General features: G+C 63.2%; 47 protein-coding genes and 2 tRNA genes (1 of these 49 only partly in view). 12 read left to right on the forward strand and 37 right to left on the reverse strand.

Going from position 1 to position 57,671, the window contains the following annotated elements; all coding sequences use genetic code 11:
* The 11 genes from AC07VI_RS13845 to xsc (AC07VI_RS13895) all read right to left on the reverse strand — a co-directional run.
* Positions 1 to 4,836: beta strand repeat-containing protein (locus AC07VI_RS13845; RefSeq protein ID WP_494808802.1), on the reverse strand; the 4,836-nt coding region annotated here is incomplete at its 3' end.
* Between the two features lie 32 nt (positions 4,837 to 4,868).
* Positions 4,869 to 6,527 (reverse strand): ShlB/FhaC/HecB family hemolysin secretion/activation protein, encoded by a 1,659-nt coding sequence (locus tag AC07VI_RS13850; protein ID WP_492993303.1) that lies wholly within the window; start codon positions 6,525 to 6,527, stop codon positions 4,869 to 4,871.
* Positions 6,528 to 7,195: 668 nt separating this feature from the next.
* The gene (gene sorB, locus AC07VI_RS13855) at positions 7,196 to 7,813 is read right to left on the reverse strand and encodes a SorB family sulfite dehydrogenase c-type cytochrome subunit (RefSeq protein WP_086148332.1); all 618 of its coding nucleotides are present in this window, start codon (positions 7,811 to 7,813) and stop codon (positions 7,196 to 7,198) included.
* Between the two features lie 10 nt (positions 7,814 to 7,823).
* Positions 7,824 to 9,050, reverse strand: coding sequence for a SorA family sulfite dehydrogenase catalytic subunit (gene sorA, locus AC07VI_RS13860; protein WP_099376166.1), 1,227 nt, complete (start codon positions 9,048 to 9,050; stop codon positions 7,824 to 7,826).
* The gene (locus AC07VI_RS13865; RefSeq protein ID WP_086148334.1) at positions 9,043 to 10,476 is read right to left on the reverse strand and encodes an amino acid permease; all 1,434 of its coding nucleotides are present in this window, start codon (positions 10,474 to 10,476) and stop codon (positions 9,043 to 9,045) included. The genes sorA and AC07VI_RS13865 overlap by 8 nt, the downstream gene beginning before the upstream one ends.
* Before the next feature lie 325 nt (positions 10,477 to 10,801).
* Positions 10,802 to 11,596, reverse strand: coding sequence for an ABC transporter permease subunit (locus tag AC07VI_RS13870; RefSeq protein WP_226936506.1), 795 nt, complete (start codon positions 11,594 to 11,596; stop codon positions 10,802 to 10,804).
* Positions 11,597 to 11,675: 79 nt separating this feature from the next.
* A complete protein-coding gene (locus tag AC07VI_RS13875) occupies positions 11,676 to 12,491 on the reverse strand; it encodes a taurine ABC transporter ATP-binding protein (RefSeq protein ID WP_070219220.1) in 816 nt (271 codons plus the stop codon).
* An 84-nt stretch (positions 12,492 to 12,575) separates the two neighbouring features.
* A complete protein-coding gene (gene tauA, locus AC07VI_RS13880; protein ID WP_099376167.1) occupies positions 12,576 to 13,637 on the reverse strand; it encodes a taurine ABC transporter substrate-binding protein in 1,062 nt (353 codons plus the stop codon).
* Positions 13,638 to 13,750: 113 nt separating this feature from the next.
* On the reverse strand, positions 13,751 to 15,190 hold the full coding sequence (locus AC07VI_RS13885; protein WP_086148337.1) for an NAD(P)/FAD-dependent oxidoreductase: 1,440 nt from the start codon (positions 15,188 to 15,190) through the stop codon (positions 13,751 to 13,753).
* 25 nt (positions 15,191 to 15,215) lie between these two features.
* Positions 15,216 to 15,623, reverse strand: coding sequence for a nuclear transport factor 2 family protein (locus AC07VI_RS13890; RefSeq protein WP_070290384.1), 408 nt, complete (start codon positions 15,621 to 15,623; stop codon positions 15,216 to 15,218).
* A 196-nt stretch (positions 15,624 to 15,819) separates the two neighbouring features.
* The gene (xsc, locus tag AC07VI_RS13895) at positions 15,820 to 17,628 is read right to left on the reverse strand and encodes a sulfoacetaldehyde acetyltransferase (protein ID WP_492996285.1); all 1,809 of its coding nucleotides are present in this window, start codon (positions 17,626 to 17,628) and stop codon (positions 15,820 to 15,822) included.
* Between the two features lie 219 nt (positions 17,629 to 17,847).
* On the opposite strand from xsc (AC07VI_RS13895), the gene AC07VI_RS13900 reads away from it, so the two are divergent.
* The 3 genes from AC07VI_RS13900 to AC07VI_RS13910 are packed head-to-tail and all read left to right on the forward strand — an operon-like array spanning position 17,848 to position 21,453.
* Positions 17,848 to 18,702: an IclR family transcriptional regulator gene (locus AC07VI_RS13900; RefSeq protein WP_086147585.1), complete on the forward strand. Its 855-nt coding sequence runs from the start codon at positions 17,848 to 17,850 to the stop codon at positions 18,700 to 18,702.
* A gap of 40 nt (positions 18,703 to 18,742) precedes the next feature.
* The gene (locus AC07VI_RS13905; protein ID WP_253251974.1) at positions 18,743 to 19,717 is read left to right on the forward strand and encodes an AAA family ATPase; all 975 of its coding nucleotides are present in this window, start codon (positions 18,743 to 18,745) and stop codon (positions 19,715 to 19,717) included.
* Positions 19,714 to 21,453, forward strand: coding sequence for a cobaltochelatase CobT-related protein (locus AC07VI_RS13910; RefSeq protein WP_086147583.1), 1,740 nt, complete (start codon positions 19,714 to 19,716; stop codon positions 21,451 to 21,453). The genes AC07VI_RS13905 and AC07VI_RS13910 overlap by 4 nt, the downstream gene beginning before the upstream one ends.
* On the opposite strand, the gene AC07VI_RS13915 is transcribed toward AC07VI_RS13910, so the two are convergent.
* The 3 genes from AC07VI_RS13915 to AC07VI_RS13925 all read right to left on the reverse strand — a co-directional run bounded on the left by AC07VI_RS13915 (position 21,454) and on the right by AC07VI_RS13925 (position 24,433).
* The gene (locus AC07VI_RS13915) at positions 21,454 to 22,146 is read right to left on the reverse strand and encodes a choice-of-anchor E domain-containing protein (RefSeq protein WP_086147582.1); all 693 of its coding nucleotides are present in this window, start codon (positions 22,144 to 22,146) and stop codon (positions 21,454 to 21,456) included.
* A gap of 260 nt (positions 22,147 to 22,406) precedes the next feature.
* Positions 22,407 to 23,549 carry an AAA family ATPase gene (locus AC07VI_RS13920; protein WP_492993297.1) on the reverse strand — a complete coding sequence of 381 codons (1,143 nt, stop codon included), beginning with the start codon at positions 23,547 to 23,549 and terminating at the stop codon, positions 22,407 to 22,409.
* Entirely contained in the window at positions 23,546 to 24,433 is an 888-nt protein-coding gene (locus tag AC07VI_RS13925; protein ID WP_086147581.1) for an RNA ligase family protein, read from the reverse strand. Before AC07VI_RS13925 ends, AC07VI_RS13920 begins: the two co-directional genes overlap by 4 nt.
* Before the next feature lie 437 nt (positions 24,434 to 24,870).
* Between AC07VI_RS13925 and AC07VI_RS13930 the strand changes: the two genes are divergently transcribed.
* Positions 24,871 to 26,268, forward strand: a complete 1,398-nt coding sequence (locus AC07VI_RS13930) for an RtcB family protein (protein ID WP_172404857.1) — start codon at positions 24,871 to 24,873, stop codon at positions 26,266 to 26,268.
* Here AC07VI_RS13930 and AC07VI_RS13935 read toward each other — a convergent pair.
* The 8 genes from AC07VI_RS13935 to AC07VI_RS13970 form a co-directional block, all read right to left on the reverse strand.
* The gene (locus AC07VI_RS13935) at positions 26,265 to 27,026 is read right to left on the reverse strand and encodes a sulfite exporter TauE/SafE family protein (RefSeq protein ID WP_226936518.1); all 762 of its coding nucleotides are present in this window, start codon (positions 27,024 to 27,026) and stop codon (positions 26,265 to 26,267) included. The two genes, AC07VI_RS13930 and AC07VI_RS13935, sit on opposite strands and share 4 nt — an antisense overlap.
* A gap of 1 nt (position 27,027) precedes the next feature.
* Positions 27,028 to 28,029 (reverse strand): phosphate acetyltransferase, encoded by a 1,002-nt coding sequence (gene pta / locus AC07VI_RS13940; RefSeq protein WP_086147578.1) that lies wholly within the window; start codon positions 28,027 to 28,029, stop codon positions 27,028 to 27,030.
* A 107-nt stretch (positions 28,030 to 28,136) separates the two neighbouring features.
* Positions 28,137 to 29,951: a sulfoacetaldehyde acetyltransferase gene (gene xsc / locus AC07VI_RS13945; protein WP_492993294.1), complete on the reverse strand. Its 1,815-nt coding sequence runs from the start codon at positions 29,949 to 29,951 to the stop codon at positions 28,137 to 28,139.
* Positions 29,952 to 30,176: 225 nt separating this feature from the next.
* Positions 30,177 to 31,187 carry a porin gene (locus tag AC07VI_RS13950; RefSeq protein WP_086147577.1) on the reverse strand — a complete coding sequence of 337 codons (1,011 nt, stop codon included), beginning with the start codon at positions 31,185 to 31,187 and terminating at the stop codon, positions 30,177 to 30,179.
* 82 nt (positions 31,188 to 31,269) lie between these two features.
* Entirely contained in the window at positions 31,270 to 32,085 is an 816-nt protein-coding gene (locus AC07VI_RS13955) for a thiazole synthase (RefSeq protein ID WP_086147576.1), read from the reverse strand.
* The gene (locus AC07VI_RS13960; RefSeq protein WP_492993291.1) at positions 32,082 to 33,386 is read right to left on the reverse strand and encodes a D-amino acid dehydrogenase; all 1,305 of its coding nucleotides are present in this window, start codon (positions 33,384 to 33,386) and stop codon (positions 32,082 to 32,084) included. Before AC07VI_RS13960 ends, AC07VI_RS13955 begins: the two co-directional genes overlap by 4 nt.
* 16 nt (positions 33,387 to 33,402) lie before the next feature.
* Complete coding sequence (locus tag AC07VI_RS13965; RefSeq protein ID WP_086147574.1) at positions 33,403 to 34,467, reverse strand: YeiH family protein; 1,065 nt, start codon at positions 34,465 to 34,467, stop codon at positions 33,403 to 33,405.
* Between the two features lie 206 nt (positions 34,468 to 34,673).
* Positions 34,674 to 35,543, reverse strand: a complete 870-nt coding sequence (locus tag AC07VI_RS13970; RefSeq protein WP_492993289.1) for an NAD(P)-dependent oxidoreductase — start codon at positions 35,541 to 35,543, stop codon at positions 34,674 to 34,676.
* Positions 35,544 to 35,800: 257 nt separating this feature from the next.
* On the opposite strand from AC07VI_RS13970, the gene AC07VI_RS13975 reads away from it, so the two are divergent.
* Positions 35,801 to 36,454, forward strand: coding sequence for an FxDxF family PEP-CTERM protein (locus AC07VI_RS13975; protein WP_226936213.1), 654 nt, complete (start codon positions 35,801 to 35,803; stop codon positions 36,452 to 36,454).
* Between the two features lie 48 nt (positions 36,455 to 36,502).
* Here the strand turns inward: AC07VI_RS13975 and hisC are convergent, their stop codons facing one another.
* Positions 36,503 to 37,561, reverse strand: coding sequence for a histidinol-phosphate transaminase (hisC, locus tag AC07VI_RS13980; RefSeq protein WP_086147571.1), 1,059 nt, complete (start codon positions 37,559 to 37,561; stop codon positions 36,503 to 36,505).
* A gap of 123 nt (positions 37,562 to 37,684) precedes the next feature.
* Here hisC and AC07VI_RS13985 point away from each other — a divergent pair, with 123 nt between their 5' ends.
* Positions 37,685 to 37,861: a hypothetical protein gene (locus AC07VI_RS13985; protein WP_494808803.1), complete on the forward strand. Its 177-nt coding sequence runs from the start codon at positions 37,685 to 37,687 to the stop codon at positions 37,859 to 37,861.
* Positions 37,862 to 38,023: 162 nt separating this feature from the next.
* Here the strand turns inward: AC07VI_RS13985 and AC07VI_RS13990 are convergent.
* The 5 genes from AC07VI_RS13990 to AC07VI_RS14010 form a co-directional block, all read right to left on the reverse strand.
* A tRNA-Ser gene (locus AC07VI_RS13990) sits at positions 38,024 to 38,113 on the reverse strand.
* Positions 38,114 to 38,550: 437 nt separating this feature from the next.
* A tRNA-Ser gene (locus tag AC07VI_RS13995) sits at positions 38,551 to 38,640 on the reverse strand.
* Between the two features lie 112 nt (positions 38,641 to 38,752).
* The gene (serS, locus tag AC07VI_RS14000; protein WP_492993286.1) at positions 38,753 to 40,042 is read right to left on the reverse strand and encodes a serine--tRNA ligase; all 1,290 of its coding nucleotides are present in this window, start codon (positions 40,040 to 40,042) and stop codon (positions 38,753 to 38,755) included.
* Positions 40,043 to 40,176: 134 nt separating this feature from the next.
* On the reverse strand, positions 40,177 to 40,380 hold the full coding sequence (locus AC07VI_RS14005) for a hypothetical protein (RefSeq protein WP_099375127.1): 204 nt from the start codon (positions 40,378 to 40,380) through the stop codon (positions 40,177 to 40,179).
* A gap of 149 nt (positions 40,381 to 40,529) precedes the next feature.
* Positions 40,530 to 41,951 (reverse strand): aminotransferase-like domain-containing protein, encoded by a 1,422-nt coding sequence (locus tag AC07VI_RS14010; protein WP_086147591.1) that lies wholly within the window; start codon positions 41,949 to 41,951, stop codon positions 40,530 to 40,532.
* A gap of 180 nt (positions 41,952 to 42,131) precedes the next feature.
* Between AC07VI_RS14010 and AC07VI_RS14015 the strand changes: the two genes are divergently transcribed.
* Both AC07VI_RS14015 and AC07VI_RS14020 read left to right on the forward strand, forming a co-directional pair.
* On the forward strand, positions 42,132 to 42,422 hold the full coding sequence (locus tag AC07VI_RS14015) for a DUF2917 domain-containing protein (protein ID WP_157792498.1): 291 nt from the start codon (positions 42,132 to 42,134) through the stop codon (positions 42,420 to 42,422).
* Entirely contained in the window at positions 42,419 to 43,156 is a 738-nt protein-coding gene (locus tag AC07VI_RS14020; RefSeq protein ID WP_086147567.1) for an NAD-dependent epimerase/dehydratase family protein, read from the forward strand. The genes AC07VI_RS14015 and AC07VI_RS14020 overlap by 4 nt, the downstream gene beginning before the upstream one ends.
* Positions 43,157 to 43,158: 2 nt before the next feature.
* Here AC07VI_RS14020 and AC07VI_RS14025 read toward each other — a convergent pair whose 3' ends face one another.
* From AC07VI_RS14025 to AC07VI_RS14035, 3 genes are all read right to left on the reverse strand, one after another.
* Positions 43,159 to 44,478 (reverse strand): replication-associated recombination protein A, encoded by a 1,320-nt coding sequence (locus AC07VI_RS14025; RefSeq protein ID WP_086147566.1) that lies wholly within the window; start codon positions 44,476 to 44,478, stop codon positions 43,159 to 43,161.
* Positions 44,479 to 44,551: 73 nt separating this feature from the next.
* Positions 44,552 to 45,220: an outer membrane lipoprotein chaperone LolA gene (lolA, locus tag AC07VI_RS14030; RefSeq protein ID WP_492993282.1), complete on the reverse strand. Its 669-nt coding sequence runs from the start codon at positions 45,218 to 45,220 to the stop codon at positions 44,552 to 44,554.
* Between the two features lie 6 nt (positions 45,221 to 45,226).
* Positions 45,227 to 47,587: a DNA translocase FtsK gene (locus tag AC07VI_RS14035; RefSeq protein ID WP_099375128.1), complete on the reverse strand. Its 2,361-nt coding sequence runs from the start codon at positions 47,585 to 47,587 to the stop codon at positions 45,227 to 45,229.
* Between the two features lie 216 nt (positions 47,588 to 47,803).
* Between AC07VI_RS14035 and trxB the strand changes: the two genes are divergently transcribed.
* From trxB to AC07VI_RS14050, 3 genes are all read left to right on the forward strand, one after another.
* Complete coding sequence (gene trxB / locus AC07VI_RS14040) at positions 47,804 to 48,757, forward strand: thioredoxin-disulfide reductase (RefSeq protein WP_086147563.1); 954 nt, start codon at positions 47,804 to 47,806, stop codon at positions 48,755 to 48,757.
* Positions 48,758 to 48,764: 7 nt separating this feature from the next.
* Positions 48,765 to 49,439: a Smr/MutS family protein gene (locus AC07VI_RS14045; protein ID WP_099375129.1), complete on the forward strand. Its 675-nt coding sequence runs from the start codon at positions 48,765 to 48,767 to the stop codon at positions 49,437 to 49,439.
* 123 nt (positions 49,440 to 49,562) lie between these two features.
* Positions 49,563 to 50,192: a trimeric intracellular cation channel family protein gene (locus tag AC07VI_RS14050; RefSeq protein ID WP_076572532.1), complete on the forward strand. Its 630-nt coding sequence runs from the start codon at positions 49,563 to 49,565 to the stop codon at positions 50,190 to 50,192.
* 148 nt (positions 50,193 to 50,340) lie between these two features.
* Here the strand turns inward: AC07VI_RS14050 and AC07VI_RS14055 are convergent, their stop codons facing one another.
* Positions 50,341 to 50,679, reverse strand: a complete 339-nt coding sequence (locus tag AC07VI_RS14055; RefSeq protein WP_034758685.1) for a P-II family nitrogen regulator — start codon at positions 50,677 to 50,679, stop codon at positions 50,341 to 50,343.
* A 41-nt stretch (positions 50,680 to 50,720) separates the two neighbouring features.
* Positions 50,721 to 52,337 (reverse strand): NAD+ synthase, encoded by a 1,617-nt coding sequence (locus AC07VI_RS14060; RefSeq protein WP_086147590.1) that lies wholly within the window; start codon positions 52,335 to 52,337, stop codon positions 50,721 to 50,723.
* Positions 52,338 to 52,436: 99 nt separating this feature from the next.
* Here AC07VI_RS14060 and AC07VI_RS14065 point away from each other — a divergent pair, with 99 nt between their 5' ends.
* Positions 52,437 to 53,582, forward strand: coding sequence for a GNAT family N-acetyltransferase (locus tag AC07VI_RS14065; protein ID WP_492996283.1), 1,146 nt, complete (start codon positions 52,437 to 52,439; stop codon positions 53,580 to 53,582).
* A 350-nt stretch (positions 53,583 to 53,932) separates the two neighbouring features.
* Here the strand turns inward: AC07VI_RS14065 and ppa are convergent, their stop codons facing one another.
* From ppa to AC07VI_RS14085, 4 genes are all read right to left on the reverse strand, one after another.
* Positions 53,933 to 54,481 carry an inorganic diphosphatase gene (ppa, locus tag AC07VI_RS14070; RefSeq protein ID WP_086147560.1) on the reverse strand — a complete coding sequence of 183 codons (549 nt, stop codon included), beginning with the start codon at positions 54,479 to 54,481 and terminating at the stop codon, positions 53,933 to 53,935.
* Between the two features lie 125 nt (positions 54,482 to 54,606).
* Entirely contained in the window at positions 54,607 to 55,803 is a 1,197-nt protein-coding gene (locus AC07VI_RS14075) for a heme biosynthesis protein HemY (protein ID WP_086147559.1), read from the reverse strand.
* A gap of 4 nt (positions 55,804 to 55,807) precedes the next feature.
* Positions 55,808 to 56,956 (reverse strand): uroporphyrinogen-III C-methyltransferase, encoded by a 1,149-nt coding sequence (locus AC07VI_RS14080; protein WP_086147558.1) that lies wholly within the window; start codon positions 56,954 to 56,956, stop codon positions 55,808 to 55,810.
* Positions 56,953 to 57,671, reverse strand: partial view of a uroporphyrinogen-III synthase gene (locus tag AC07VI_RS14085; RefSeq protein WP_086147589.1) — the 3' portion only. Its footprint extends 64 nt past the window's final position; the window shows 719 of its 783 coding nt (coding positions 65-783); its start codon lies off the right edge, out of view; its stop codon occupies positions 56,953 to 56,955. The genes AC07VI_RS14080 and AC07VI_RS14085 overlap by 4 nt, the downstream gene beginning before the upstream one ends.

Below are 57,671 nucleotides of genomic sequence, written 5' to 3' on the forward strand. Positions count from 1 at the left end.
GCTGATGGTGGCCTTGCTGATGTCGGCGCTGCTGCTGGCCGTGGTGCCGGTCAAATTGTAGTTGCCGGCATCCGTGCCCCCCAGCGCGATGCTGCTGATGCTGACCGTCTTGCCTGTGCCCGCGTTCTTGTCGGCAAAGCTGCCGCTGGCGCCCGAGACCGTCAGGCTGTCGCCACCGATCATGCCCGCAAACGTGGCGCCCGCCGCATCCAGGCTGGCGGCCGTGCTGCCGTCATACACTTTGTTTCCAGCAACAATGCCGCTCACGCCGCTGATGGTGGCCTTGCTGATATTGGCCGTGCTGCTGGCCGTGGCATTGGTAAAATCATAATTCCCAGCGTCCGTGCCGCCCAGGACCATGCCGCTGATATTGACCGTCTTGCCATTGCCCGCGTTTTTGTCGGCAAAGCTGCCGCTGGCGCCCGAGACCGTCAGGTTGTCGCCGCCCACCATGCCCGTGAACGACGCCCCAGCCATGTTCAGGCTGGCGGCCGTGCCGCCGTCGTACACTTTATTTCCGGCAACGATACCGGTCACGCCGCTGATGGTGGCCTTGCTGATGTCGGCGCTGCTGCTGGCCGTGGTGCCGGTCAAATTGTAGTTGCCGGCATCCGTGCCGCCCAGCGCGATGCCGCTGATGCTGACCGTCTTGCCTGTGCCCGCGTTCTTGTCGGCAAAACTGCCGCTGGCGCCCGACACGCTCAGGCTGTCGCCACCGATCATGCCCGCAAACGTGGCGCCTGCCGTGTTCAGGCTGGCCGTGGCAGTGCCGTCATACACTTTGTTTCCAGCAACAATGCCGCTCACGCCGCTGATGGTGGCCTTGCTGATATTGCCCGTCAAGCCGTTCACCGGCACCAGCGCATAGTTGCCCCCGGCGCTGCCGCCCAGGGCCGCGTTGACCGTCACGGCGATGCCGTTGCCGGCATTCTTGCTGGCAAACGTGCCATTCACGGTCGAACTGACATTGGCCAGGTCGCCCGCCAGCACGCCGTTCAGCGTGCCGCTGATGGCGGCCACGGTGGTGCCGTCGTACACTTTGTCCCCTACCGCCGCGCCGCTCAGGGTGACGGACTTGGGCGTGATCACCAGGCCGCCATCGATATAGCTGATGGCGTAGCCGGACTGGCCGCCCGAAGCGTACAGGCCGCTGGCCGACACGCCATAGGTGCCCGCATTGACGGCGCCGGCGGCATTGCCCGCATACACGGGCGTGCCCAGCAGACTGGCGCCTGCCACCGTGTTCGAATACGTGACGCTATTGCTGCCGCCTGCGTAGGCCACGCCGTCATACACCTTGCTGTCGTAGGAAACGCGCACGGCGATCTGCTTCATGAACGAGCGCAGGAAAGGCGCGCTCTGGCCGTCGTAGACCACCCACATCTGCGCCAGTTCCCAGCCGGCGCCCGTGTAATTCGACAGGTTTTTCAGCTGCGCCGTCGTCATGGCCGTACCGCCCATACTATTCGCCTGGCCGCTGGCCGTCGTGTCCCAATAGCTGCCCGTGGCGCTGCCCGTACTGGCCCCCACCAGGCCGCCCACGCTGCCGGAACCGCTTACGCCGCCATTCGCATAGCTGTTGGCGATGCTGCCGCCATTGCTGCCGACGAGGCCGCCGACGATGCTGGTGCCGCTCACGGTCCCGCTGGCATAGCTGTCCACCACCGTGCCCGTATTGCTGCCCACCAGGCCGCCTCCGGTGGACGTGCTCGTCACGCCGCTGGTGGCAAAGCTGCCGCTGATCGTGCCGGCATTGCTGCCGGCCAGGGCGCCCACATTCGTCCCTCCGGTCACGCTGCCGCCGGACAAGCCCACATTCGCCACCACGCCCCCGCTGCCGATGGCGCCGAACAGGCCCACGTTGTTCACGCCCGCCTTGGCAATGGTCAGGCTGGAAATGATATGGCCGGTGCCGTCGAGGCTGCCCGTGAAGGCCGAACCTGCCGTGCCGACGGGGATGAAGCCCGTGGTTCCCCATATATCCTGGCCATTGGCCGCCGTCGTGGCGGCGCTGAAGCTGCTGCCCAGGGTGTAGCTGGCAGTCTTGTTCATCGCCATCAATTGCAGCTGGTGCGCGGAATTGATGGTATTTGACCACTCCGACGCCAGCATGGGGCGCGTGCCGGCAGCGCCATTGAGCGTGCCGTCGGCGCTGACCGCCACCCAATTATTGCCGGTGGCGCCGCCCGTGGTCGTGAAATTGAACCCCACATAGTTGCTCGATACCAGCATCTGCGCCGTGCTCAGCCCTTGCGCATTCGAGGTGGCGCCATTGAAGCTCTGGCCGATGCCATTGAGGCCGGAATTGATCGTGCTGTCAAAATAGGCGCGGTTGACGGAGCCCGAATTGTGCTCGCCGACAATGGCGCCCACGCTGGCGCCGCCGCCCGTCACCTTACCGGTGGTATAGACATTCGTGATGGTGCCGCCCACGTTGTAGCCGACCACGCCGCCGGCCAGCCCGGTGGTCTGCACGTCGCCCGTCGCATAGCTGTTGCTCAAGGTTCCGCGCAACAGGCCCACCAGGCCGCCGACATAGCCGCCGGTGGAGGTGACCTTGCCCGTCGCGTAGCTATTGCTGATGGTCGCGCTGCCGCTGTTATTGGTCCCCACCAGGCCGCCGGCACTGCCCGAGGCGTTCATCGCGCCGGTCGCGTAACTATTGCTGATACTGCCATTGTTAAAGCTGACCAGGCCGCCGCCATAATTGGCTCCTGCGTTCACGGTGCCCGTCGCATAGCTATCGTTGATCGCACCGGAGTTGGTGACCACCAGCCCGGCCGCCACGTAGCGCGTGGAGCTGGTGGTGGCGGAGCTGGAACTGTTCTTGATCAAGCCGCCTACGGCATTGAGGCCCACAAAGCCGCCTGCCGCGCCGTAGCCGCCCGGCCCGGGATCGCCCGCGGAGACGACCGTGCCGGAGACGCGGCTATTGCTGATCGTGCCTGCATTGATGCCCACCAGTCCGCCCAGATTAACATAGCCGGAGCCGCTCACGGCACCACTGCTATACACGTTATCGATCTTGCCATTATTGGCGGCAGCCAGCGCGCCTATGCCCGCGTAGCTGGCGCCATAGGTCGCTGCCGACCCCGCAACGTTGACATTGCTCAAACCCAGATTGCGCACGGCACCAGCGGCACCGATACTGCCGAACATGCCGACGGGCACGTCAGGGCGGCTGATCGTCAACCCCACGATTTCATGGCCCAGGCCGTCGAGCGTGCCCGTGAAAGGCGCCGCATCGCTGCCGATGGGCGCAAATCCCCTGCCGCCATCCCAGCCGGAGGTGCCGCGCGCATCGATGTTGCTGCCCAGCACGTACTTGCCGGACAAATTGCCTTGCATGCCCTGCACGTCGCTGCCGCTGGTGCTGTTGAAGGCGCCCAGGCTGTTGATCACCTGATACACGGTCACGCCGCCATTGCTGCCCAGCTTGGTGCTGAAGTTATTGCCTGATGGCAAATCCACCTCGGCCTTGACGTTGTACGTCGACAGGTTGCCGGCGGCGACCCCGCTCTGGCCGTATTCGAGCGCCAGGCTGGCCGTGCCCGCGCCGCGCATGGCCTTGTTGATGTTGATATTGTTCTGCGCCGTCAGGGTCAGCTTGTTGGCGGTCCAGTTGACGTTGTCGTTGACGTTGATGTTGCCCTGCGTGCCGCTGCCGCCCGACACGCTCTGGATCTGCACATTGCCCGATTTCAAGGAGTTGCTCAGGAAAGCGCCCGTCATGTCGCCGCCGGAAACGGCGATATTGAAGTCGCTCGGGTCGATCAGCCAGGTGCCGGCCAGGCCCTTGCTCGATGCCGTCGTCACCTTCAGCGCATCGCCGATCTTGACGTGCGCGGCCGAAGTATCGATGAAGCCGCCATTGCCGCCGTCGGGCGCGCCGGCGTCCAGCGTGCCGGCCGCGTGCACCGTGCCGCTTTGCATGTCACCGAGCAATTTGATCGTGCCGCCGCGCGTGGCTATCGTGTGCGCCTCGATCACGCCCGTGTTGTTGACGGCGGTTTTCAGCAAGTCGCCCGCCGCCTGGGCCGTGAGCACCACGCTGCCGCCGTCGGCCTGGATCAGGCCGCCATTGCTGACCAAAGCGCCCACGGCGCCTGTGTTGACGGCCACATTGAGCAAGCCGTCGCCGGCCACGTCCAGCGTGATCGCCTTGCCGGCCGCCAGGGCTACCGAGCCCAGGCGCGCCGTGATCGTGCCCTCGTTCGTGACGTGCGCGCCCAGCAGGGCCACGTAGCCGCCCGGCGCGCTGATGCTGCCCTGGTTCAGGACTTTCCCCGTGCCATTGCCGGAAAACTGGTACTTGCCCGCCATGAAGTCGGCGTTGCTGACGTCCAGGGTGGACGCCACCAGGCCGGCCGTGTTTACGGACGCGCCCTGGCCGAACAGGATGCCGTTCGGATTGACGATGAACACCTTGCCGTTGGCCGACAAGTTGCCCAGGATGGTAGTGCCGTCGCCGCCCAGCACGCGGTTCAGGGCCACCGCATTGCTGTTGGGCTGCTGGAACTGCACCGACTCGCCCTTGCCGATATTGAAACTGGCCCAGTTGATCACGGCGTTCTGGCTGCCCTGCCTGATCACCGTGGCGCCCGGCGCGCCGTTGATCGTCGCCTGGCCCGCCACCAGCGTGCCGCCCGCCGGCCCCGCCAGGGCCAGCGAGCCATAGCCGAGCATCAGGGCCGCCGCCATGCCGGTCAAGGCAAAATGCGCCCCGCCACCGCTGCCGCCGGGCAGCGAGCGCTTGCCGGCGGATTTGACGTTTTCGGAAACGGCGGCGTAGGCGCCGGTAGCCTGGTTCCAGATGGAGCGGTAGATGCGGTTCATGGCAGTGTCCTGATTGTATTAACGTGTCTTAATTAGAAGTATTTAATGGCTTGCAGCCAGAAACGGCCTGCCGCATCGGGTGCCGAGGTCGCCTTGGCGCTGCCCAGCTTGTGCGCGTAATACGCCTTCAGGACAAGCGCATTGGCGCCCGCCCACGTCACGCCCACGCCGGCGCCGCTCAGGGTGCGGCGGTTCTCGCCGGCGCTCCAGGCGTCGCGGTTCAGCCTGACGGTACCCGTGTCGGCAAAGGCCAGCACCTGCAGCTGGCCCGGGAAGGCCGCGAACGCCGTCACGTTGCGGCGCAGCTCCAGGTTCAGCACATAGCCCTGGTCGCCATACGCCTCGCCGCCCGGATAGGCGCGCACGCCGCCTACGCCGCCCAGGCCCATCTTTTCGGAGACATCGAGGTTTTTCGACGCTGCCTGGCCGCTGAGCACGCCGAACAAGCTCGTCTCGTCGCCCAGGCTTTGCACGCGGGCCGCATTGAAGCTGAGTTTATGGAAGTGGCCATTGCTGTTCACCGTCAGCTGGTCGATCAGCAGCGCCAGCGGCGTCCCGATGCCGATCTTGCCCGTGGTAAAAGTGATGGAATAGGTGCTCGCGCCGCCGCCGCCCCAGCCATCGCGGCTGTCGCCATTCAGGTTCAGCATCCACACCCTGGCCGTCTTGTCGTTGACGCTGCCCGTCGATTCCGTGCGGTCCTGGAATTTCTTGTCGTCGTAGCTCACTTGCGCATACAGGTTATTGCTGCGCGAGCGGATCAGCGGATAACTGCCGTAGGCGCTGGCGATCTTCGCCGTGCCCTTGGCGTCAAGCACGGCAAATTCCTTGCCCAGTTTGTAATCCATATACGTGTAGGCGCCGCCCAGGCGCAGCAGACCCGCCTGCCCCTGGTAGGCCAGGCGGGCATAGTTCAGGCCGTCGGCCGAGGTAAACGCGCGCACGGTGGCCACGTCGCCGAGGCCGGCCAGTTCATTGATGTTCAGGGTGGCGCCGATGCGGTTGCGGCCCGTGTAGCGATTGCCCTGGTTATCGAGGTCGATGCTGCCGTTGAAACGCGAACCGGGCTGCACGTCGACGATCAGGTCGGACGCGCCCAAGGACGCCCCCGGCGCCAGGGTCGAGCTCACCTGCACGCCCGGCAAATCCGACAACAGCAGCAAGCGCCGTTCCAGCGGCGGCGTGGCGATCACCTGCCCGTCGAGACCGGCCAATATGGTGCCGGCCAGGCCGTCGGACAGCTTGCTCTGGTTGCGCAGCTGCACCTGGCCATATTGCCCCGGCAGCACGTCGATGGCGACGACGCCATCCTCGATATCCTGCGCCGGCAGATAGGCCTGCGCAAGGAAGTAGCCGCGGTTCTGGTAATAGCTGGCAATTTTTGACGCCATGGCGCGCAATTCGCCCAGGGTCAGCTCGCTGCCGGGGACAAAACCCGTGGCGGCGACCAGCTCGCTTTCGGCAAACACGGGCGGCGCCGTGATGCGCAGGCGCTGCACGGTGATGCGCGTGGCGTCGCCCACCGTGGCGGCCGGCACGTTGCCCTGCTGCACGCGGATGGCCGGCGGCGTTTTCGGCAACTGGGGCGCGGCGGGAATCTGCTGCAGCTGGCTGCCGGCGCCGGGGGGATCGACGGCCCAGGCGGTCTGGATCAGAAGCAGCAGGGTCAGGGGAAGTAATTTGGTGTTCAAGGTCATCCTTTCTGGCAGCGCGCCCGCGCCCATGCTCGCCGCCAGCGGCTGCAATGACGGGGGAATACAAGAGCTGAAAAGCAGTATTTTTTGATATCATTGTTAAATACGATGACAATCGAAAAATTAAATTCCCTTCAGCAACATTGATCCATTTTAGCCCTTCATCGGACGAGAAAATACCTGCCTGATGGCCTCGCTCACCACATTGGTGCAGCCTCGACTGCAATCACGGCAAAACCCGTAAAATGCCGACAAAATGCGCCTTCCCACGAAAAACATCGTTGCTCAATAACAACAACGTTAATATATAAACACTATCAACATGGTATTCCCGGCACGCCACCCGCCGGCAAAACAGACAAGATATTGGCATTAGCACAATACAAAACAATGTTATTTTTTACATACGCAGATCCGCCTCGCGTGACACACTTTTTTATTGCTCATTGGCACGTCACATTCTTGCAAAAACGAATTATCAATAGATAAATAATATTATTGAAAACTCATTCCGGCGACGCCACGCGGGGGAGGGGCAGCCTGTATGGATCGCAGTGAGGAAAACCGGCGAGGCGGGCGTCCGCCACGTCGGACCCGGGGGCTGACGTGGCGGACGCTGGCGGAAAGGAAGAGAAGATCAGCGATGCGGCCGGGCTGGCCGGGCGTTACCTGGACAGCACATATTTGGCCAGCGTGGCCGCGTCGGCTACGCTGAGCTGGCTGAACGGCGGCATGGGCACGGGTCCCCATTTGCCGGCGCCGCCGCTGCGGATATTCGCCGCCACGGCGGCGGCGCCGTCCTGGCCCTTGTAGCGGGCGGCCACCTCGGCAAAGCCGGGGCCGACCACCTTCTGCTCGATGGCATGGCAAGCCATGCAGCCATTGGCTGCCAGCAAGGTTTTCGCATCCTTGCCGCTGGCGGCCACGACAGCGGCCGCGGCGGGCTTCACTAAAGCGGCAGGCGCTGCGGCGCCCCGCTCCGCGCCATAGGTTTTCACCAGGTAGTCGACCATGGCCGGCATGTCCGCGTCGTCAAACTGCGCGCCGAACGGCTTTTTCATCTTCTTGACGGTCGCTTCCCAGTAGGCGCGCGGCGAGGCGGGCGGCTGGCTCGACGCATACTGGGCCGCGTGACAGGTCATGCAGTTACGCTGCACCAGCTGGTAGCCGGGCAAATCGCTGGGTTTATACGTGGCCGTTTCCGGTGGCAAATGGATTTCCAGCGCGCCGGCGCTGCCGGCAAGCATCAGGGTCACGGCGGCGGCGAGTGTTCTTGTCAGCATGGCATTCTCCTCACACTGCGTCGATGCGCGTGGTTTCCACCACGTTGCGCATATAACCCATGGGATTCCACAGGGCTTTCATGGGCTGGCTCTGGCCGATGCGGTTGACGGCGCGCACCATCAGCACGTGCCTGCCCTTGCGCGGCGCCTTCATGAGCATGGTCCACTCGCGGAACGAGAAGCGCCCCAGGTCCTTGCCCAGCTTCGCTTCCTGCCACGTCTGGCCGCCGTCCACCGACACGGTCACCTCGCTGATGCCCTGCCCGCCATCGAAGGCGATGCCGCGCAGCGCCAGGTCGCGCCCCGCCTTCACTTGCGCGCCATCTTGCACGCTGGTAATGAAGGAGCGCACGTTCAGGCGGCTGATCGGCGTCGTCTTGCCCACGGGCGTGCCCGGCTCGATGAAGCCGGACCCGTTGTCGGGGATGCGGTAGCCCGTGCTCATCCAGAAGCCGTCGAAGGGCTTGTCGAGCACCGTGATGTCGCTCAGGTGCTTGACCCAGTAAGTGCCGTAGTAGCCCGGCACGATCAGGCGCAGCGGATAGCCGTTGAGGAAAGGAATGTCCTCGCCATTCATGGCCCAGGCCAGCAGCACGTCGCCGGCCATGATGTGCTCGACGGACAAGGCTTTCTGGAAGTCGGGACCGTCGCCCACGGGCGGCGTTTCCAGGCCGTTGAAGGCCACTTGCACGGCACTGGCCGCGATGCCGGCCTTTTCCAGCACGGTTTTCAGGGGGATGCCCGTCCAGCGGGCATTGCCCATGGCGCCATTGCCCAGCTGCCCGCCGTTGGCGCGCGGGCTAAAGAAGCCGCGGCTGTTGCCCGAACATTGCGTCACGGCCACCACATCCACGGGATCGGCCAGCTGTTTCAGCTGCGCCAGCGACAATTCCAGCGGCGTTTTCACGAGGCCGGCGATGCGCAAGCGATAGCTGCCGCCATCTATGCTGGTCGGCAAGCCGCTCCAGTGGTAGCGCACGAAAAACGCGTCGTTGGGGGTAATCGCGCCTTCATTGAAGACGCTGAACGGCGTTTCCAGCTGGGGCGGGCGGCTGGTCAGCAGGATCAGCGGGCGCTTTTGCGGGAAAGCCACCAGTTCGCGCTCGCCATTTTCAAACGGCAAGGTAACGGAAGCGGAGGCGGCAAGCGCCGGTCCCGCCACGGCGGCGGCGCCCAGGGCGGCCGTCTGACGCAGGAAGCGGCGCCGTCCTGCAGGCAACAAGGTCGTGTCAGACATGTTTGAGCTCCACTTTGGTGTCGGCGGAGGCACCGCCGTTGCGGTCGTCATTGACCAGTTTCTTGATGTAGTACATGACGCTCATGATGACCACGCTCAACAAGCCGAACCAGAACGACACGCGCTGCTCCGTATCGGACGACACGCTCATGGCGCCCAGGATCACCAGCATGGCGAAGATGGTGAAATACGTCAGGTAAGGGAACAGCCACATGCGCACCTTGATGCGTTCCGGGCATTCGCGTTCCAGGCGGCGGCGCAGGCGCAATTGAGATATCGCAATGAGCAGGTAGACGAACAGGATCAGAATGCCGTAGGAATTGACGATGAAGGGGAAAACCAGGTCGGCCGACACATACGAAACGGCAATGGCGAAGTAGGCGAACAGGGTGCTGAACAAAATGGCGCGAACGGGCACGCCATTCTTGCTCAGCTTGACCAGGCCCGTGGGCGCGTCGCCGCGGCGCGTCAGCGCGAAGATCATGCGCGACGAGGCATACAGGCTGGAATTCAGGGCCGACAGCACGGCCGTCAAAATGATGGCGTTCATGATGTGGGCCGCGTACGGAATGTTCATGACCGTCAGGGCGCTGACGAAAGGCGTGGCGATGGCCGGCGTATCCCAGGGCACGATGCAGACGACGACGAACATCGAGCCCACATAAAACATCAGCACGCGCATGACGACGGAATTGGTGGCGCGGGCGATGGCCTTGGCCGGGTCCGACGTTTCGGCGGCGGCGATGGTGACGATTTCGGCGCCCGAATAAAAGGCCGTGGCGGCGACGGCGCCGCTCAATACAGGCCCCCAGCCGTGCGGCATGAAGCCGCCATGGCTGGTCAGGAAGCCCAGGGTCGGGATGCTGTTAGGCAAGCTGCCCGTGATGAACAGGGCGCCGACGAACAGGAAGACGACGATGGCGACCACCTTGATCGAGGCGAACCAGAACTCGAATTCGCCGAAGGCTTTTACCGAGAACAGGTTGAGCACCGTCATCGAGACGAGCAAGACCAGGCTGATGGCCCACGAGGGCACGTCGGGCAGCCAGAAATTGACCAGCTTGGCGCCGGCGATAGCTTCCAGGGCCACGACGACGACCCAGAAATACCAGTACATCCAGCCGCTCATGAAGCCGAGGAATTTTGACACTTTCGGCTTGTCGTCGAAGGCCAGGCGCGCATATTCGTAAAAGGAGCCGACCACGGGCAGGGACGAGGCCAACTCGCCCAGCATGCGCATGATCAGGACGACCAGGCCGCCCGTGAGCAGGAAGGAAAGGATGGCGGCCGGGCCGGCGGCCTTGGCGATGACGCCGCTGCCGACGAAGAGGCCGGCGCCGATCACGCCGCCGATGGCGATCATGCTCATGTGGCGTTGCTTCAGCGAGTGCTGCAAGCCGGTACTGTTATGCGATTCGCTAATCATGTTTTGTCTCCTGAAAATCTCTGAAGCCCGGTGCGCCCTCGCCTGCTGCGGCTGGTTCCTGCCGCGCGGCTTTGTTTTATATAGGCAACACCGTCAAGCAGCATCGATACATCATCAAATCAGTCTGGTTGGCTGCATGCCATAAGTCAATCTGGAAATGCAGCGGCCCGGCGCGGTTGCCTGAGGGCAAAACACGCTGGGAGAAAAGTAAGGGGCGTTGCCGGGCGTTACGTTGAGCCGGCCTCGACATCGGCACGGCAATGGTTAAAAAAAAGGGAAGCGGCGCGCAACACTTGTGGCGTGCGCGCCACTCCCCGGGAACGTCTTACACCTTGCCCTTCCATGGCACGAGGGTACGTTCGAGGTAGCGCATCATCAAATCAAACAGGAAAGCGAAGAAGCCGATCACGATGATGCCCATGATCACCACGTCGCTGGCGAGGAACTCGGAAGCGCTCAGGACCATGTAGCCAAGGCCGCGCGTGGCCGCCACCATCTCGCCGGCCACCAGGGTGGTCCAGCCCACGCCGATGCCGATGCGCATGCCGGTGAGGATCTCCGGTATCGCGGCGCGCAGGATCACGTGCACGATGACCTGGAAACGCGTGGCGCCCATCGAGTAGGCCGCATGGATTTGCTCCAGCGACACGGAGCTGACGCCGGCGCGGGCCGCGATCGCCATCGGCGCAAAGATGGCCAGGAAGATCAGGTAGACCTTCGAAAACTCGCCGATGCCGAACCAGATGATAACCAGTGGCAAGTAAGCGAGGGGCGGCAGCGGACGGTAGAACTCGATCAAGGGATCGAAGATGCCGCGCGCCACGCGGTTGACGCCCATCATCACGCCGACGGGGATGGCGAACAGGCAAGCCAGGCCGAAGGCGCCGAACACGCGCACCAGGCTGGCCACCGTGTGTTCCCACAGGGTGGCGCCGCCAAAGCCCGTGGTGGCCGCCATGATGAATTTTTCATAGACGGCTTGCGGCGACGGCAGGAACAGCGGTTTCACGAGGCCGCTGGCCGTCACGGCTAACCACAGCAAGAGCACGGCGATGACGGTGACGGTGGCGATGCGGCTGGAATTGCCCTGCCCCGGCGCGCCGAACGCTTCGCCGGGCATGGCGCAGCGGGGGGCGAACAGGCGGCCAAAAAAGCCGGCGCGCTTGGCTGTGGTGGGAGGAAATCCCACGGCGGATGGGCTATGCATGGGACACCTCCAGCTCTTTGTTGACGGCGCGTTCGTCGCCATAAATGATGTTGAGCACCGTTTCGCGCATCTTGATGAAGTCCGGGCTCGATTTCACGGCGCGCGCATCGCGGCATTCGAGGAAGCGCTTGTTGAAATCGAGTTCATACGTGTGCGTGATGCGGCCCGGACGGGGCGACATGACGATCAGCCGGTTCGCCAGGAACAGCGCCTCGTCGACGCTGTGGGTAATGAAGAAGAACATGGTGCTGGACTTGGCCCAGATATCGAGCAGCAACTCCTGGATGGTTTCGCGGGTCAGCGCGTCGAGCGCCGCCATCGGTTCATCCATCAGCAGCATGGCGGGATTGCTGGTCAGGGCGCGGGCGATGCCGACCCTTTGCTGCATGCCGCCTGACAACTGATAAATCATATTGTCGTGAAAGTCCTTCAAGCCGACAAGCGCCAGGTTCTTGGCCGCCTGTTCGCGCCGCACGGCTTTCGGCACGCCTTGCAGCTTGAGGCCGAATTCCACGTTTTCCATGACGTTCAGCCACGGCAGCAAGGCGTGCTTCTGGAACACCACGCCGCGGTCGGCGCCCGGCCCTTCCACCTTGTTGTCTCCAAGCATGATTTCCCCCTTGGACGGGGCGATAAAGCCCGCCATCAGGCTCAGCAAGGTTGTCTTGCCACAGCCCGAGGCGCCCAGCGCGACGACGAAGTCGCCGCTGTTGATAGTCAGATTGATATTATTTAAGGCATGTACGCGTTCACCGGCCGTCTTGCCCGGATAAATCACGCTGACATCCTTGACGTAGAGATTTTCCATCATGTGCCCCGCATAGGTGTAGTCACTTCAGTTCAACGCATTCTGTTCAGTCAGCGCGCCCGCGGGCGCGCCATCGCACCACGTTTACTTCAGCAGGCCGGCGGCCTGGGCATACCTGGGTGTCACATATTTGGCGTAATCGGGAGCCAGGCTGTCGATCTTGCCTTCAGCTTTCAAAAACTGCGCCGTGGCCAGCAAGGCTTGCGCCACGCCGCCTTTCGCGCCGCCACCGAGCCAGGCCGGCGAAGCCTGTTCCTGCAGCGATGGATAGGCGTACAGGGCCACAGAAGCGGCCACGTCCTTGGCGGCCGCGCCCGAATGCTTGACGTTGGCTTTCACTTGCGGGGAATCAATGGTCCACGCCTTCGGATTGGCGCGGTAGTCGGCGTCGGCGGCGGCCATCACCTTGACGAACTTGGCCATGAAGTCGGCGTTCGCCTCGCCCCAGGCGCGCTCGACGGCCATGCCGTCAAACGTGGCCTTGCCCTTCTTGCTCAGTTCGCCGGAGGTCACCAGCACCTTGCCGTTTTGCTTGAGTTTGCTCAAGGCCGGGTCCCACACGAAGGCGGCATCGATGTCGCCCCGCTCCCAGGCGGCGGCGATCTGGTTCGGCTGCATATTGAGCAGCTTCACTTCCGTGGGCTTGATGCCCCACGTTTCCAGCGCGAACATGGTGTGGAAGTGTGTGGTGGAAACGAATGGCACGGCGATCTTCTTGCCGCGCAAGTCGGTCGGCTTGCTGATGCCGGCGCCGTTGCGGGCCACCATCGCTTCGGCTTCGTTGATGTCGTCGATGATCCAGAACAGCTGCAGGTCGACGCCGCGGCTGACGGCCGCCGTCAATGGGCTCGAACCGATGACGCCGATCTGCACGTCGCCGGACGCCATGCCGGTGGCTACCTTGGCGCCCGAGTCGAACTTGCGCCAGTTGATTTTATAGCCGGTGGTCTTTTCCACTTCGCCGCTGGCGATGGCCACCAGGAACGGGCCGTTGATTTCCTGGTAGGCAATCGTCACTTCCTTGCCTTGCGCGAAGGCCGTGCCGCTCGATGCGACCGCCACGCCCAGCACCAGGGTGCCGAGGACGGCGCGGCGCAGCGTTGAAAAAACCGTTTTGCTCGGGGTTTTGCTCGTGTAGGTGTTCATGTCTCACTCCAAGTTATTGTTATGTGTGAACGTTCGGGCAATCTCATCCTTGCGGATGGCGCCGCTGGTTGCTCTTTGTCAACCATACGGCGGCTTAGTACGGCTACAGCTATTTAAAACACTTCATCCTTCAAGTGATACCAGCGGTACAGGAAGCGCTGGCCCAGGCGGCGGAACGGGGCGAACGCTTGCGACTCGACCAGTTCCATCATGTTGGGATACGGCAATTTCGAATTAAAGATCGGCAAGCCCGTGTCGCTGGCCTTGCCCGCGATGCGCTCGGCCATGCGCCGGCCCGCCTGCGCCGAATACATGACGCCGTTGCCGCCGTAGCCGAGCGAATAGAAGATCGATTGCTTCGGGTCCGGCTGCACGATGCGCGGCATCATGTCGTGGCTGACGTCGACCCAGCCCCACCACGAGTAATCGATGGGAATACCGGTCAGCGCGGGGAACTTGCGGTGCAGGTCGTTGATCAAAAACTGTTTGTATCTGTCGTCCGGCGCGTCGGCGCCCGTGATGGCGCTGCGGCTGCCGATCTGCACGCGGTTGTCCGGCATCAAGCGGTAGTAGTGGCGCAGGATGCGCGTATCCGTGATCACCTGGTGGGTGCGGAAGTTGCACGCCTCGATTTCCGCCGCGGTCAAGGGACGGGTGACGATGGAATTGGACAGGATAGGCAGCAAACGGTTCTTCACTTGCGCATGCAGGTGGGGCGAGGTGTAGCCGCCCGTGGCCACGGCCACGGCGCGGGCGCGCACCACGCCGCCCGGCGTTTGCAGGTAATGCACGCCGTTGCGCGTTTCCCAGCCCATCACGGGGCTCGATGGATGCACTTTGGCGCCCAGCGCGCGCGCCTTGCGCAGGTAGCCGAAGGCCAGCTTGCCCGCGTGGATGCCGATGCCTTCCGGCTCGTGCAGGGCGCCGGCCGCTTCCTTGTCGTCGACGAATTCACGCTTGACGGTGTCGGCGTCGAGGATGCGCGCGTCGTACTTGAAGATCTCGCGCATGACCTTGGCTTCTTTTTCCAGCGCGGGCATGGCTTTCGCCTTGTGGGCGATGTACAGGTGGCCGCCCGGCTGCGGGTCGCAATCGATGTCGGCCGTGATCTTCTTGAAGGTCTGCATTGCGTCGCACACTTCCGTGTGCAGTTTCAGGGCCGTGTCCATGCCGTAACGGGCGATCCACTGCGAGCGCTTCAGGCGGCCCGTCGTGCACTGGGCCTGGCCGCCGTTGCGCGTGCTGCAGCCCCAGCTGACCCGGTTCGCTTCCAGCACGGTGGCCTTGATGCCGTGTTCCTGGGCCAGGAAGATGGCGCAGGACAGGCCCGTGAAGCCGGAACCGATGATGGCTACGTCGACGTCGATGTCATGCGTGATGGGGCCGTCGTCGGCGGGCGGCTCGCCGGCCGTGCCTATCCAGTAGGTGGGCGCGTAGGCATTGCCGTGGCCGGGGCGCTGGGCCACCAGCGGATCGTAGGCGGGATCGTAGGCCGTGCGGGCGGCCGTGCTGCTGCCCAGTACGTCAGATGGGGTGTCGACAGGTTTGTTCATGATCATTCCTGGTGAACGTGCTGGCTTAAGCTTTGACGACGGGTGGGCGATCCTTGCGGAAGGCGTTCTTCACGGCAATCTTGCCGTCGCGGAAGGTGAAGATATCGACCATGCGCGCTTCGATGCGCGTGCCGTCCGCCTTGGTGCCGGCAAAGGTCGACTCCGTCACGCCGCGCTGGCCGCTGACGAAGTGTTCCGGGTTGAGCCAGGCGGCATCGGGAAAGGTTTGCCAGGCCAGCTCGAAACCGGCGCGCACGGCGTCGCGGCCGACAAAACTCTTGCCCAGCAAGTCAGGGCCGGCGACGGCGTGGAATTCGCAGTCGTCGGCCATGGCGGCCATCAGGGCCTCGATATCGTGGCGGTTCCAGGCGTCGCCGAACGCTTGCAGGAAGTCGATGGTGACGGCGTCGGTGTGCGGTACAGGGTGGTTCATGGTGGTCTCCGTAAATCGTTTTTGATACGCTACGTTCCGTTTTTTGTCTTTTATTGAATTTAAGCCTTAAGCATGGCCTTGTCAAATCAAATAATCCAAAAAACGGGACGCCTTGTATTCTTTAATGAAATTATGATGTTTCCGTGACAATTTGTGAGAATTTGGTCACAAGCCAGATCCTCACAGGCCGGCTTACTTAGACGTAATCTTTGTACTTGTCCAGGTGACGGATAGGCTTGCTCAGCGCATCGCGGCGGAACGGGTCGCCCAGCTCGCGCGTGCACATGATTTCGATGATGGTCGTCTTGCCTTCATTCATCTGCATGGCGATCGCCTTCTTCAGCGCCGGTCCCACGTCTTCCAGCTTGTCGACCGTGATGCCTTCGGCGCCCATGGCCCGCGCAATTTCCGCGAAGCTCTGGTTGTCGAGCTCACCGGCAACGAAGCGGCGGTTGTAGAAATCCACCTGGTTTTTCTTTTCCGCGCCCCACTGGCGGTTGTGGAACACCACGGCCGTCACGGGAATGTTGTGGCGCACGCAGGTCATCGTTTCCATCAGGCTCATGCCCCAGGCGCCGTCGCCCGCATACGACACGGCCGGACGGTGCGGCGCCGCCACTTTCGCGCCGATAATCGTCGGGAACGCGTAGCCGCAGTTGCCAAAGCTCATCGCCGCAAAGAAGCTGCGCGGCTTTTCAAAGCGCAGGTAACTGTTGGCCACCGAGTTGATGTTGCCGATGTCGGTCGACACCATCACGTCTTCCGGCATGGCTTTTTCCAGCTCGCGCAAGACCTGGCGCGGGTGCAGGTAGTTGCCCGGCTCCTTCTTCTGCTCTTCGATCATGTCCAGGCTGTACGCATCTTTCTCGTGCGTCCAGTTGTCCAGTTCGTCTTCCCACGCGGCTTTTTCCGCCTCGATGGTGGCCTTGCGCGCGCCGCGCGTGGCGTCGCAATCGAGCGTCTTGCCGTCCAGGCGGGCCAGAATCGCTTTCGCCGCCGCCTTGGCGTCGCCGCAGATGCCCACCGAAATCTTTTTCACCAGGCCCAGCATCTTGTTGTCGGCGTCGATCTGGATGATCTTGGCATTCTTCGGCCAGTAATCCATGCCGTGCTGCGGCAGGGTGCCGAACGGTCCCAGGCGCGAACCGAGGGCGACGACGACGTCGGCCTGGGCGATCAGTTTCATGGCCGCCTTCGAGCCTTGATAGCCGAGCGGACCGCACCACAGCGGATGGCTGGCGGGAAACGAGTCGTTGTGCAGATAGCTGTTCACCACCGGCGCGCCGAGGCGCTCGGCCAGGGCCTTGCATTCCTCGATCGCTTCGCCCATGACGACGCCGCCGCCCGAGATAATCACGGGGAACTTGGCCTTCGCCAGCAGTTCGGCCGCATCGTCGAGGCTTTGCTCGCCGCCGGCGCCGCGGTCCAGGCGGCTCGGTTTCGGAATCTCGGCCTTGATTTCGCCATAGAAATAATCGCGCGGGATGTTCAGTTGCGTCGGTCCCATTTCCGACATGGCGCGGTCGAAGCAGCGGCCCGTGAATTCCGCCATGCGGGCCGGATTGGTGACGTGGCCTTGATATTTCGTAAATTCCTCGAACATCGGCAATTGATTGGCTTCCTGGAAGCCGCCCAGGCCCATGCTCATGGTGCCCGTTTCCGGCGTGATGATGACGACCGGGGTGTGCGCCCAGTAGGCGGCGGCAATGGCCGTGACGCAATTGCTGATGCCGGGGCCGTTCTGGCCGATGACGACGCCATGGCGGCCCGAGACGCGGGCATAACCGTCGGCCATGTGGCCGGCGCCCTGCTCGTGCACGACGGGAATCAAGCGGATGCCGGCCGGCGCGAAAATGTCCATCGGGTCCATGAAGGCCGAGCCCATGATGCCGAACATGTCGGTCACGCCATTGGCGGCCAGGGTTTCCACGAACGCTTCGGACGGCGTCATCTTTTGCGGGCCGGTGGGGGTGGCCGCTGCGGCGGCGGCTTTTTGCTCGGTCATGTCATTCATGGGTGTCTCCTGGTCTGTGGTAACTGTGGCTGTTGAATTCATCAACTAATTTATCAAAAAACGGTATATTTTGTTCCGAAATTTGATATACAATTCAATTTAAGCGCTAGGCAATCAAAAGTCAAACAGAATTTCAAGGAAACGGTACAATTTGAGTTCGAAAATGAAATAAGCTGAAGTAACACTCAGAGCTACCCAACCGAGGCCACCATGGACATGATTTCATCCCCAAAATTTGAGCCGGAAAAACTGGAAGGCGACACGCCCACGATGCGTTTGTTTGCCTTGCTGGAAGTGATTGCCGAGAAAGACCAGCTGCTGTCGCTGCAGGCGCTGGTGGAGGAGACAGGATTACCGAAACCCACCCTGCACCGCATGCTGCAACAGCTGGAAAGCGTGGGCGTGCTGCAGCGCGAAAGCGATGGCCGACACTACAGCACGGGCGTGCGCCTGCGCCGCCTCGCGTCGAACTTACTGATTAACAACACTTTCCATGGCGCCCGCCGCATGGTCTTGCGCCAGCTGGTCGAGGAAGTGGGCGAAAGCTGCAACCTGACGGCCTTCAGCGGCAGCGAAGTGGTGTACCTGGACCGCGTGGAAACGGCGGCGCCGCTGCGCTTCTACCTGCATCCCGGTTCCCGGGTACCGGCCCACTGCTCGTCCAGCGGCAAGCTGTTCCTGGCGCAAATGACGCCCGTGCAACGGCGCCGCCTGCTGGGCCACATGGAATTGACGCGTTTTACGGACAAGACGGAAACGGACCCCGTCAAGCTGGAGCGCGAACTGGAACTGGTGCGCCGCAACGGCTACGCGCTGGACGACGAGGAATTCCTGCCCGGCCTGCTGTGCGTGGCCGTGCTGGTGCCGAACCCGAACGGCCGCTCGAACCTGGCCGTGGCGATCCAGGCGCCCATCATCCGTTTGACGCACGACAAGGCTTTACATTTCTTGCCAGCATTGCAACGCGCTGCCCAAGCCCTGGCCGCCATCGAATCGGAAACCATGCCGACGACGGGCGGGAACGGCGACGCATTGCAATCAAGTAACTCCGCAGCTCACACATAACCGCCGTAGCGCCCATGCTGCGGCTTCACAGGAGAACAAGGTGCCAGATTCACGCCAACATCCCCCCGCCGCAGCGGCGCAAACCTTGCAGTCCGTGCGCAGCCTGTTCCATATCGACAGCGAGCTGCTCGTGCCCGTCTTCACGGAGCGCGACCCGCATGTGCCCGACATCGACCCCGCCTACCGCTTCAACAAGGACGTGACCCTGGCGATTCTGGCCGGCTTCACGCATAACCGCCGCGTGATGGTGCAGGGCTTGCACGGCACGGGCAAGTCCACGCACATCGAGCAGGTGGCGGCGCGCCTGAACTGGCCCTGCGTGCGCGTCAACCTGGACGGCCACATCAGCCGCCTGGACCTGGTCGGCAAGGACGCCATCGTGCTGCGCGAGCAGCAGCAGGTAACGGAATTCCAGGAAGGCATCGTGCCCTGGTCCTTGCAACGGCCCGTGGCCCTGATCTTCGACGAGTACGATGCGGGCCGCCCCGACGTGATGTTCGTCATCCAGCGCATCCTCGAGCGCGACGGCAAGTTCACCCTACTGGACCAGAACCGCGTCATCACGCCCCACCCCCACTTCCGCCTGTTCGCCACCTCGAATACGGTGGGCCTGGGCAACCTGAACGGCATGTACCACGGCACGCAGGTGCTCAACCACGCGCAGATCGACCGCTGGAATATCGTTGCCACCCTGAACTATCTTCCGCAGGACGAAGAAACGGACATCGTGCTGGCGCGTGTCCCCGCCATGAACGATGAAGCGGGCCGCCAGCTGGCTGCCGCCATGGTGGCCGTGGCCAGCCTGACGCGCCACGGCTATGCGGCGGGCGACCTGGCTTGCCTGATGTCGCCGCGCACGGTGATTACGTGGGCCGAGAATTGCCAGATCTTCCGCGACCCGGCGCTGGCCTTCCGTTTGTCCTTCCTCAACAAATGCGACGAGGCCGAGCGGCCCATGGTGGCCGAGTATTACCAGCGCTGTTTCAATGAGGAATTGCTGGCGAGCCAGGCATGAATACGGAAGCGACCGCGCCTGCCCCTTACACGCGCGCGCAGCAGGAAACGGATGAACTGTGCGCGGGCGCCATCCGGGCCCTCAGCGGCCTGGCGGCGATACGCTACCGGGGCCGGCGCCTGCACGACGGCCACCGTCCCCTGCCCATCCATGCGGCCCATCTGCAGCCCGACGCGGCGCTCGAGGATTTACCCTCGCTGCGCGGCGCGGCCGACAGCGTGGCCCTGCGTTTGCTGCACACGGATGCGGCCCTGCACAAGTCGCTGTGTCCGCTTGACCCCGTGGCGCGCCTCGTCTTCGAGCTGCTGGAACAGTTGAGGGTGGAAACGCTTGCGCCAGATCAACATGCCGGCGTCATCGCCAACCTGCGCCACCGTTTCACGGCATGGTCGCATGCGTTCTACGATTCCGGCCTGGCCGAAGACGCGTCGGGCTTGCTCTTGTATACCGTGTTCCAGATGTGCTGGTCGCGCCTGACGGCCCGGCCGGTGCTGGAAAAGACGGAAGATTTTATCGAGGCGACGCGCTGGTCCGTGTCCTCCGCATTGAGCGGCGACCTGGCGGGCCTGCGCCGCCACCGCGCCGACCAGGCCGCCTATGCGCGCCACGCGCTGGCCATCGCCCACGCGGTCGACGCCATGCTGCAGGAGGCGCAGGCGGCGCGCGATGGCAGCCAGGACGCGGCCGGCGACGCGAAAGCACAGGCGGCGTTCAGGCTGCTGCTCGATTTCGACAGCGACAACGAGCAGCAGCCCGATGCCGCCCCGCTGGGCGAGAGCCGCGCCTTCAGCGATGGCGACGGCGGTGGCGCCTACAAGGCTTACGCCACGGCCTACGACCGCGAAGACAAGGCGGGCGAGCTGGTGCGCCGCGCCCTGCTGCTGGAATACCGCGAACGCATGGACGCGCACATCGCCAGCCTGGGCATCAACACGGCCCGCCTGGCGCGGCGTTTCACGCAATTGCTGGCCGTGCCCGAGCGCGACGGCTGGTCGTTCGGCGAGGAAGACGGTTATATCGACGGACGCCGCCTGGCGCAGCTGATCAGCTCGCCTTCCGAGCGCAGATTGTTTCGCAAGGAACAATTCCTGCCCCAGGCCGATTGCCTCGTCACCTTCCTCGTCGACTGCTCCGGCTCCATGAAGACGCATGCGCAATCCGTGGCCGTGCTGCTGGATATATTGCTGCGCGCGCTGGACCAGGCCGGCATCAGGACGGAGTTGCTGGGCTTTACGACGGGCGCCTGGAACGGGGGAAGAGTCAAACGCGACTGGATGCGCGCCCGCTCTCCGCTCCATCCGGGCCGCTTGAACGAACTCGTGCACATGGTGTTCAAGGATGGCGACACGAGCTGGCGCCGCGCGCGGCCCGACATCGCGGCCCTGCTGAAGGCGGACCTGTACCGCGAAGGCGTCGATGGCGAAGCCGTGGACTGGGCGTGCACGCGCATGCTGGCACGGCCGGAGCGGCGGCGCATCCTGCTCGTGGTGTCAGATGGTTGCCCGATGGATACGGCCACGAACCTGGCCAACGACGAGTTTTACCTGGCGCAACATCTGAAACAGGTGGTGGCGCGCCGCGAAGCGCAGGGCGCCGTGGAAATTTGCGGGCTGGGCCTGGGCCTGGACCTGGGCGCCTACTACAGCCGCAGCCTGGCCACCTCCCTGCCCGCCTCGCTGAACAATGAACTGTTCAGCGAGATCGCCCAGCTGATCGCCGGGCGCGGCCGGCGCTGATCAGGCGCGGGGCTTGCGGCGGCGCGCCATCACGCCGGCCAGCGCCAGCCCCGTCAGCAGCATGGCATAGGTTTCCGGCTCCGGCACGGCGCTCACGTATTCATACGTCACTGCCACGCGGCCGGAAGCGGACGTCTGGAACTGCGTCAGCAAATTGCCCGCGCCGCTGCCCATCGAGGAGCCGATGGCATTCAAGCCCAGGTAAATCAAACCGCCGCCCGCCGAGGAAAACAGGGCAAAGTCGCTGGCGCTGGCGCTCGTGTAGCCATTCGAGCCCGTGCTCGAGCGCAAGCCCGTGCTGGCGCCCGAGGTGCCGGCAAAATCGATGCTGCCATCGAAGGCGCTCAAGGCAAAGGTCTGCGTGAACAGCGGATTGGCCACCAGCAGGGTGGAATTGTCGGGACGGTACAAGGTCAGCAGCGAGGCCAGGCTCAGGGTCACATTCGACGCGCTGGCGTCCAGGCTTTCCGTCCGGCCGCTGCCCTGCACGGCGCCTTCCAGATGGAACTTGATCGACGTCAGGGTGCCCAGGTTGCTGTCGAACTTGCCCAGGCCCAGGGTGTCTGACCAGTTGGTGGCGCCCAGGGCGCGGTCGGCGCTGAAGCTGATGGTCTGGGTGGCCGCCTGGGCGGAAGATGCGGCGCCAAGGCCAAGCACGGCGGCGGCGGCCAGTGCGATGAGAGATTTGTGCATCGATGACTCCAGTTCATTCAATGAGGGTGAGTGCTTCACGCAGGAAATCACACAGGAAACGCGAGGGTGTCAGCCCTCGCGCCGCAACCCGGCGGTTCACCGTACCAGGCAACTCATTGTAATAAATGAAAGGGCTTGAATATACTCAGTTTGTTGCAATTTTAAAAATAATTGTTATTTTTTTGACTGCTTGCGCATGCGTGAAAAACCACCTGGCAACAACGCTTTCCAGCACCGCCGCCAGGCAGTTGCCGCACACCTCAATCGACGCAATAGCGCACGGCATGGGCTTCCGTCGGCAGCGGGATTTCCCAGTTCCACAGCATCGCCTGCAGCTTCTTGTTGCTGAGCGAAGTGTCGCGCTGGCCGTTGCGCCGGAGTAATTCCTTGCGCGGCTGTTCCAGGTACACGAGCTCCACCTGCGCATGGTATTTATACAGCAGGTTGAGCGTCTTTTCGCGCATCAGCCGCGACAAATGCGTGGCGTTCCACACGAACGGCTCGCCACGGCGCAACAGTTCGCGCGCCCGCTCCTCCGCGTAGTCGCCCACCTGCCCCTCGTTCTTGCCGTGCTTCAAGCCCAAGGCCGTGCGCGCATCGTCAAACGACACGACGGGCAGGCGCGGATGGTGCTTGTCCACCCAGGTATTCTTGCCCGACGCGGGCAAGCCCGACATGACGATCACCTGCGATCCCGCTTCCTGGAACAGGGGATAGTCGGGATGCGCCTCGGCGCCGCGAAAGTATTTCACGCGCGTGTGATCGTCGACAAAGACCCTGCGCTGGCCATAGCAGCCCTCCTCGCGCGCCAGTTCGCGGAACAGCTCGATGGCGTCGAGGATGCGTTGCGGATCCGGGCAGATGCGGCCGCGGATATCGGCCTCGGCCAGCATGGCCAGCAGGCGGATATCGACCTGCCACGACAGTTCGCGCACGGTAAATTCCGGCGTGACGCCGCGCCGAGATTGTTCCAGCGCAAAGAACGGCACCTGGTGCACATTGATCAGGCGGCAGATTTCCTCGCGCACGGCAAACGGCACGTCGTAGTCCCACAGGGCGATGCGCGCATCGAGCGCGCCCTTGCGCGAGTGGCCAGGCTGGCCGATGGCGCCCGTCACCGGGTCGATCACCGTGGTGCTGCACTTGGCCACATCGTGCAGCAAGGCGGCCAGGAACACGATTTCCTGTTCCGCCCGCGTGGCCTGCTGATACTCAGGCATGCCCAGCAGGGATTCCACCACCATCACGGTATGCGTCCACACGTCGCCTTCCGCGTGATACACGGGGTTTTGCGGCGTGGTTTTCGCCAGTTCCAGCTGCGGGAAGGCGGCCAGGCAGGCCTTGAAATCGGGCGACCGGCCCGCTGGCGGCACCAGTTGCTGCAGGGTTTTCCAGTTCATCATTGTGTACTCCTTGAAAATGCTGCCAGCTCATCGAGCGAGCTGCAGGTGTGCAGGCCCAGGCTGTCCCAGGTGACGAGGGGCTGCGGCGCGTACAGGTCCACGCCGTCGGCCAGCTGGTTCGGGATCAATGGCCGCGCGCTGTGGTGCGAACCGCTGTCGAGGATGGTTTGCGTAAAGTCATGGCGCACCAGCTTGTAGCGGGCCAGCACTTGCTCGTCGTCTTCCACTTTCAGGTACAGGCCTTCCGCGTGGTCGGACTTGTCCGTCTGCTTCCAGCACAGGTCCAGCGGCAGGCGCTCGCGCGCCACCACGTTTTCAAAGGCGTCGCGCCACAGGCGGGACTTGGCCAGCGAATGGCGCAGCAGCTGCCACAGCTGTTTCGGCGACGCGGGCATCAGCCCAGCGTACAGCACGGGCACGGACAGCACGGGCGAGCCGGCCAGCATGGCGTGGCGGCGCGCCGTCGACAGAAACATCTGCGTGCGCCGGCAATACACGTCGAACTCGTTGAAATAATGGGGCAGGCGGTCGTAAAACACGGAATGCTTGCTGTAAGACCATTCGCCAAACAGTACAAATTGATCTTCAAGCATATGCAGCAAGGCGTGCTCGTGCGCATGGGCCCACGGTTTCAACAGGTTGAACTGGCGTTCGCTGCCGCCGCCCGCCAGGTAGTGGCCGCGCGACTGCAGCAGCACCTCCCCCGCATCGCTGAACGACACGGCGGAATTGGCGCCATCGATTTTTTCCTCGATGACGACGTAGCGGCCGGCCAGCTTTTTCAGGGGCATCTGGTCGGAACCGTCGTCGCCGTCCTGCAGGCGCGAGCCTTCCAGGTGCGGCGTGCGCGGGTATTTAAATAAGGGCAAAGATTGTAAAAACATAGCGTCCCACGCCGCGTTCACCGGGGCGTGTCCATACAGGGTCAGGGGTGCTGACGACGTGTTCGGGCGTGGACGATCAGGACGGTGGTCCTGGATACGTGTGCGGAAAGAGCAAAAACAGTGCCGCAGCAATCGGAGGCGTCAACGCGCCGAACGATGCTGCAGAGAGCATTTCGTCAGCGTTAGCAGGTGATGGCGAAGAAGCGAGGCACTTTTGGCTCCAATAAGGAAGAGGTTCGAGAAAGAACCGCGAATATAAAGGCTGTTTGATTATTATGCAAGTGGCTCTTCCGTATCGTGCGCATCCTTGTACGCCCCCCCGCTTTGCAATCCGCACAAAATTTGCTAAGCTGGCGGCACTTCCTGTCGCTGCTGCGTGGAAAACAAACATGGCCCTTGCAAAAGGGCCGTGCATTCGTTATTTCCGGAGCAGAATCGTGTTTCCCATATCCAGATTACAAAAAGCCCTGCGCCGCCAGGGCATCGCCGTCGCCTATGCCGACGGTATTTATACACTCAGCAATCCGCACGCCCAGGCGTCCGTACTGCTGCCCCACAACTTTCCGCTCGAGGAAAAAGCCGTGCGCCAGCTGATGGAATTTGCCGCCGTCGCCGTGCCGGGCCAGGATGGCCATGTGTGCAAGGCGTGCGCCACGCCCGACTTCCATCCGGGCAGCATCGCGCCCGTCGGCAGCATCGTCGCCACCAGCCCCGACATGGTGATCCCCGCCATCCCCGGCACGGATATCGCCTGCGGCATGCGCCTGATCACGACGGGCTTGACCCTGGCGCAGTTCGAAGCGCGCAAGCCGCAGCTGCTCGCCAAGCTCAAACATGTGCTGCTGGAAGACGGCCGCAACGTGCCGCTGCGCTCGAAGGCGTTTGCCGCCCTGTTCGATGTGGGGCCGGAAGCGTTCATCGACAGCCTGCATGACGATGGTTTGTGGCCCCGCGTCGACAAGCAGCGTTTGCTGCGCGAGCTCGACGCTTGCATCGCCCTGCGCGAACTGGGCGGCGGCCTGCGCCATGCGCCCGAAGCGCTGGTGGGCACGCGCGAAGTGATACGCGACCCCAGCCTGGGCACGACCGGATCGGGCAACCACTTCGTGGAAATCCAGCTGGTCGATGCCGTCATGGACCGCCACGCCGCGTACCGGCACGGGCTGGTGCCGGGCGAAGTGGTCGTCATGATCCACAGCGGCAGCCGCGACGTGGGCTTTTTTGTCGGCAGCCGCTGGATGGACCGCGCCAAAGAGGCGTGGCCGAAAGGCGTGCGCCACCCGCAGTCGGGCCTGTACGGCTTGACGGGCGAACTGGCCGGCGAATACATGGACGCCATGGGCGTGGCCTCGCGCTATGCCTGGGTCAACCGCATGGTACTGGCCGAGCTGGTGCGCGACAGCCTGTCGCAGGTGTTTGCGCAGGATCAATCGCGCCTGATGGTGGACGTGCCGCACAACGTCATCCTGCGCGAGCATGGCATGAATATCCACCGCAAGGGCGCCACGCCGGCGCGCGAAGGCGACCTGGCGCTGATCCCCGGCTCCATGGGCGACTATTCTTATGTGGCAACTGGCATGGGCAATCCCGACTGGCTGTGGTCGTGCTCGCATGGCGCGGGGCGCAGCATCCGCAGGCAAGCCATGCGCGCCATGCGGCCCACGGTGGGCGGCGACGAGATGGCGTTCCAGTGCGTGACCCTGCGCGAGGAACGCCGCGTCGAGGAAGCGCCGATGGCGTACAAGAAGATCGGCCCCGTCATCGCCGCGCAGGAGGAAGCGGGCTTGCTGCAATCGGTGGCGCGGCTGAAACCTTTGCTGACCTTTAAAGCCTAGCGCAGCAATTGCGGCACGGCCGCCGCCATCAGCGACAGGCCGATGGCGGTCAGCACGGCGAACGCGATGCGGCGCATGCCGCGCTGGGCGATCGGCGGCGGGTAGCGCTTGCCGGCCATCGTGGCCAGCACGCCGACGGGCAGGGCCAGCATGCACAAAAGTAACACTTTCGCGTCCAGCTGGCCCTGGCTGCCCGCCATCAGCGAGCGTCCGCCCGCACTGATGGCAAACAAAAAGATCAGGCTGTAGCGGATGGTGGTCAAACTCATTTCCTGGCGGTAAAACTGGTACACGAGGGGCGGGCCGGCCAGCGAAAACAGGCCCGAGAACAGGCCGCCGCACACGCCGCTGATGAAAAAGCTGCGTTTATCCGCCGCGCCCGGTCCCGGCGGCGCCTGCAGCAGGATGCTGACGCCGCCATACACGATGGCCGCGCCCAGCAACAGTTTCAGCACGGGCGCATACGCCTGGTCCAGATATCCCAACAGCAACACGCCGGCCGCCATGGCCGGCAGCAAGCCGATGCTGGCGGCGCGGATGGCGCGCCAGTCCAGGTGGTGCAAGGCACCGGGCAAGGCCACGAGACAATTAGCCAGCGACAACAAGCTGACGAGGGCCGCCAGCGCGGGCACGGGCGCCAGGCCCAGGCCGCTGGCCACGCCCATGACGATCATGCCCAGGCCAAAGCCCGTGACGGTCTGAAAATACGTGCCGGCCGCCACCACGCCCAGCAGCGCCAGCACGGGCAGGCTGAACAAGTCAGCGCCCACCCTGGGCCTGCACGGCCGTCACGGCAATGACGTTGTACACATCAATCGCGCTGCAGCCGCGCGACAGATCGTTGGCCGGCTTGTTCAAGCCTTGCAGCAAGGGGCCGATGGCGACGGCGCCGCCCATGCGTTCGGCCAGCTTGTAGCCGATATTGCCCGCGTCCAGGTTCGGGAATACCAGCACGTTGGCGCGGCCGTTGACGACGGAATCCTTGACTTTTCTCTGGGAAATTTCGGCCACGATGGCCGCGTCAAGCTGCACGTCGCCATCGATGGCCAGTTGGGGGCGCTGGGCCTTGACCCGGTCCGTGGCCGCATGCACCTTGTCGACGGCCGCGTGGTGGGCGCTGCCGCTGGTGGAAAACGACAGCATGGCGACCCTCGGTTCTTCCATCAGCAGGGCTTGCGCGCTGTCGGCGGCGGCCATGGCGATGTCGGCCAGCTCTTCCGCCTTCGGATCGACGACGAGGGCGCAGTCGGAAAAGATGAAACCGCCCTTCAGGCTGTGGAACGGTTCGCACAGCATCATCAGGAAAAAGCTCGACACGAGCTTGAAGGCGGGATCGACGCCGATGATCTGGATGGCGCTGCGCACCACGTCGGCCGTCGTGTGCACGGCCCCCGCCACGCAGCCGTCGGCGTCGCCCAGGCGCACCATCAGGTTGGCGTAGCACAACGGGTCTTGCACGGCGATGCGCGCCTGCTCCACCGTCATGCCCTTGGCTTGACGCAGCACAAACAATTGCTGGGCATAGTGTTCCGACTCGTCGGACCTTGCCGGGTCGACCAGGCGCACGCTATCGAGGTCCAGCCCGTGCTCGTGCGCCAGGGCGAGGATGGCGGCCGGCTGGCCGACGATGGTGATGTGCGCCAGCCCTTCGGCGGCTGCCCGCGCGGCCGCCTGCAGCACGCGCGCATCGCCGCCCTCGCACAGGACGATGTTTTTCGGCACGGCGCGGGCTTGCTCGATGATGCGGTGCAGGGCTTTCATGGCGACTCCAATTCGGTAAAAAAAGTACCGGAACCATGGAAGCATGAAACATGGTTCCGGCACATAAAACCCGGCAAGCCGGGGTCATACAAGGATCGAACGACTGATTACACGTAGTCTTTGTACTTGTCCAGATGACGGATAGGTTTGCTCAGCGCATCGCGGCGGAACGGGTCGCCCAGCTCGCGCGTGCACATGATTTCGATGATGGTCGTCTTGCCTTCATTCATCTGCATGGCGATCGCCTTCTTCAGCGCCGGTCCCACGTCTTCCAGCTTGTCGACCGTGATGCCTTCGGCGCCCATGGCCCGCGCAATTTCCGCGAAGCTCTGGTTGTCGAGTTCTCCGGCAACGAAGCGGCGGTTGTAGAAATCCACCTGGTTTTTCTTTTCCGCGCCCCACTGGCGGTTGTGGAACACCACGGCCGTCACGGGAATGTTGTGGCGCACGCAGGTCATCGTTTCCATCAGGCTCATGCCCCAGGCGCCGTCGCCCGCATACGACACGGCCGGACGGTGCGGCGCCGCCACTTTCGCGCCGATAATCGTCGGAAACGCGTAGCCGCAGTTGCCAAAGCTCATCGCCGCAAAGAAGCTGCGCGGCTTTTCAAAGCGCAGGTAACTGTTGGCCACCGAGTTGATGTTGCCGATGTCGGTCGACACCATCACGTCTTCCGGCATGGCTTTTTCCAGCTCGCGCAAGACCTGGCGCGGGTGCAGGTAGTTGCCCGGCTCTTTCTTCTGCTCTTCGATCATGTCCAGGCTGTACGCATCTTTCTCGTGCGTCCAGTTGTCCAGTTCGTCTTCCCACGCGGCTTTTTCCGCCTCGATGGTGGCCTTGCGCGCGCCGCGCGTGGCGTCGCAGTCGAGCGTCTTGCCGTCCAGGCGGGCCAGAATCGCTTTCGCCGCCGCCTTGGCGTCGCCGCAGATGCCCACCGAAATCTTTTTCACCAGGCCCAGCATCTTGTTGTCGGCGTCGATCTGGATGATCTTGGCGTTCTTCGGCCAGTAATCCATGCCGTGCTGCGGCAGGGTGCCGAACGGTCCCAGGCGCGAACCGAGGGCGACGACGACGTCGGCCTGGGCGATCAGTTTCATGGCCGCCTTCGAGCCTTGATAGCCGAGCGGACCGCACCACAGCGGATGGCTGGCGGGAAACGAGTCGTTGTGCAGATAGCTGTTCACCACCGGCGCGCCGAGGCGCTCGGCCAGGGCCTTGCATTCCTCGATCGCTTCGCCCATGACGACGCCGCCGCCCGAGATAATCACGGGGAACTTGGCTTTCGCCAGCAGTTCGGCCGCATCGTCGAGGCTTTGCTCGCCGCCGGCGCCGCGGTCCAGGCGGCTCGGTTTCGGGATTTCCGCCTTGATTTCGCCATAGAAATAATCGCGCGGGATGTTCAGTTGCGTCGGTCCCATTTCCGACATGGCGCGGTCGAAGCAGCGGCCCGTGAATTCCGCCATGCGGGCCGGATTGGTGACATGGCCTTGATATTTCGTAAATTCCTCGAACATCGGCAATTGATTGGCTTCCTGGAAGCCGCCCAGGCCCATGCTCATGGTGCCCGTTTCCGGCGTGATGATGACGACCGGCGTGTGCGCCCAGTAGGCGGCGGCAATGGCCGTGACGCAATTGCTGATGCCGGGGCCGTTCTGGCCGATGACGACGCCATGGCGGCCCGAGACGCGGGCATAACCGTCGGCCATGTGGCCGGCGCCCTGCTCGTGCACGACGGGAATCAAGCGGATGCCGGCCGGCGCGAAGATGTCCATCGGGTCCATGAAGGCCGAGCCCATGATGCCGAACATGTCGGTCACGCCATTGGCGGCCAGGGTTTCCACGAACGCTTCGGACGGCGTCATCTTTTGCGGGCCTGCTGGAACGGCAGCGGCGGCGGCTTTTTGGTCGGACAAATCGGTCATGGCTCAGTCTCCTTACGGTTTTATGAAAAATCGGTATATTTTGTTCCGATATTTGAAATACACATCCAATTTAACGGTTGCGAAATGCGCTGTCAATGAAAATTCATGAAAAATCGGACTGTTTCATTCCTGAATCCGGAATCCGCGACTTTGCCCCCTTCCTGAAACAACAATGGCGGCTTATCCGCAACAGACAAGCCGCCATCACTACCTGCGCTGCCGCGCTTAGAACTTCAGGCGCATGCCCGCCGTGAAGGCGCTCGAGTTATGCCCAGGCAAGGGCACGCTGCCGCCGCTCGATGCGTCGCCGACGAAGTTGGTGCCCGCGCCATCGTTGCTGATGCGCCCGTACGAGGTGTACAGGTTGGTGCGTTTCGACAAGGCGTAGGTGTAGCCGATGGCCAGCTGGCGCCCGCCGCGTCGCGCGTTCGTGCGGTCGTCCTTGCGGATGTAGGAGGCCATCACGCTGCCCGCCGCCCCCACGGGGGCCGAGACGCCCACCATGTAATCGCGGAAATCCGTGCCGATATCATCCTTGTCCGTCTCATACGCGGCGTGCAGCTTGGCGGGGCCAAAGTCGTAGGTACCGCCCAGCAAGGTCACTTTCGCCGTGTTCAGCTCGCTGTCCTTGCGGTTGTCGTGCGCCAGGGTCAGCACGAGCGGACCGTTGGCGTAGTCGATGGAAAAGTCGATGGTGCGGCCCAGGGTGGCGCTGTCCGGCTTTTCGCCCAGGCCGTACATGACGGCGGCCGACAGGCCGTTCACCTTCGGCGTCTCGTACATGATGGCGTTTTTCGTGCGCAGGCTGGCCACGCTCATCAGGTTGATCGAGGCGCCCGTCATGCCCGTCTCGAAGGGGTCGATATTGTCCAGGGCCGTGAACAGCGGGTTGTGCTGCAAGCCCAGGTTGACGGCGCCGAAGCCGCCGGACAGGCCCACGTAGGCCTTGCGCCCGAACAAGGCGCCCTGGCGGTTGGCGCCCGTGTCCACGTCGAGGCCATTTTCCAGCAGGAAATTGGCCTTCAGGTTGTTGCCCAGGTCTTCCGTGCCCTTGAAGCCGATGCGGCTGCCCGACTGCACGCCGGTGGCCAGCTTGGTGACGGAACCGTCCGCGCCGCCGTGCTCGGACGTGAAGCCCGCGTCGAGCAAGCCGTACACGGTGACGGACGACTGGGCGCTGGCGCTGCTTGCGAAAAAGGAGGCCAGGACGGCCGCCGCTACGAGTGTGTGTTTCATGTCATCTCCAGGTATTGTGGTTTTTATAAACGCTTGAAGCGATATCAACTACGGTGCTGCAAACTGCGGTAAATGGGGCGGCTCAGGCGATCAACCCGGCCATCGGCGACGAGGGCGCAGCGCTCATGACGCCCGCTCTCCGGGGCATGCGTCCGGCCAGATAGGCCTCGCGTCCGCCCTGCACTGCCAGTTTCATGGCGCGCGCCATGCGGATCGGCTCGCGCGCCGCCGCGATGGCGGTATTCATCAAGATGCCGTCACAGCCCAGTTCCATGGCGATGGCCGCGTCCGACGCCGTGCCCACGCCGGCGTCGACCAGCACGGGCACGCGGGCCTGCTCGATGATCAGCGACAAGTTCCACGGATTCAAAATGCCCATGCCCGAGCCGATCAATGACGCCAGCGGCATGACGGCGATGCAGCCGATGTCTTCCAGCATGCGCGCCTGGATGGGGTCGTCGCTGCAATACACCATCACCTGGAAGCCGTCGCGCACCAGCTGCTCGGCCGCCTTCAAGGTTTCCGGCATGTTCGGGAACAGGGTCTTTTCATCGCCCAGCACTTCCAGCTTGCACAGCTGGTGGCCGCCCAGCAGCTCGCGCGCCAGCTGCAGGGTGTAGACGGCGTCGCGCGCGTTGTAGCAGCCGCCCGTGTTGGGCAGGATCGTGTATTTCGACGGCGGAATGAAGTCGAGCAGGTTCGGCTCGCCCTTTTCCTGGCCGATATTCACGCGGCGTATCGTCACGGTGACGATCTCGGCGCCGCTTTCCTCGATGGCGAGGCGCGTTTCCTCGAAATCCTTGTATTTTCCGGTGCCCACCAGCAGGCGCGACTGATAGGTGGTGCCGGCCAGGGTCAGGCCGCCGGGGGTATGGCTGGGGATGGCGTCGTCTCTCATCGTGGTGCTCTCCTAAGTTGAACCAAAGCGGCCTCTTGCCGGGGCGGCTCGCCGCAAAACGCAAAATCGACTTCCGGCCGCCGCCCCGAGACGAGGTCGGTGATCGCCCTGCCCGCGCCGCAGCCCATGGTCCAGCCCAGGGTGCCGTGGCCCGTGTTGAGGAACAGCTGGCGATAGCGCGTGGGGCCGATATACGGCACGTTCGACGGCGTCAGGGGGCGCAAGCCGGCCCAGTAGACGGGGTCGCCGTAATCGCAGGCATCAGGAAACAGCGCCTGCACGCGGCGTGTGATGGCGGCGCAGCGCACGGGATTGAGTTCGCGCGTGTAGCCGTTCAGCTCGCATGTACCGGCCACGCGCAGGCGCTCGCCCAGGCGCGAAAACACGAGTTTATGGCCGTCGTCCGTCAGCGATACGCTCGGTGCGGCGGCGGCGTCAAGAATCGGATAGGTGGCGGAATAACCTTTGCCCGGATACAGCATCAAGCGGATGCCCAGCGGTTGCAGCAGCGGTGCGGAAAAGCTGCCCATGGCCACCACCACGGCGTCCGCGTATTCCAGGCGATGGCGCCCCTGCGCATCGATGCATTCCACGCCCGTGATGCGCTCGCCATCGGCCAGCAGCCGCGTCACCGTCGTGCCAAAGCGAAAATCCACGCCGGCCCCGGCGGCGCGCGCGGCCAGCGCCGTGGTAAACAGATGCACGTCGCCCGACTCGTCGCTGGCCGTAAAATCGCCGCCGACGATGTGCCGGCGGGCATGGGCCAGCGCCGGCTCCAGCCGTATCACTTCATCGGCGCTGACGGTATTGCGCGGACAGCCCAGCTCGCGCAGGAGCGCGGCGCCCGCTTGCGATTTATCAAACTCCTGCTCGTCCGTATAGAAATGCAAAATACCGCGCTCGAGGTGGTCGTAGGCGATGCCCGTCTCGCGGCGCAAGGCTTGCAGGCTCTGGCGGCTGTATTCGGCCAGGGCGACGATCTGGCGCATATTGCGCGCCACCCTGGCCGGCAGGCATTCACGCAGGTAATGCAGCGCCCACTGCCATTGCAGCGTATCGAGGCGGGGACGGAACAGCAGCGGCGCGTCGTCCTTGCCCAGCCAGCTCACGACCTTGCGCAGGGTGGCGGGATTGGCCCACGGTTCCGCGTGCGACACGGAAATCTGCCCGCCATTGCCGAAACTGGTTTCCTGCGCGGCGCCCGCCTGGCGTTCGAGCACGCGCACGTCGTGGCCCGCCTGGCGCAAATACCAGGCCGATGCCGTGCCGACCACGCCGGCGCCGAGAACGAGGACTTTCATGGCGGGCCCGATGCGCTTAACGCGTCAGCAGGACGGCGATGGCGACGAAGGCGGCGATCCACACCGTTTCCATCACCAGCATGATCACGGGACGCCAGCCCAGCGAGGCCAGCGACTGGAACGAGGTTTTCACGCCCAGCGCGGCGATGGCGATGACGAGGCAGGCGCGCGAGGCGTTGTTGATCCAGCCATTTACCTCATGCGGGATCAGGCCCAGGCTGTTGGTAATGACGAGCCAGACAAAGCCGATCAGGAAGAACGGCACCAGCGGCGGCGCGTCGACTTCGCTCTTGCCGTCCTTGCGCTTGAACATGATCGACAGGCCCAGCACGACGGGCACGAGGCAGGCGACGCGCGTCAGTTTCACGAAGGTGGCGACGTCGCCCGTATGGTTGCTGACCAGATAGCCGGCGCCGACCACTTGCGCGACGTCATGAATCGTGCCGCCGATGAACACGCCCGCTTCCGTCGGGTCAAAGCCCAGCAGCTTGACCAGCAGCGGGTAGACGATCATGGCCAGGGTGGACAGCGACGTCACGCCGACCACCGTCAGCAGGGTGAACTTTTCGTTTTCCTTGGTTTGCGGCAGCACGGCCGAGATGGCCAGCGCGGCCGAGGCGCCGCAGATGGCCACGGAGCCGCCCGACAGGATGCCTTCCGTGATCGGGCGTTTCAGCCACCTGGACAGCAGGTAGCCGAAACCCAAAGTCGCCACCAGGCCGCCGACGACGATCAGCAAGGGCGTCACGCCCACCGAGGCGATCTGGTTGAAGGTGATGCGCGCGCCCAGCAGGGCCACGCCCGTGCGCAACAAAATCTTGCTGCAGAACTCGATGCCGGGCTTGCAGGTGGGATCGGATGCGAGGAAGTGGAAAGCCAGGCCGAAAAACAGCGCATACAGCAGCTGGGGGCCGCCGTAATTGCTGGAAATAAAGGTGGCCGACAGGGCGATCACCAGCGCGATGGCCACGCCGGGCCAGCTGCGCAGCACGGCGCGGGGCCGCCAGATGGCGACGGCGGAAGACAGGTAGGGAATGTTCTTGTCGACAACGCGTGTTATCGCTGAGGAGTTAGTTTTCATGCTGGTCCGCTCATAATGTTTTAAAAATTGGGACATTTCATCTCGTTTTTTAATAATACACGATGAGCTAGCGAAGTCCATGCTTTTCCATGAAAATCGAAACCGGATGTTCCGGAAACTGACGTTTTTTATTTTCACACCCGTAAACGACAAGCGGCGCGGCCCTGGGCAGGGATGCGCCGCTGGCATGTTGGTGAGCTAAGCGCTTACTTTTTATGCAAACGGGTAATCAGGCTGGACGTGTCAAAACGGTTGCCGCCCGCCTGCTGCACTTCGCCGTAGAACTGGTCCGTCAAGGCCGTCACGGGCAGGTCGCTGCCGTTGCGCCTGGCTTCGGCCAGGCAGATGCCCAGGTCCTTGCGCATCAGGTCGACGGCGAAACCGAAGTCGAACTTGCGCTCTATCATGGTCTTGCCCCGGTTTTCCAGCTGCCACGACTGCGCCGCGCCCTTGGAAATCACGTCCACCACCAGCGCCGCATCGAGGCCCGCGTTTTCCGCGAAGGCGATGCCCTCGCTCAGGGCTTGCACGAGGCCCGCGATGCAGATCTGGTTGACCATTTTTGTCAGCTGTCCCGAACCGGACGCGCCCATGTAGGTGACGGCGCGCGAGAACAGGGCGATGACGGGCTCGGCCCGTGCATACGCCTGCGCGTCGCCGCCGACCATCACCGTCAGCTTGCCGTTTTCCGCGCCGGCCTGGCCGCCGGATACGGGCGCGTCGAGGAAGAACACGCCCTGCTCTTGCGCCGCCGCGTGGATGGTGCGCGCCGCTTCGGCCGACGCCGTCGTATGGTCGATCAGGATGCTGCCCGGCGCCATGGCGGACAGCAAGCCGCCCTCTTCCAGGATGACCTGGTACAGATCGTTATCGTTGCCGATGCAGGTGAAGACGAACTCGGCGCCCGCTGCGGCGGCGGCCGGCATGGCGGCGCTGCTGCCCTTGTGCTGCTCCAGCCAGGCGGCCGCGCGGGCCGGGTTGCGGTTGTACACGGTGACGTCGTGTCCGCCCGCCGCCAGGTGACCTGCCATGGGGAAACCCATGACGCCCAAACCGATGAATGCCACTTTTGCCATATTGTCCGTCCTGTCGAGTATGAATCCGATTATTGTTGCACAAATGGCCCATGGCGGCAGCAAGGCGAGGCCCTAAGCGACGTTTGGCGCACAAGGAGTGGCGATTGGGAAACATCCGTATTTCAACTAGACAAGACGAAAATTATCATAAAGAACTTTTATTGCATTTTTTTCTAGTTAATATTATATTGAATTGGCATTGCAAATAAGTAAACTCTTGCCCCGTCCTTTTCCCAACCTCTGTTAAGGAGTCGATCTTGCAAACTGCATTTTCCCGCCTGAAAATCATCAGCGCCGCCGCCCTGCTGCTCGCCGCCAGCGCCGCACACGCAGACATCACGGTCTTTACGAGCCAGTCCGCCTATCTGGCAGCGGTCGGCAATACGGGCGTCGATACCTTTGATGATTTGCCCATCGATGCACTCGACGGTCCGCTGTACCGTAATGCCGGCAGCTACGGCTACATGGTGAGCAGCATTGGCGCCTCGCCCATCCTGTACGGCGCCGGCACGGGTAGCGACAACTGGCTGAGCACGAACAACCGCAACGACAGCGTGGTGTTCTCCAACTTTTCCAGCGACGTACGCGGCGTGGGGGGATTCTTCTTCGGATCGAACTTTTCCGGCGAATATGCTAGCGGCCAGAGCATCACATTGACAGCGCGCAATAAGCTGGGCGAACTGCTCACCTACGAGCTGGCCTTGCCGACGCAAGCCTCGTTTATCGGCTTCGTGTCGTCGGGCGCCTTCTCGAACCTGGCCGTCAGCACCGCCGGACAGATCGGTATCTGGCCCACCATCAATAACCTGTCCGTGTCGGCCGTACCGGAGCCAGCCACTTATGGCATGCTGTTGGGCGGCCTGGGCTTGCTCGGCTTCATGTCGCGCCGCCGCCGGGCCAGCCAGCAGTAAACAAACTGGCGCCTGGTAGGGCTGCCGCCAGCCGTACCAGGCTTACCATCACGACAATATTTCGCGCAATGCCGCCATCAAGGCCGCACATTCTGCCGGATTACCGATGCTGATGCGCAAATACTGGCTGATGCGCGGTGCGTTGAAATGGCGCACGATCACCGATCTGGCGCGCAGGCCGGCCGCCAGTTGCACCGCGTCATGCCGCGGGTGGCGGGCAAAGACAAAGTTGGCCACGGACGGCAGCACCTCGAAGCCCAGCGCGGTCAAGTCCGCCGCCAGCTGTGCGCGGCTGTCGATGACGGCCCGGCGCGTCTGCTGGAAATACGCTTCGTCGCGCAGCGAGGCGACGGCGCCGGCCAAGGCCAGCCGGTCCAGCGGATAGGAATTGAAACTGTTCTTCACCCGTTCCAGCGCCTCGATCAGGTCCGCATGCCCGAAGGCACACCCCACGCGCAAGCCGGCCAGCGAGCGCGATTTCGAGAACGTCTGCACCACCAGCAAGTTCGGATAGCGCCCGACCAGGGCCACGGCGCTCGCGCCGCCGAAATCCACATACGCTTCATCGACCACCACGACGGCGTCGGGATGCTCGCGCAGCAGGGTTTCCACGCCGGCCAGCGGCAAGTCCACGCCCGTGGGCGCGTTGGGATTCGGGAAGATGATGGCGCCGCACGGCCCCCGGTAGTCTTCGGGACGAATGCGCATGCTGTCGTCGAGCGCGACCGTGCGGTAATCGATGCCGTACAGCTTGCAATACACGGGATAGAAGCTGTAGCTGATGTCCGGGAACAGCAGGGGCGCGTCGTGCTTGAGCAAGGCCATGAAGGCCAGCGCCAGCACTTCGTCGGAACCATTGCCGACGAACACCTGTGCGCTGCTCAAGCCGTGGTAGTCGGCCAGGGTTTGCTTCAGTTCGCTGGCCGTGGGATCAGGATACAGGCGCAGGCTGTCGTTGGCCGCTTCGCGCAGCGCGGCCAGCACCTGCGGCGACGGACCGTAGGGGTTTTCGTTGGTGTTGAGTTTTACCAGGTCGGGCAGTTTCGGCTGCTCGCCGGGGACATAGGGGGTCAGCTCGCTGACGATGTTGCTCCAGAATCGGCTCATTGCTTTTAGTGGTGGGGGCGGGATGGGAGGGGGTAGATTAACATAGGCTGAGCGGGGTCAAGGTGGGGGGGAAGCTGTTGAGGCCAGATATGCGACAGCGCAATACAATGAGGAGATACTGTCATGAGCGGATGGGGCGACACACAGGAGCGGGATACGGCGGATATGAAGATGGAGCATGCCGATTGCGCGACCAAAAGCGATGTGGCTGCGGCCAGATTGGCCATGATTTTATGGTGCGTGGGGACGATGATTGCTACGTCAGCTGTAGTGTTTGCGGTGACGCGGCTGGTGCACTAGCTTGCGTTACGTTAGTGGGGCGCTGGCTTTCAAGGCCTGAATGGAGGAAAAACGCCTTGCGCTGCGCGCTTTGGGCGTTTTTTCTACCTGCATTGATGCGTCGCAGGCTTTTTGGCGTTCCCAATAAAAAAAGCTCCCTTGCGGGAGCTTTCTTATTTATTCTGGCGGAGAGGGTGGGATTCGAACCCACGGTACGATTTAACGTACGCTTGATTTCGAGTCAAGTACATTCGACCACTCTGCCACCTCTCCGTTTACTGCGGTCTATTCATTCAAACTGGCATGCCTGTTTGAACGAGGCGCTATTTTAGCATGGGTGTTGTTGGGTTGGGTAGGGGTTTATTGGTGATTTGCAACTGAGGGCTGGCAAACCAAAACCTATCTGGACGATTCGGAGAGCCTCGCGCGAGGCGCGGCTCGCCTTTGTAGACGCCGCCTTGGCGCACGCGTGAAAACCATGAAGACCAATTGGACGATTCGGAGAGCCTCGCGCGAGTACGCGGCTCGCCTTTGTAGACGCCACCTTGGCGCACGCGTGAAGACCATGAAGACCAATTGGACGATTCGGAGAGCCTCGCGCGAGTACGCGCTCGTCTTCGAATCCCACGCGTACGCCCCGCAGGGGGCGTACTCCTCTTCGCCGCCACAAATAAAAAAAGCTCCCTTGCGGGAGCTTTCTCTATTTGTTCTGGCGGAGAGGGTGGGATTCGAACCCACGGTACGATTTAACGTACGCTTGATTTCGAGTCAAGTACATTCGACCACTCTGCCACCTCTCCATTTGCTGCGGTCTTTCCCCGCATTGCTGCGAGAAGGCAAGATTATAGCAGCCGCTTGAAAAAATGGAAGGACTATTTTCAGCCTCCCCTTCACCCGGCTGCCTGCACCTTTTTACGCCGTCAGATGGGTCAGGCCGCCCATGTACGGGCGCAGCACTGGCGGGATTTCGACGCTGCCGTCAGCTTGCTGGTAGTTTTCCAGCACGGCCACCAGGGTGCGGCCCACTGCCAGGCCGGAGCCGTTCAGGGTGTGCGCCAGTTCCGGCTTGCCGGCGGCGTTGCGGAAACGTGCCTGCATGCGGCGCGACTGGAAGGCTTCGCAGTTCGACAGGGACGAGATTTCGCGATAGGTGTTCTGCGCCGGCAGCCACACTTCCAGGTCGAAGGTCTTGGTGGCGCCGAAACCCATGTCGCCCGTGCACAGCGACATCACGCGGTATGGCAGGCCCAGGCGTTGCAGGATCGCTTCCGCGTGGCCAACCATTTCTTCCAGCACCTGGTACGAGGTGTCCGGGTGCACCACTTGCACCATTTCCACCTTGTCGAACTGGTGCTGGCGGATCATGCCGCGCGTGTCGCGGCCGTAGCTGCCCGCTTCCGAGCGGAAGCATGGCGTGTGGGCCGTCATTTTCAGGGGCAGTTGATCGAGCGCCAAGATTTCATCGCGGGCGATATTGGTCAGCGACACTTCCGACGTGGGGATCAGGTAGAAGGTTTCGCCCTCGCCTTCCGCGCCGCCTTTTTTCACCGAGAACAGATCGGCTTCGAATTTCGGCAGCTGGCCCGTGCCGCGCAGGGAATCGGCGTTGACCATGTACGGCGTATAGCATTCCGTGTAGCCATGCTCGTCCACGTGGGTGTTGAGCATGAACTGCGCCAGCGCGCGGTGCAAACGGGCGATGCCGCCCTTCATGACGGAGAAGCGCGAGCCGGTCAGCTTGGTCGCCACTTCGAAGTCCAGGCCCAGCGGGCCGCCCACGTCGACGTGATCCCTGACTTCAAAGTCAAAAGTGCGCGGCGTGCCGACCTTGCGCACTTCCACGTTGCCCGACTCGTCCGTGCCCACAGGGGCCGATTCGTGCGGCAAATTCGGCACGGCCATGATGAATTCGCTCAGCTTGGCCTGCACCAGGGTCAGGGCCGCCTCATCGGCTTTCAGCTCATCGCCAAGGCCAGCCACTTGCGCCATCACGGCCGAGGTGTCCTCCCCCTTGCCTTTCAACATGCCGATTTGCTTGGACAGCGCATTGCGCTTGCCCTGCAGCTCTTCGGTGCGCGTCTGGATCGCCTTGCGTTCGGCTTCGAGGGCGGTAAAACCTGCCACGTCGAGCTGGAATTTGCGCGTCGCCAGGCGTTCTGCGACGGTGGCGATGTCTTTACGGAGAAGTTGGATATCTATCATGGGTGGATGGCGGTGCCGATGTATCGAAAGCACTCATTGTACCAAGACCCTGTTCACTTCGATGAGTTTTGCGCAAGGTCAACCATCGTCATGGCAGCCTGGCCGGGCACTCGCGCCCGCTTTACAAGCGGTGTTCAGATAAAGGCGGCTTTTTCGGCGGCCGTCAGGCGGCGGGCGCTGACGGTAACGACAGGCATCGTACTGTCGGCGGCCTTGGCAATCAGGGTCGACGTGGCGCTCACTTCCACGGTATTCGCGCCGGCCGTGGCGAAGCTGGCGCCGATGGCGATGATGGCGGCGGCGACAAAGGCGACTTCCATGTTTTTCAGTGCTTGCATGATGTGACTCCTGGTTAGTTTGTGTGTTTGACTGCTGCTGGTATGGTGCTACTGTAGCCAGCGGCGGCAAACAAGGCCACCGGCTTGCGACCGGCGGCAAAAAACAGGGAGCGAACGGTGAAAAACAGGGACTGAAACGCAGACAATAGTTACAAGGCCTCATGCACCAGGCGGCCTAATCGGCCGATGGCCTGCTCGATGCGGGGCGTCCACGCATTGCCGCAATTGAGGCGCAGATAATTGCCGAACTTGCCCGAGGCCGAGAACAGCTGGCCCGGCATGTAGGCCACGCCGTCGGCGATGGCCTGGCCATGCAGGGCCAGCGCATCGACTTGCGGCGGCATCTGCACCCACAGCACGAAACCGCCCTGCGGCTCGGACAGCATGCAGTCCGCCGGAAAACTGGCCGCCACGGCGTCGGACATGCGGGCGATACGCTGCACCAGGGTGCGCCGCATCTTGCGCAGCTGCTGGTCGTAGCTGCTGCCTTCCAAAAAGTCGGCCAGCACGGCCTGGAAGAAATGGCTGGTGGCGCCGCTCGACACGGTTTTCAGCAAGGCCACTTCCTGCGCGAAACGCCCGGCCAGCACATAGCCGACGCGCGACGCGGGCGTGATAGCCTTGGAAAACGAGGAGCACAGCAGCACATTGCCGCTCGTATCGTAGGCTTTCACGGGCCACGGGCGCTGCGGCGCAAAGCACAGGTCGCCATACACGTCGTCTTCCACCAGCGGAACATTGAATTCCGACAGCAAGCCCGCCAGCCGCTTCTTGTTGGCTTCCGGCATGACGCAGCCGAGCGGGTTGTTCGCGTTCGGCACGAACAGGCAGGCCTGCACGAGGCCGGCGCGCAAGGCCAGCTCCAGCGCATCGAGCGACGGCCCCGTCTTCGCGTCGGTGGGAATTTCCAGCGCCTTCATGCCCAGGCTTTCTATCATCTGCAGCAGCACGAAATACGTGGCCGACTCGATGGCGATGGTGTCGCCCGGCCTGGCCACGGCGCGCAGGCACAGGCTGATCGCTTCCGTGCAGGAATTCGTCACGACGATCTCGCGCGGGTCCAGCTTGCCCCAGTCCAGCGCCCGGCGCGTGACCTGGCGCAGGAAGTTGCCTTCGCTGACGTCGTAGCAGCTGACCTTGCTCAATAAAGCCGGTTCGCGCCGCGCCACGGCGCTGATGGTGCGCTGCATGCGCTTGATGGGCAAGATCTCGTCGGGCGGCCAGGCCGTGCCCAGCTGCACGATAGCGGGCGCCTCGTTTTCCTTCAGCACGCGCATCAACAGGTTGTTGATGCCGACAAATGCCGGCTCCTTCAGGTGCTGGGCATCGGCACTGCAGGGCCGGCGCGGCGCGCGGTGGCGCACGAAATAGCCGGACTGGGGCCGCGCATCGACTTGCCCCCGGTCTTCCATCAGGCGCAAGGCTTGCATCACGGTACTGACGGAAATGCGCTTTTGCTGCGCCAGGTGGCGGATCGACGGCAGGCGGTCGCCGGGCGCGAACACGCGCGCGTCGATCAGGGCGCCCAGCTCGTTGGCCAGGTGCTCGTACAGGTTCAAAGGCGCGCTCATGTTCATCCCTTCAGTATGCGGCTGGCGCGCGCGGCACGCACAGATACAGTTGCCCGTTTTTTTGACAAGCACAGTGTACGACGAAGCACACTGTATGCATGACAATTTCGATTTCCTGCATCTGTCATGGTTCAAGCCCAGGGCCTAAGCTGTTCCTGTCAGCACAACAGGAGCGATGCCATGCCAACCGACCACGAATTACGCAGCGAACGGCCCCTGCGCCTGGAAAAAGCGCGCGCCAGGGTCATCGAATGCCTGTCCGGCACAGCCTGGATCACGGCCTACGCCCAGTTCGACGATTGCGTGCTGCGCAGCGGCGAACGCTACACGATACCGAATGACGGCCTGGTGCTGGTCGAAGCCGTGGGCAGCGGGCGCATCCGCGTGCATGGGACGGCCGCACCACGCCCCGCGCTGCTGCGCTGGCTGCATCGGCACCGCCCTCAAACATTCATCACCAGGAATACATGACTAAAGAATCACTGCGCGTCCTCGTCACGGGCGCCGCCGGCAGCATCGGCACCGCTTTCTGGAAGCGCCGGCACGGGGAGTTCTCCCTGCGCCTGGCCGACCTGCACACGCAAGGGCTGGCGCAAGCGCCCTGCCCCTCCATGCAGCTTGACGTCAGCGATTACGCCGCCTGCCTGGCCGCCTGCCTGGACACCGACGTGGTGCTGCACCTGGCCGGCGTGCCGCACGCCGACGCCGATTTCGATGCGCAACTGCTGCAGCCGAACATCATCGGCACGCACAATATCTTCCGCGCCGCACAGGCGCAGGGAGTGAAAAGAGTGGTATTCGCCAGCAGCGCGCAAGCCATCGAGGGCTATCCGCTGGACGTGCAAGTGCAGGAAAGCATGCCGGCGCGTCCGGCGAACCTGTATGGCGCCAGCAAGGCCTTTGGCGAAGGCGTGGCGTCGGCCTTCGCGCACCAGCATGGCATGACGGCGATTGCCGTGCGCATCGCCAACGTGGCCAGCTTTGCGCCAGGTCAACAGCACAGCGCGCGCGACATCGCCGCCTTCATCAGCGAGCGCGACGTGGTGCAGCTGCTGGCCCGCTGCATCGCGGCGGACGTGGCGCCCGGCTACCACGTCGCGCATGGCGTGTCGGACAACCGTTATAAACGGCTATCCATCGACGCGACGCGCCGGCTGGTGGGCTATGCGCCGCAGGACGACGGTTTCAGCTTGCTGGGCCTGTAGCCTCAGCCCTTGCCTGCCGGTTTTCCTGCTTTCCTGTCCAGCTCGCGCAGCCACGCCAGCTTGTCGGCAATCTTGCTTTCCAGGCCACGCGGCACGGGCTGGTACCAGCCCGGTTCCGCCATGCCGTCCGGAAAATACGTTTCGCCGGCCGCATAGGCATCGGGCTCGTCGTGCGCGTAGCGGTAGGCGTGGCCGTAACCGAGCTCCTTCATCAGCTTCGTCGGCGCATTGCGCAAGTGCACGGGCACTTCCTTCGATTTATCCTTCTTGACGAAGGCCATGGCCGTATTGAAGGCGTTGTAGCCGGCATTGCTTTTCGCGGCGATCGCCAGGTAAATGACGGCCTGGCCCAGGGCCAGCTCGCCTTCGGGCGAACCGAGGCGTTCATACGTTTCCGCTGCATCATTGACCATGGTCAAGGCGCGGGGGTCGGCCAGGCCGATGTCTTCCCAGGCCATGCGCACGATGCGCCGCGACAGATAGCGCGGGTCGGCGCCGCCATCGATCATGCGGCAAAACCAGTACAGGGCCGCATCGGGGTTCGAACCGCGCACGGACTTGTGCAGGGCGGAAATCTGGTCATAGAAATTGTCGCCGCCCTTGTCGAAGCGGCGCGAATTGAGAGTCAACGCATTGTCGACGAAAGCGGCGTCGATGGTCGTCGTGCCCGTCGAGCTGGCGGCCGTCTCGGCCTGCTCCAGCAAGTTCAAAAAGCGGCGCGCATCGCCGTCCGCATAGCCGATCAGGGTGTCGGCGGCCGCCTCGTCGAAGCTCAGGTGCGTGAGCGCCGTGCTTTGCGCCTTGGCCAGCAGCTGCTTCATCTCGTCTTCGTTGAGCGATTTCAACACATATACTTGCGCGCGCGACAACAGCGCCGAGTTCACTTCGAAGCTGGGATTTTCCGTCGTCGCGCCGATGAACGTCACCAGGCCCGACTCGACGAAGGGCAGCAAGGCGTCCTGCTGCGATTTATTAAACCGGTGGATTTCGTCGACGAACAGCAAGGTGTGCTTGCCGAACTGGTCCAGGCTGTGGCGGGCCTGGTCCATGGCCGCACGAATATCTTTCACGCCGGCAAACACAGCCGACAGGGCAATGAATTCGCTGTCGAAGGCGTTCGCCATCAGCCGCGCCAGGGTGGTCTTGCCCACGCCGGGCGGCCCCCACAGTATCATCGAATGGGCCTTGCCCGCCTCGAACGCGAGGCGCAGCGGCTTGCCCGTGCCCAGCAGATGCGTCTGGCCGATGACTTCGTTCAGGGTAGCCGGCCGCAAGGCTTCGGCCAGCGGCTGGCGCGGTGCGGTGGAAAAGAGATCCGCCATAATGAGTTACCTAATAAGAATGCAAAAGCCCCGCATCGCTGCGAGGCCGGCTCATACGCAAGGCGCGACAGTCTTAATTATTAATGACGTCCGCGCCCTTGGGCATGACGAATTTAAAGTGATTGGCAGACAGCGCCGGGTTTTTCTGGAAATTCTTAAACGCCAGCACCGAGGTCTGGCCGAACGAGTCGCGCAGCTCCATCGCTTCCGGCACGCCATTGCGCAGGCCGATGGTGATTTCGTCGAACGTCGTGTCCTTGGCTTTCGGCGTCGCCTTCAGCCATTCCAGGCCATCGCGCGTGCCCGCTTCGGCCAGGGTGAAATTCTTTTCCAGGTCGTTGCTGCCAAACAAGATGGCGGCCGGCGAGGAACCGAGGGCGTCGCCCAGTTTCTTGACCGTCACCTGGCTCAAGTCCTTGTCGTAGATATACAGCTTGTCGCCGTCCGCCTGCAGCAGCTGCTCGTACGGTTTCAAATACGTCCAGATGAACTTGCCCGGGCGGGCAAACTCGAAGGTGCCGCTCGCTGGCGTGGACACTTTCGCCTTGCCGCTGGCTCCCGCCTTGGCGTCCGCCTTCTTGACCTGGCGCTGCACGAACTCGCCCTTGGCCGACTGGGTGCCGGCCGCAAAGCTCTTGAACTGCTCCAGCGCGCTGGCCGAGGCGCTGGCCGCGAACAGCAGGCTGCAGGCGACGCTGGCCGCGCCGATGATCATTTTTGCTGCGAAAGTCGTGTTCTTCATACTGTTTTACCCTTGTTCGCTACTGGCCGCCGGCACCAGGATGTCCCGGTTGCCATTGGATTGCATGGTTGATACCACCCCGCTCTGCTCCATCTGCTCGAGCAGACGGGCCGCGCGGTTGTAGCCGATGCGCAAATGACGCTGCACCAGCGAAATCGAGGCGCGGCGGTTTTTCAGCACCACCGCCACCGCCTGGTCGTACAGGGCATCGGCCTCGCCGCCGCCCTCGCCCGGCGCGCCGCCTTCGGCGCCATCGCCTTCCAGGGTGCCGCCTTCGAGGATGCCCTCGATGTAATTCGGTTCGCCCTGCAGCTTCAGATGGCTGACGACGCGGTGGACTTCCTCATCGGAAACAAACGCGCCGTGCACGCGCATCGGCAAGCCGGTGCCGGGCGGCATGTACAGCATGTCGCCCATGCCCAGCAGGGTTTCCGCGCCCATCTGGTCGAGAATGGTGCGCGAGTCGATCTTCGACGAGACCTGGAAGGCGATACGCGTGGGAATGTTCGCCTTGATGAGACCCGTGATCACGTCTACAGATGGGCGCTGCGTGGCCAGAATCAAGTGCAGACCGGCGGCGCGGGCCTTTTGCGCGATACGCGCGATCAATTCCTCGACCTTTTTGCCCACCACCATCATCAAGTCGGCCAGCTCGTCGATGATGATGACGATGGTCGGCAGTTTTTCCAGCGGCTCCGGCGAGTCCGGCGTCAGGCTGAACGGATTCGGGATGTGTTCTTCGCGCTTTTTCGCGTCGGCAATCTTGGCGTTGTAGCCGGCCAGATTGCGCACGCCCATCTTGCTCATCAGCTTGTAGCGGCGTTCCATCTCGTTGACGGCCCAGTTCAGCGCGTGGCCGGCCTGGCGCATGTCGGTGACGACGGGCGCCAGCAAGTGCGGAATGCCTTCGTAGACGGACATTTCCAGCATCTTCGGATCGATCAGGATCAATCGCACGTCGAGCGGGTCGGATTTGTACAGCAGCGACAGAATCGTCGCATTGATGCCCACGGATTTACCGGAACCGGTCGTGCCGGCCACCAGCAAGTGGGGCATCTTCGCCAGGTCGGCCACGACGGGCTTGCCGGCGATATCCTTGCCCAAGGCAATCGTCAGGCTGGACACGCCATCGTTGTAGACCTTGGAGCCGAGGATTTCCGTCAGGCGCACGATCTGGCGCTTGGTGTTCGGCAATTCCAGGGCCATATAGTTCTTGCCGGGAATGGTTTCCACGACGCGGATCGAGGTGAGCGACAGCGAACGGGCCAGGTCGCGCGCCAGGCCCACGATCTGGCTGCCCTTGACGCCCGTGGCCGGCTCGATTTCATAGCGCGTCACCACGGGGCCGGGGTAAGCGGCCACTACCTTGGCATCCACGCCAAAGTCCGACAATTTCTTTTCGATCAGGCGGCTCGTAAACTCCAGGGTTTCCACGGACACCGTTTCCACCACGGGCGGCGCTTCGTCGAGCAGCGACAGCGGCGGCAGCTTGCCATCGCCCAGGTTCTCGAACAAGTGCGCCTGGCGCTCCTTTTCCACGCGCTCGGATTTCACCACAGTAACAACCTGCGGCTCGATCTTCACGGGCGGCGCAGCGACGTGCTTTTCCACGTGCTTGGCCCGTTCGATCACCACCACCTCGTCGCGGCGCACGGCGGCCACTTCGCCCTGGCGGCGGTCTTCGCGGTCCTGGTAGCGCAGCACGAACCAGTTGAAAACATCTTCGATGGCGCCGCCGATGCGCTCGGCCACTTGCAACCAGGAAACGTGGAAGAACAGGCTGAAACCGAGGCCGAACAACAGCAACAGTAATAAAGTAGCGCCGGTGAAGCCGAAGGCCACGTGGGCCGCGTGTCCCACCAGCTGGCCCAGCACGCCGCCCGGGTCGCGCGGCAGCTGCACATGCAGGCTCTTCGCCATGCGCAGGTATTCGAGGCCCATGCTGCCGATCAGCATGATGGAAAAACCGACGATGCGGATCAGCATCTCGACATGGTGCTCGCGCTCCACCTCTTCCTCTTCCAGCAGGAAGCGCTTGCTCAGGCGGCGGTAGCCATTCCACACCGTGCGCAGCAGCCACACGCACCACCACCAGGCGGAAAAGCCGAAGATATACAACAACAGATCGGAAAAGGTCGCACCGAGCTTGCCGCCCAGGTTGGCCACCTTGTCGACGGACGTGGCGTGCGACCAGCCCGGGTCGAGCTTGTTGAAGCTGGCCAGTATCAGCACGAAATACAGGGCGAACGCGGCCAGCGCGAACCAGCGCGCCTCGGACAGCAGCCGCACCAGCCGGTTCGGCAGGGGCCGGCGTTCGACCGGTTTTCGGGTGTAGCTATTTTGATTGGCCTGGGCTGGTTTAGTCATTCTGGGAAGCGCTGCAAGGTGAAAAATGTTTCTGAAAGGGAATTTCCCATAATAAGGAAGTATTCTAAGCCATATATGCCCCGGGCGGCCCCACGATTCGTCGCTACAGGCGGCTTGGTCTATAATCGTGGATTGCTTGCGCAAGCGCAATACGCCCTTGTTCTTCGCGCGTATGCCCCCAATTCGGATAGACCCCACTCATAGAGAAGCCTCATTATGACCACTAGCAAACACGCCCGCGTTTTGATCCTCGGTTCCGGCCCAGCCGGCTACAGCGCCGCCGTCTACGCCGCCCGCGCCAACCTGAACCCGATGCTGGTCACCGGCGTGGAACAGGGCGGCCAGTTGATGACCACCACCGACGTGGAAAACTGGCCAGGCGACCCCATGGGCGTGCAAGGTCCGGACCTGATGCAGCGCTTGCTGCAGCATGCCGAGCGTTTCAATACGGAAATCGTGTTTGACCACATCCACACCACTTTCCTCAATGAAAAGCCGATCCGCCTGAAGGGCGACAGCCACGAATACACGTGCGACACCCTGATCATCGCCACGGGCGCGTCCGCGCAATACCTGGGCTTGCCGTCGGAAGCGGAATTCATGGGCAAGGGCGTGTCCGCCTGCGCCACCTGCGATGGCTTCTTCTACCGCAACCAGGAAGTGGCCGTCGTCGGCGGCGGCAATACGGCCGTCGAGGAAGCGCTGTACCTGTCGAACATCGCCAATAAAGTCACGCTGATCCACCGCCGCGACAAGTTCCGCGCGGAAGCGATCTTGATCGACCGCCTGAACGCCAAAGTTGCCGAAGGCAAGATCGTGTTGAAATATAACCACACCCTGGACGAAGTGACGGGCAACGAAGGCGGCGTGACGGGCCTGAACATCAAGTCGACCATCGACGGCAAGGTCGAAGCGCTGTCCGTGCATGGCGTCTTCATCGCCATCGGCCACAAGCCGAACACGGGCATCTTCGAAGGCCAGCTGGAAATGCACAACGGCTACATCAAGACGAAGACGGGCCTGGAAGGCATGGCCACGGCCACCAGCGCGCCGGGCGTGTTTGCCGCCGGCGACGTGCAGGACCATATCTACCGCCAGGCCATCACCAGCGCCGGCACGGGTTGCATGGCAGCACTGGACGCCCAGCGCTACCTGGAAGGCCAGGAGTAAGCGCCAGATGGCGTCGATGAAAGACTTTGCCGACCTGAAAGCGGTCAGCAAGCAGCTCAAGGAACAGGCCGATGCGCGCGCGCAAGCCGAAGCGGAGCGCGCCAAGCACGCCAAGGTGCAGGCCGTGGAAAGCAATCTGTTCAAGGCCAGCATCGGCGGCGTCAAGCGCCTGCCCGAGTCGGACCGCTACGTGCCCAGCCTGCCCAAAACGGGCGCGGCCAGCGCTCCCCAGCCGGCCCGCAAGCTGACGCCGGAAGAGGACGATGCGGCCGTGCTGCGCGAGTCGCTGTCGGACTTGTTCGAGGTCGACCATTACCTGGAAAACGATCCGGCCCTGAACTACGCCCGCCCCGGCGTGGGGCCGGACGTGGTCAAGAAGATGCGCAAGGGCCACTGGCCCATCCAGGATGAGCTGGACTTGCACGGCTTGCGCCGCGACGAGGCGCGCGACGGCATCGGCGCCTTTCTGAACCAGGCCACGCGGCGCAAGCTGCGCTGCGTGCGCGTGATCCACGGCAAGGGTTTCGGCTCCAAAGGCCAGGAACCGGTCTTGAAATCGATGGTGCACAGCTGGCTCGTGCAAAAGGAGGAAGTTGTCGCCTTTTGCCAGGCGCGCCGCTCGGAAGGGGGCGATGGCGCCCTTGTCGTGCTGCTCTCCGCGGCGCTGCAGCCCATCCGCTAGGATAGATAGCAAGAAATTACAATTCAGTAACAAGTTACACCCTGCGCACGGCCCCGTTTGTCACCATTCGGGGCCGTGTCATGTTAACCTGTGACAATTATTTCCTGCTCAAGCGCTCCGCCCATGATGCCACCCCAACTGCCGCCTGGCTCGCTGATCAAGATCATCGAGATCATCGCCATCCTGGTGGGCGCGTTTTCCGGCTTCATCGAAGCGCGCCGCAAGCGCATGGACCTGGTCGGCGTATTCGTCGTGGCCTTCATCACGGCGTTCGGCGGAGGCACCTTGCGCGACATCCTGCTCGACAAGCGGCCCCTGTTCTGGGTCTCGCACCAGGAATACGCGATCCTGATCTTCGTGCTGGCCCTGACGGCCGCGCCCCTGATCCAGCATTTGCGCCAGATCGTCTCGGAACGCCTGATCGTCATCGCCGACGCCATCGGCCTGGGCATGTTCGCCATCGCGGGCGTGGCCGAAGCCATGCGCGCCGGCATGCCGATCTTTATCGCCTCGATGATGGGGGTAATTACGGGGATTTTCGGCGGCGTGATGCGCGACATCGTCTGCAACGAAGTGCCGATGGTGTTTCGCGACGGCAAACCGTATGCGATCTGCGCGTTTTTCGGCTGCTGGGCTTATTTATTGCAGATGCACTTCGGCGCCGAGCACGACTTCGCGCTATGGACCAGCGCCAGCGGCATCACGATATTGCGCCTGATCTGCTGGAAATTCGACATGCGGCTGGGGCGCTAAACAACACAGGCATCGCGCCTGCCAGAAGCGTAGCGGGCGGCAGCGAGGCTCGGCGCCCCCATATGGCTAAGAAGCGCAGCTGTGCTGGAGCACAGCGAGCATCGCAGGCCGCAAAGCGCGACGCGCAGCAGCTGATGGCTGGTGCTGTCTATACGGCGTCGGGACCCGTCTCACCCGTGCGGATGCGGATGACCTGCTCCACGTCGCGCACGAAGATCTTGCCGTCGCCGATCTTGCCCGTGCGGGCGGCCTTGATGATGGCGTCGACCACCAGTTCCGATACGCTGTCGTCCACCACCACTTCGACTTTGACTTTCGGCAAGAAGTCGACCACATACTCGGCACCGCGGTACAGCTCGGTATGGCCCTTCTGGCGGCCGAAACCCTTCACTTCCGTCACGGTCAAGCCCGTCACGTTCACATCGGCCAGGGCCTCGCGTACTTCGTCGAGCTTGAATGGTTTGATGATGGCGGTAATCTGTTTCATGGCTACTCCTTAAAATTGTTGGATTGTGGACAGATGGCTGCTTATTCGTAGAACCTGGAGGTAATCGGGTAGCGCCAGTCGCGCCCGAAGCCACGGTGCGTGACGCGGATGCCCACGGGCGACTGGCGCCGCTTGTATTCATTGATCTTGATCAGGCGCGTGATTTTCGCCACATCGGCCGGCGGGTAGCCAGCCTCGATAATCTCGGCGATCGGCCGGTTTTCTTCCATGTACAGCTGCATGATGCCGTCGAGCACGTCATACGGCGGCAACGAGTCCTGGTCCAGCTGGTCGGCGCGCAGCTCGGCCGACGGTCCGCGCGTCAGGATGCGCTCGGGTATCACGCTTGAGATGCCGTTGCGGTACGCGCACAGGCGGTACACGAGGGTCTTGGCGATATCCTTGATGACGGCAAAGCCGCCCGCCATGTCGCCGTACAGGGTGCAATAGCCGACAGCCATTTCGCTCTTGTTGCCAGTCGTCAACACAATGCTGCCATGCTTGTTCGACAGGGCCATCAGCAGGGTGCCGCGGATGCGCGCCTGGATGTTTTCTTCCGTCGCGTCTTCCGCCAGCCCCGCGAACTCGCCGGCCAAGGTAGCGCGGAAGGCATCGAAGGTTTGCTTGATCGGAATTTCATCGTAGCGCACATCGAGGCGTTTTACCATGTCGCGCGAATCGATCCACGAGATGTCGGCCGTGAACTGCGACGGCATCATGACGGCGCGCACCTTGTCGGCGCCCAGCGCATCGACGGCGATGGCCAGGGTCAGGGCGGAATCGACGCCGCCCGACATGCCGATCAGTACGCCCGGGAAACCGTTCTTGACTATGTAGTCGCGCACGCCCAGCACCAGCGCCTGGTACACCTGCGCTTCCGTCGTCAACGGCGCGGCCAGCGGCTGCGGCACGGGCGCGGCGCCGTCGAACTCGACCAGTTGCAAGTCTTCCGCGAAATGGCGCAGCTGGGCGCAAATGGTGCCGGCCGCATCCATGACAAACGAATCGCCGTCGAAAATCAGCTCGTCCTGGCCGCCGACGAGGTTGGCGTACACGAGGGCCATGCCTTGCGTGCTGACGTTCCTGCGCATGGTTTCGTAGCGCAGGTGCTGCTTGTTCATGTGGTAGGGCGAGCCGTTCGGCACCAGCAGCACTTGCGCGCCGGCCGCGCGGGCGCGCGTGGGGGCGTGTTCGAACCATGTGTCTTCGCAGATATTGATGCCAAAACGCACGCCCTTCACGCCGAACACGAAAGCCTGGTCCGACGACGTAAAGTAACGTTTTTCATCGAACACGGTGGTGTTCGGCAAATCGTGCTTGCGGTAGGTGCCCAGCACCTCGCCATTGAGCAGCACGGAGGCGGCATTGTGGCGCACGCCCTTCTCGTCCTGCAGCGGCAAGCCCACCACCACGTGCAAATCCTTGAACTGGGCCAGGTCGCGGGCCAGCTCGGCAAACGCCTGCTGCGTTTTTGCGTAGAATGCATTGCGCAGCAGCAGGTCCTCGGGCGGATAGCCGACCAGCGACAGTTCCGGCGTGAGCACGATATCGGCGCCCGCTTCAAAGGCGCGGCGGGAAAGGTCGAAGATCTTGGCACGGTTGCCGGCCAGATCGCCGACCGTACTATTCATTTGAGCAATTGCGACTTTGACTGTCATGATGATGGATATTTCGTTTTTATTAAACAAGATGGGGCGAGCCCCTGGGCGCGCAGGCCGCCGGCGGCGCCCCGAGAGTGATGAATGCACACTACAACAATGAATTATCGCACGGCTATCGTCTCTACTCTGGCGGAAATTGGCGAAGCGGCCTGGTCTGAACTGCTGGCCAGCCAGGCGGATGCCAGGGCGGAGGCCAGTCCCTTCCTCTCGTATGCCTTTTTGCACGCGCTGCACGAGTCCGGCTGCGCCAGCGCGGACACGGGCTGGCAGCCGAATTACCTGGCGCTGTGGCAAGGCGAGACCCTGGCCGCCGCCCTGCCCCTGTACCTGAAAATGCACTCGTACGGCGAGTATGTGTTCGACTGGGCCTGGGCCGATGCCTATCAGCAGCATGGCCTTGAATATTACCCGAAACTGTTGTCGGCGATTCCGTTTACGCCCGTCAGCGGCACGCGCCTGCTGGCCCGCGACGGCCAGGCGCGCGCCGCCCTGCTGGCCTTTCTGCAGGCCCGGCAGCAGGCCAGCGCGGTGTCGTCCTGTCACATCCTGTTCCCGCCGGAAAACGAGGCGCGCCAGCTCGAACAAGCTGGCTACCTGCTGCGCAGCGGCGTGCAGTTTCACTGGCTCAATCCCGGCTACGCGGATTTCGAGCAATTCCTCGCCACGCTGGAACACAGGAAGCGCAAGAATATCCGCGCCGAGCGGCGCAAGGTGCGGGAAGCGGGCGTGGTCATGCGCCAGGTACGGGGCGTCGATGCGGTTGACGCCGACTGGAAGCTGTTTCACCGCTGCTACAGCAATACCTATGCGGAACACCGCTCATCGCCCTATCTGTCGCTGGATTTCTTCCGGCGCATCGGTGCGGCCATGCCGCAGAACATATTGCTGGTGATCGCCGAGCGCGACGGCCGGGCCATCGCCGCCTCGCTCGTGATCCACACGGCCGACACCTTGTATGGCCGCTACTGGGGCGCGCTCGAGCACGTGCCCTGCCTGCATTTCGAGACGGCGTATTACCAGCCGCTGGAGTTTTGCATCGCCAACGGCATCGCCACGTTCGAAGGGGGCGCCCAGGGCGAGCACAAGATGGCGCGGGGCTTCCTGCCGCAAAAGACCTGGTCCGCCCACTGGCTGGCCCACCCCGCGTTCGCCGACGCCGTGCAGCGCTTCCTGGAACGGGAGCGGGGCGGCATCGACGCCTATCTCGATGAATTGAACGAACACAGCCCGTTTCGCGCGTAAAACCGCCCGCCCTGGCGGCGGGGAGAGCGCCAGCCATCGGGCGCATTGCGCCGGAGCAGGCGGCCGGGCGGTCCGGCGTGGAAGCGGCGGCGCCCTCCTTCCGCAGCTTGCAGGCGCGCCACGCCGGGGTCGGCAGCAACATGCCCGGCATGCCTATGACCTCGCTGTGATTGTTGATGCAATTAATTTATCAACAATAAATTAAGCGCATCAAGGCGGATTCATTCTTCGGAAAACATGATGTTTATGGCAAAAAAAAACGCCTCCAGCCATGATGGCAGGAGGCGTTTTTTACGCGCACACGGGAGGAGACCGGCGGCAGGCCGCGGTTTTCCGCCCACGGTGACGCATCAGGAAGCGGCTTTGTCGGCGTCAGCCTTGAAGGCGGCCACGCCGCCCAGGATCTCTTCCTTGGCAACGTCTGGACCATACCAGCCGTCGATCTTGACCCATTTGCCTTTTTCCAGATCCTTGTAGTGCTCGAAGAAATGCTGGATCTGGCGCAGGCGCAGTTCGTTCAGGTCTTCCGGCTTTTGCCAGTGGCTGTAGATCGACAGAACCTTGTCGACTGGCACGGCCAGCACTTTCGCGTCTTCGCCCGACTCGTCGGTCATTTTCAGCACGCCGATAGGACGGCAGCGCACGACCACGCCCGGGATCAGCGGGAATGGGGTGATGACCAGCACGTCGACCGGGTCGCCGTCCGGCGACAGGGTGTTCGGCACGTAGCCATAGTTGCATGGGTAGTGCATGGCGGTACCCATGAAGCGATCGACGAAGATCGCGCCGCTTTCCTTGTCGACTTCGTACTTGATCGGATCGGCGTTCATCGGGATTTCGATGACGACGTTGAAATCGTTCGGCAGGTCGCGGCCGGAAGAGACGTTATTCAAACTCATGGATTTTCCTCATTATGCGGATTGTGTTTTAACGGCGTAATTATAGAGAAGTCGGCTGGGCTTGTGCGCTGCAGCAGATAAAAAAGAACCCGTTTTCTTGTGGAAAACGGGTTCATATAATTCCCTTAAAGAATTGTTGCCAAGGCGCATTGCCGGTAATGCGCGGCGGCCTGCTCGGTTTGCTGCAAGGCGTCGTGCATCTGCGCCAGCTTCAGGTGGGCATCGCGCACCATCTGCGGCTCGTTCGCGTCGGACAGGGCCTGCTCCAGGTGGCGCTGCGCCTTGCCCCACAGTTTCTGCTTGAGGCACAGGGAACCGAGGGTCAGGGCCAGTTCCGCGTCCAGCGGGCGCTGTTTCAGCCACTGTTCGCAATGCTCGATCTGCAGCAGCAGGGCCGGCGTGCCGCCCGGGGCCGCCGCTTCGCGGTAGGCGCGCACGACGCGGTCGTCCCAGTCGGCGGCCAGCGACTCTTCGCACACGAGGCGCGCTTCGTCATGCAGGCCGCGCGCATTCAGGGCCGTGGCGGCGCGGCAGGCGATATACGGCTTGACCCGGTCGGCGCCCGGCACGGTGGACCACACGCGCATCAGCGATTCGGCGTCGTGCGACGGGTCGGACAGCAAATGGTCATAGGCCAGCTCGCGCAGGCGCGAGGACAGGGCCGGATGCAGGGCACGGTGCTTGTCGAGCGAACGCACGAGGCGCAGCACTTCCGGCCAGTTCTTCGCCTGCTGCTCGGCCTTGAGCGACCATTGCAGGGCGTGGATGTGGCGCGTGCCGCTGGCGTTCAGTTCGCGCACGGCGGCCAGCGCCGCTTCCGGCTGGTGGTCGTCGACCAGCAATTCCGTCACCGTCATCAAACGCGCCGTCTTCAGGCTCGCATCGCCTTCGACGCGGGCCAGCCAGCTGTCGCGGCGCTCGGACTGGCGCATGCGGTGCGCGGCGCGCGCGCCGATCAGCGCGGCCAGGCCGGCGTTCTCGTCCAGCTCGGCGGCGCGCAGGGCGGCTTTTTCCGCATGGCCGAAACGGCCTTCGAACAGGGCCTTCAAGGCTTCGCGCAAGCCCTTGTTGCCGTCGCGCTCACGCTTGCGCTGGCGGTAGGCGGCCACTTGCGCCGGCATGCGCACGGTGGCGCGCACGGCGCGCACCAGCAGATACAGCAGCACGAACAGCAGCACTTCCAGCAGCAGGAAGAAGTTCAGCGACAGGTCGATGCGGTATGGCGGATAGAACAGCACCACGTTGCCGGGGTTGAAACGGGCCGTCACGGCGATACCGATCGCCGCGGCCATCAGGGCGAGTAACCAGAGAAATAGACGCATGGGCTCAGGACTTCGCTTTGTAGTTGCGTACAGCCGTCAGGCTGTCGGACAAGGTCGGCATTTCGATGGCCAGGTTGCTGCCCTGCACCTGGCGCAGCAGGGCTTGCGCCGTCTGCGTGCCCTTGGCGCGCGTATCGAAATACTTGGCCAGCGCATCCTGGGCGGCGATCAAATCGTTGCGGAACGCCGTTTCATTGCGCGACAACAAGGCCATGCGGGCGTTCAGCAGGCGCAGCTTGACATTTTCGCGCAAGAAATACGATTGCGTCGGCGACAGCATCAGCGCTTCCGGCGTATCGACGCGGCGGATGCGGATCAACTGGCGCACGTCGGCCCACATGTCGCCGCTCCACGTATTGAAGCCGTCGCGCACCTTCTGCAGCAGCGGCTCCGGCGCCGGCGGCCCCACCAGCTTGCCGCTGGCATCGCGCACGGCCTTGGCCTTGCCCGGCTTTTGCGGAGCGGCAGGCAGGGCCGGCGTTTCGTCGGACAGCATCGGCAAGGCGTCGATCTGGGCGATCACGGCGTCCAGGCGCAGGGCCACGCCCGTCGAATCGACGCTGGGCAGGGCCTTGAGTTTTTCCATGTCGCGGCCGATGGCGCGGCGGATGGTGATGAATTGCGGCTTGTCCGAGCGCGACAGGCTGCGGTCCGCGTTTTGCAGGGCGATCAGCGCGCCGGGCACGTTGCCGGCCAGCTGCAGCTGCTGGCTGGCCGTCGACAGCACCTGCTCGATTTCCGTCAGCGCCCATTCGTCGCGGTTCTTCGACAAGTCGTTGTACAGTTGTTCCAGCGCAAGCTGCTGGCTCTGGGTTTCGCTCTGGCGGTTTTCCAGCGCGCCCACCTTGATCTGCAGCTCTTTCGTGCCTTCTTGCACGTTGCGCGCCAGCACACCCGTTTCGGCATTGCTGACATCGCCCTTTTGCAGGCGCTTGGCCACTTCTTCGCGCAGGTTGCGGATCTGCTTGCTGGTCGACCAGCTTTGCGCCGCCAGCAGCACGGCCAGCACGATGACGGCGATGCTCATGGGCTTTTGCAGCTGCTCGAGCAAGCTCGGCGCGCGGCCAGCGGGTTGGTCGGCCGCCTGCGGCGCCGTCTTCACGGCGCCGCCAGGCGTTGCATTCGGTTCGGAGAGTGTAGGCATTTCGTTCATGGTCGTGATTGTAACGCGGCGAGCACTCCTGCGTCGCCTGATCCTGTCAAGGTGACCCGGGCAAAGCCCAGGGCCGCCGCCGTTTGGGCAATGCGGGCGTGTGGCACGATCAGATGCTGCTGTTGCATTTTTGCAACAGCCAGCGCGTCATCGCCCATTTCGGCCAGCAGCGCCAGCAAGCCGCGCAGCGCTTCCGAGCTGGTGATGATCCAGTCATTATTATGCTGCAACAAGTTTTCCAGGGTTGCCCGCAAGGCCGGCGTCAGCCTGGGTACCTGGCGCCGGTACGCCGTGACGAACTCGACTTGCGCGCCGGCCGCGCGCAAGCCGTCGGCCAGGTAATCGCGTCCGCCGTCGCCGCGCACGATGAGCACGCGCTTGCCGCGCAGGGCCGGCAAGTCCAGCGCCAGCAACAGATGTTCGGAATCGCTGCGCGCCGTGTCGAGCGGACTGGTGATGGCCGCGTTGGCGTCGGTGACGCCGTGCGCGGCCAGCGCCATGCGGCTGCCCTCGCCCACCACGGCCAGCGGCACGCCGGCCGGCCAGGCGGCCAGGTGCGCGAAGACGCAGTCGATGGCGTTCGGCGAGACGAAGGCCACCAGCTCATACTGCGCCAGGCGCGCCAGCACGGCCTGCAGCCGCGCGCATTCATCCTCGCCGTCGAGCGCGTGGATTTCCAGCAGCGGCAGCAGGGTCACGGGCCAGCCCAGGGCCG

This window comes from Janthinobacterium sp. GW821-FHT03A03 (genome assembly GCF_059421435.1).

Excerpts from the sequence above, each read along its gene's own strand:
- xsc (WP_492996285.1), bottom strand. The coding sequence starts at position 17,628 with ATGACCGAGCAAAAAGCCGCCGCCGCAGCGGCCACCCCCACCGGCCCG.
- ppa (WP_086147560.1), bottom strand. The coding sequence starts at position 54,481 with ATGAGTTTGAATAACGTCTCTTCCGGCCGCGACCTGCCGAACGATTTC.
- pta (WP_086147578.1), bottom strand. The coding sequence starts at position 28,029 with ATGAAAGCCCTGCACCGCATCATCGAGCAAGCCCGCGCCGTGCCGAAA.
- hisC (WP_086147571.1), bottom strand. The coding sequence starts at position 37,561 with ATGAGCCGATTCTGGAGCAACATCGTCAGCGAGCTGACCCCCTATGTC.
- trxB (WP_086147563.1), top strand. The coding sequence starts at position 47,804 with ATGACCACTAGCAAACACGCCCGCGTTTTGATCCTCGGTTCCGGCCCA.
- AC07VI_RS13875 (WP_070219220.1), bottom strand. The coding sequence starts at position 12,491 with ATGGAAAATCTCTACGTCAAGGATGTCAGCGTGATTTATCCGGGCAAG.
- AC07VI_RS14050 (WP_076572532.1), top strand. The coding sequence starts at position 49,563 with ATGATGCCACCCCAACTGCCGCCTGGCTCGCTGATCAAGATCATCGAG.
- AC07VI_RS14075 (WP_086147559.1), bottom strand. The coding sequence starts at position 55,803 with ATGCGTCTATTTCTCTGGTTACTCGCCCTGATGGCCGCGGCGATCGGT.
- AC07VI_RS14035 (WP_099375128.1), bottom strand. The coding sequence starts at position 47,587 with ATGACTAAACCAGCCCAGGCCAATCAAAATAGCTACACCCGAAAACCG.
- AC07VI_RS14020 (WP_086147567.1), top strand. The coding sequence starts at position 42,419 with ATGACTAAAGAATCACTGCGCGTCCTCGTCACGGGCGCCGCCGGCAGC.
- AC07VI_RS14065 (WP_492996283.1), top strand. The coding sequence starts at position 52,437 with ATGAATTATCGCACGGCTATCGTCTCTACTCTGGCGGAAATTGGCGAA.
- AC07VI_RS13985 (WP_494808803.1), top strand. The coding sequence starts at position 37,685 with ATGAGCGGATGGGGCGACACACAGGAGCGGGATACGGCGGATATGAAG.
- AC07VI_RS13970 (WP_492993289.1), bottom strand. The coding sequence starts at position 35,543 with ATGGCAAAAGTGGCATTCATCGGTTTGGGCGTCATGGGTTTCCCCATG.
- AC07VI_RS14060 (WP_086147590.1), bottom strand. The coding sequence starts at position 52,337 with ATGACAGTCAAAGTCGCAATTGCTCAAATGAATAGTACGGTCGGCGAT.
- AC07VI_RS13915 (WP_086147582.1), bottom strand. The coding sequence starts at position 22,146 with ATGCACAAATCTCTCATCGCACTGGCCGCCGCCGCCGTGCTTGGCCTT.
- AC07VI_RS14010 (WP_086147591.1), bottom strand. The coding sequence starts at position 41,951 with ATGAGCGCGCCTTTGAACCTGTACGAGCACCTGGCCAACGAGCTGGGC.
- AC07VI_RS14045 (WP_099375129.1), top strand. The coding sequence starts at position 48,765 with ATGGCGTCGATGAAAGACTTTGCCGACCTGAAAGCGGTCAGCAAGCAG.
- AC07VI_RS13925 (WP_086147581.1), bottom strand. The coding sequence starts at position 24,433 with ATGTTTTTACAATCTTTGCCCTTATTTAAATACCCGCGCACGCCGCAC.
- AC07VI_RS14080 (WP_086147558.1), bottom strand. The coding sequence starts at position 56,956 with ATGAACGAAATGCCTACACTCTCCGAACCGAATGCAACGCCTGGCGGC.
- xsc (WP_492993294.1), bottom strand. The coding sequence starts at position 29,951 with ATGACCGATTTGTCCGACCAAAAAGCCGCCGCCGCTGCCGTTCCAGCA.
- AC07VI_RS14015 (WP_157792498.1), top strand. The coding sequence starts at position 42,132 with ATGCCAACCGACCACGAATTACGCAGCGAACGGCCCCTGCGCCTGGAA.
- AC07VI_RS13870 (WP_226936506.1), bottom strand. The coding sequence starts at position 11,596 with ATGCCCGGCGAAGCGTTCGGCGCGCCGGGGCAGGGCAATTCCAGCCGC.
- AC07VI_RS13965 (WP_086147574.1), bottom strand. The coding sequence starts at position 34,467 with ATGAAAACTAACTCCTCAGCGATAACACGCGTTGTCGACAAGAACATT.
- AC07VI_RS13960 (WP_492993291.1), bottom strand. The coding sequence starts at position 33,386 with ATGAAAGTCCTCGTTCTCGGCGCCGGCGTGGTCGGCACGGCATCGGCC.
- AC07VI_RS13865 (WP_086148334.1), bottom strand. The coding sequence starts at position 10,476 with ATGATTAGCGAATCGCATAACAGTACCGGCTTGCAGCACTCGCTGAAG.
- sorB (WP_086148332.1), bottom strand. The coding sequence starts at position 7,813 with ATGCTGACAAGAACACTCGCCGCCGCCGTGACCCTGATGCTTGCCGGC.
- AC07VI_RS14055 (WP_034758685.1), bottom strand. The coding sequence starts at position 50,679 with ATGAAACAGATTACCGCCATCATCAAACCATTCAAGCTCGACGAAGTA.
- AC07VI_RS13920 (WP_492993297.1), bottom strand. The coding sequence starts at position 23,549 with ATGATGAACTGGAAAACCCTGCAGCAACTGGTGCCGCCAGCGGGCCGG.
- tauA (WP_099376167.1), bottom strand. The coding sequence starts at position 13,637 with ATGAACACCTACACGAGCAAAACCCCGAGCAAAACGGTTTTTTCAACG.
- serS (WP_492993286.1), bottom strand. The coding sequence starts at position 40,042 with ATGATAGATATCCAACTTCTCCGTAAAGACATCGCCACCGTCGCAGAA.
- AC07VI_RS14025 (WP_086147566.1), bottom strand. The coding sequence starts at position 44,478 with ATGGCGGATCTCTTTTCCACCGCACCGCGCCAGCCGCTGGCCGAAGCC.
- AC07VI_RS14005 (WP_099375127.1), bottom strand. The coding sequence starts at position 40,380 with ATGCAAGCACTGAAAAACATGGAAGTCGCCTTTGTCGCCGCCGCCATC.
- AC07VI_RS13910 (WP_086147583.1), top strand. The coding sequence starts at position 19,714 with ATGAATACGGAAGCGACCGCGCCTGCCCCTTACACGCGCGCGCAGCAG.
- AC07VI_RS13890 (WP_070290384.1), bottom strand. The coding sequence starts at position 15,623 with ATGAACCACCCTGTACCGCACACCGACGCCGTCACCATCGACTTCCTG.
- AC07VI_RS13900 (WP_086147585.1), top strand. The coding sequence starts at position 17,848 with ATGGACATGATTTCATCCCCAAAATTTGAGCCGGAAAAACTGGAAGGC.
- AC07VI_RS13955 (WP_086147576.1), bottom strand. The coding sequence starts at position 32,085 with ATGAGAGACGACGCCATCCCCAGCCATACCCCCGGCGGCCTGACCCTG.
- lolA (WP_492993282.1), bottom strand. The coding sequence starts at position 45,220 with ATGAAGAACACGACTTTCGCAGCAAAAATGATCATCGGCGCGGCCAGC.
- sorA (WP_099376166.1), bottom strand. The coding sequence starts at position 9,050 with ATGTCTGACACGACCTTGTTGCCTGCAGGACGGCGCCGCTTCCTGCGT.
- AC07VI_RS13885 (WP_086148337.1), bottom strand. The coding sequence starts at position 15,190 with ATGAACAAACCTGTCGACACCCCATCTGACGTACTGGGCAGCAGCACG.
- AC07VI_RS13950 (WP_086147577.1), bottom strand. The coding sequence starts at position 31,187 with ATGAAACACACACTCGTAGCGGCGGCCGTCCTGGCCTCCTTTTTCGCA.